Source organism: Collinsella sp. LCP21S3_C7 (assembly GCF_052118485.1).
In the GTDB taxonomy this organism is placed as follows: Bacteria; Actinomycetota; Coriobacteriia; order Coriobacteriales; family Coriobacteriaceae; genus Collinsella.
Genome location: NZ_JBQKHC010000016.1, coordinates 1 through 49,317, shown reverse-complemented (window position 1 = coordinate 49,317; position 49,317 = coordinate 1). Strand labels below are relative to the sequence as shown.

The window sequence follows — 49,317 nt, the reverse complement described above, 5'->3', positions numbered from 1 at the left end:
CTTCAACTCCGAGCGGGCAAGCGACGCGCTCGGTGGCGCGACACCGGACGACTACCGGTCGTCGCTGGGGATGGCCGCGATTTAGCGGTCCAGGAAATCGTCCGCAGTCCCACCGTAGCCCGCCTTCCTCGGCAGACTCTGCAAACAAAAAACCGGCTGGAATGGGAATTCCAACCGGTTGCGAATGCAAGGGTATGTTTGGCTGACTACGACCGTGCGCCTTCGAGGAAAAAGCGACGGCTAAAGTAGTTGTACCAGGTGACCAGGAACGTGGCGATGGCCTTCATAGCCTGGTAGCCGATGCTCAAAAACGTGACGCCCACAAACATGTATAGGTCGTTGAGGCCCAGACCGATCACCGACAGGATGGTAAAGATCGTGAACTCGCGCTTACGGCTCATGCCCTCGCGATGGTCGAACACGTACTTCATGCTGAGCCAGTAGTTAACCACGACGGACGTGGTAAACGAGACCGTCGTGCTCATCAAAAAGTCGAGGTGGAACAGCTCGACGAGCGCAATAAGCATGCCCCAGTCGACGCCAAAGGAGATAAGACCCACGACAGCGAACTTGAGGAACTGCTTGGTATGAGGTTGTGCCAGCGCGTTGCGCACGTAATCACATCCAATGCGTTGATGAATCGAGCAACGAGATACTTTAGAGCTTTTGCATGGCAAACGTAAGGTCTTTGGCAAGAACTATACGAACTCGCCAAATATTCAAGAGGTAATCCGCAAACGCTGCAAATCTACCCGTAAACGAGCAAGGCCCGCGAATAACACAGCGCTTGACGCGCGTCATCCGCAGGTCCCGTGGCGCAACGAGGAGGCCGAGCTATTTGGTCTGCTCGCCCTCTAGGAAGATCTTTCGCGTTACAAAGTTGTAGACCATGACGAGTGCGGTAGCGCAAATCTTGGCGATATTGGCCTCGAGGCCCAGGCCGGCGTTGAGGGCCAGCACGATGCCGTCGTTGAGCGCCAGGCCAATAACGGATAGCACGACAAAGATGATGAACTCGCGGCGGCGGCTCATGCCCTCCTTGTGTGCAAACACGTACTTCATGCTCGCGACGTAGTTAAAGATGAGCGAGACGATAAAACCGCTGGTGTTGGCGATCAAGATGTTGAGGCCCAGGCCGTAGTGGAGCAGATTCATGATGCCAAAGTCGATGACGGTGGCAACGACGCCGACGACGCCAAACTTTATGATCTGCGCAAGGAGCTTTTGCATGGTACCTGCCTTAGGGTGGCGCCGGGGCGCCGCGGGGATGACAAACCCAGCAAGTTTAACCAATTCCCGCAGGCGGGGCTAGGCGCGCTCCTCGATAGCACCGTTTCTATATGCATCGAGGAGCTGGCGCAGGTCTTGGATCTGACTGCGAATCTTGACGCCGGTATCGGTGTCGCTCACCATGCGGCGCCGGTCGGCCTCGTCAAAGCGGTTGGTCTCGCTTTCGATATCGATGTTGCGGGTGAGCGCCTCGGCAACGCTGGTAAAGGCCTGGTGCGACTTGAGGCGGCATCCGCGCGAGCTCGAGATGAGCGTGTAACCGGCGATGCCCGTTTTGGGGTGGTAGGCGCGACAGAAACCGCCGTCGATGACCAGCAACTTTCCGTTGGCGCGGATGGGCTGCTCGCCCTTGGTGGTCTTGACGGGCGTATGGCCGTTGATGATATGGCCCGTCGGCGAGCAAGCCATGGGGGCGACGCCAAACTCGCGCATGATGTCGTCGCAAACGGACGAGGACGTGGTGAGCGTGTAGTACGGGTCCATCGGCTCGACCCATGTGCTCTTGTCGGCAATGTAGGCGCGCTCGAAGGTGCGCACCACGCGTCCGCTGGCGGGTGAGTTAAAGCCGATCCACAGGTACCACATCCAGTCGAGGGCATCGCGGTCGCCGACGCGCCAGGCGCGGCGGGCGATAAAGTCGCAAAAATCAAAATAATCGCGGCCGGCGTGCCAGGTACCCAGGCAGTTCATGCTGCTAAAGGTGCCGTCTTCGTTGAGCGGTACGCAGCCGTGAAACAGCAGATTGCCGTTGGCGACCTTATACATGGAGCCGTGGGTATAGAGGAAATCGATGTGGCGATGCAGATGATCGGCGGTGACAAACTCGGACACGAGCTTGTCGATGATGTGCTGCTCCTCGGGCGTGAGCGTGTAGGGGTCCGCCGGATCGACGGTGGGGAAGTCGTTAGTCGTGAGCGGCCACACACTGCCGTCGGCGAGGGTGACCGTGCCGGTGTCGTGATCGACCTTGTCGAGCAGAAGACGGTCGGCCATGTCGAACTCGGGGTGGCGCTGGATAATCTGGCCCTCGAGCTTAAAGAGCAGAACGTTGATGGCTTTGATGAGCGGGCTGATGGGCTCGCCGGCGGTATAGGTGGCGTTGGCAAAGGCGACAAGCTCGCGCAGCGAGATGCCGTAGTCGTTCTCAAGAATCTCGTAGTTGTCGTAGCGCAGGTTGTTGCGTAGCACCGTGGCGATGCAGGCGGGCTCGCCGGCAGCGGCGCCCATCCACAGCAGATCGTGGTTGCCCCACTGAATATCGAGCGAATGATAGGTGAGCAGGCGGTCCATAATCTTGGCCGCGCCGCCGCCGCGGTCGAAGATGTCGCCCACCAAGTGCAGGTGGTCCACGGCGAGGCGCTTGATGAGCGAGGCGAGCGACTCGATAAAGTCGTCGGCGCTGGCGGTCTCCAAGATGGATTCGATAATACGCTCGTGATAACGCACGCGGTAGTTGTTCTCGTCCGGATGCGTGTGCAGCAGCTCGTCGATGATGTAGGCGTAATCGCGCGGGATGGCCTTACGTACCTTGGAGCGGGTGTAGCGGCTCGAAAGCGAGCGGGCAACCACAATGAGCTGGTTGAGCATGGTCTTGTACCAGGTGGGCGAGTCCTCGTGCCGGCTGCGGACCAGATCGATCTTCTCGCGCGGGTAGTAGATGAGCGTGCACAGCTCGCCCTTTTCGTTAAAGGAGAGCGTGTCGCCAAAGATTTCGTCGACATGCTCGCGCACGACGCCCGAGCAGTTGTTGAGGATGTGCATAAAGGCTTCGTACTCGCCATGCACATCGCTCATAAAATGCTCGGTGCCCTTGGGCAGGTTGAGGATGGCCGAGAGGTTGATGATCTCGGTGAATGCGGATTGCTCGGTGGGGAACTGTCTCGACAGCAGGCGCAGATACTTGAAGTCTTGCGGATTGCGATCGAATGCGACCATGAAACACCTTCCGATGTGGTTGGTAAAACTGATAAACAGCGTCAAGCGTTTATCAGTATGCGCTGCTTTTGTTTCGATTGGGGTTAGGAGATTGAATTGTTGGCCGAACGGTTTGCTAAATCGATTTAGTCGAGGTAGATATGGCGGTTGAGTGGAGACGTAGGGTCGTTTTTGCAGGCGCATACCTCCGGGATCGCTAGAGATGATGGCGGTAAAGATGTTCACTACCTTTGGTTCAATTTGGTAAATAACGGACATTTGTACCGTATTCACGCATGCTGTGCGATAATTTGCGCAACAATGAGTAAGGAGCCTCATATGAGTGATTTTGTCCTGACCTGTGAATCCGCCGCCGATCGAACCCGTGAGTTCTTTGCGTCGCGCAATATTCCTGTCGTGTGTTTTCATTACGAGATCGACGATGTTGTCTATACGGACGATCTGTATCAGTCGATTACGCCGGACGAGTTTTTTGCTCAGATTGCCGCGGGCGCCATGCCCAAGACGTCTCAGGTGAGCGTGGGTGAGTACGAGGAGTTTTGGGAGCCGCTTGTTGCCGAGGGTAAAGACGTGCTGCACCTGACGTTGTCGTCGGGTATTTCGGGCACGTATGGATCGGCCTGCGTTGCGGCGCAGATGCTCGCGGATCGCTATCCCCAGGGCGGCAAGGTGCGCGTCATCGATTCGCTGGCGGCGTCTTCGGGCCTTGGCCTGCTGACGGAATGTGCCGCCGACGTTCGCGATGGCGGCGCTTCGCTCGACGAGACGGCCGCTTGGATTGAGGAGCATAAACTCAACCTTCACCACTGGTTCTTCTCGACCGATCTGTCGAGCTACCTGCGCGGCGGTCGCATTTCGGCTGCGAGCGCGATTATCGGCACGGCACTCAAGATTTGCCCGCTTATGACGGTCGATTGCGAAGGTGAGCTGGCGCCGCGTGAGAAGATTCGCACCAAGAAGCGTGCGATTTCCGAGATGGCTAAGACCATGATGGCACACGTGCAGGGCGGTGCGGATTATTCGGGTAAGTGCATCATGTCGCACTCGGCGTGTCGCGAGGATGCCGAGGCAGTTGCGGCGCTGATCGAGGAACAGGTTCCGCAGCTTAAAGGCAAGATTGAGATTAATGACATCGGTGCTCTGATTGGCTCGCATACCGGACCTGGTACGGTGGCGCTCTTCTTTATGGGCGACAAGCGCGTGGACTAACGTTTGTGGGCTGGCTGACGGTTTTAACGGCTACGCCTGTCCTCCTGACATTTGATAACAGAAAAAGGCCTGTCCCGTTGTTTGCGGGGCGGGCCAAGATGTTTTGCTAGCGTTTCTTTCCGCGGAAGAAAAAGCCGTGTAGCGAGGGCTTGAGTCCGCGGTTGGCACGACGCTCCTCGATATGATCGTGGATCGAGGCGACGCGTTCGATGACCTCGTCGGGAATCGGCACGTCGGGATTCATATTCTCGACCTGGCTGACCTCGGCGGCGGCGACCTGGTCGATAATGGGCACATCGTCGCGCGAGATGACAGGTGTGGCGTCTTCCTTCATCTTGCGGTAGCGCTCCATCATGTCGGTTTGCAGCTGCTGGGCCGAAGGCGGCGTCCAGATGATAGCGTTGGCGCCGGCGGCGATGGTTTCGCGGATGCTCTCGGGCGTCTTGCCACCCGGTGCGATGAGCGGCAGGCTGGGATAGTGCTCTCGCAGCTCGCGTAGGACCTGGGGTGTGTTTTTGCCGGCGGCGATGTTGAGGATCTTGGCCCCGGCGCGCACCTTGGCGTGGGCATCGTCATCGCAGCGAACGACCGTGGCGATGACGGGGATGTCGGCGATGTTGGTGATGTGCTCGACCATCTCGGCGGTAGCGGGGGAGTTGACCACGCAGCCTGCCGCGCCTTGCATCTCGGAGACGGCCGCCATCTGCACGGAGCGCTTACCGGTGGTGGTGCCGCCGCCAACGCCCACAAAGACCGGGCACTCGGCAACAGTCAGCAGCGCCTGCGTAATGGCGGGCTGCGGCGTGAAGGGGTAGACGGCAAACACGGCGTCGGCATTGGAGTTGCGGATGACCGCCACGTCGGTGGTGTAGATGAGCGATTTGATGCGGCGTCCAAAGAGCGTAAAGCCGCTGGCCTCCTCAATCTCATCGGGCATGCGGAGGGCCGCCTTGCGCAGGCGCCCGTCGATGGGCAGCGGCTCCATGGGCAAAAGGCCGCTGGGGGTTACGGCCACCTGGGGCTCGGTAAATTCGTCCGCAAGCTCAACCTCTGAGAAATCGACCGAGGCGACGATGTCCTCGTGAACCTCGGCGGGAACATCGATGGGGGCTTGGTCGTTCGTCGCGGCGGGCGTGTCGAAGGAGCTGGTGGCGACAAAAGCGTCAACACGCTCGTTCAAATCGTTGAGAGAATCCATTGCGGTCCGTTTCTATAATGTGCGGTCGGCAGCGTGCGACCGGCGCTACGTTGCTAAAACGTTTGACGTGTTGATTTTTCCCCGCCGCGCCATCCGTTAGACTGAAGGGCCGCGAACGTGAAGGAGCTGTGGTGGCAGGTTTTGAGGTGCTATCTTGGATGTCCCGTATACAAAAGAGAGGTGACGCGGTATGGAAATCTCGACATTATTGGGCTCGATTGGCCTATGCGTGGGCGCAATCGTAGCCGCCGCGGTCATCTACTTTGTGGTTACGGCCATTAAGGGCAAAAGAGCCGAGCGCAAGGAGCGTGAAGCGCTTGCGCGGCATAAGGACCAGCAGGACAAGCGCGCACGGAGATAGCTAGTTGAGTTGGTCCGTGCGCTAGCTGCGTTTTCGGATCAGAGCGATGTAGAAGCCCTCAAAGTCGCGGCTGGGCGGGATGGTCAGCGTGCCGGGCATGCCGTTGGCGACGGTCGAGACGTGGCCGGTGGCGATGGCCTCGGTGAGGGCGTTGCTCTCGACGCGTGGCTCTTCGCCAGCTTCCTGAGCACGGCGCGTTTCACTTTCACTCGGCGTGCCGTCGAGGGGGATGAGCTCGCAGTCCATGTGTTTGTCGAGGGCCTCTTGCAGGGCGTCCTCGTTTTCCTGCGGCAAGATCGAACAAGTCGAATAGACGAGCGTGCCGCCTGGCTTGAGGGCGCCCATGGCGCGGTCCAGAAGCGCGCGCTGCGAGCGGGCGCACTTGCAGAGCAGCTGCTCGGTCAGGCCGCGCAGGCTTTTCTCGTTGCCGCTGATGACGGTGCCCGTGCCGGTGCAGGGGGCGTCGAGCAGGATGCGGTCAAAGCGGAAGAACTCGTCAAGCTCGCGTGCGTCGATGCGCATGACGGGCACGTTTTTGGCGCCCTGGCGGCCCAAGTTGGCCTCGAGCTTTTCGGCGCGGGGAATGCTCATCTCGCAGGCGGTGAGGTGCGCCTGTCCCTGGGTGAGGGCGGCGATCTGCGTCGTCTTGCCGCCGGGGGCCGCGCACATGTCCAGGATATCCTCGCCGGCCTGAGCGCCCAGCACCAAAGGAGGCATCATGGACGACAGGCTCTGCAGATAGATTTTGCCGTTGCGGTAGATGTCGAGATCCCACAGATCGGATACCTGGGCCTCGGGCAGGATGAAAGCGTCCGGGTACCAGGCAACGGTTTGGTGGGCGATGCCGGCTGCGTCGAGCGCGGCGGCGATGTCCTCGGCGGTCGCCTTGAGCGTGTTTGCACGCAGCGTGACCGGGCGCGTGGCAGCGGCGCCAAAGCCTTCGATCATGAGCTCGGCATCGGCAGGCGCATAGGCGCCGGCGACCGTGTCGACCAGAAAGCGCGGCAGGTCGGCGGCGGAGTGTTGGGCGGCAAGCTGGTCGGAAAGCTCGGTAGCGGCAAACTGCCTAAGCTTGAGCTCGGGCTTAACCTGCTTTTTCTGCTTACGACGACGCGGCTTGGACATCCGTCTTTCCTTCCCATTCCATTTAAAGTAGTCAATTTGGGACGGGGCTATTTTAGCTGCCCGTCCGTTTCGGCAGGCGTTGCAGTTAAATTTGGGACGGGGTAGCTAAAATAGCCCCGTCCCAAATTGACTACTCTGCCTTGGCGTTTGTCTAGTACTGGCTCTCGTGCTTGCTAAAGAAGTCGAAGCGCGGGGGCAGCGGCTTCACGCGGTGCTCGCCGGGCTTCTCGCCCAGGCTCTCCACAAACTCATCCGTGGAGGCAAAGATGTTGTCCCAGCTAAAGAAGGCGACCGGGTCAACGTCGAAGTACTCGCAGATGAGCTCGCATCCGGCCGGGACGATGCCGTGCATGAGCACGGTCGCCACGCGCAGTTCGGTAAAGGCGTCGACCAGTGCCTGCGTCATTGCGGCGTTGGCTGGCTCGCCCTCGAGCTTGTTGGCGGCCTTGGAGGCGTCGCTCCAGCGCTTGTTGGCGGCACGCAGGTAGTCGTCGCACACGGCGAGCGCGCGGTGCGTCTCGAACTTGTACATGGCCTGCTCAAAGGCGAGAGCTGCCTGCTCGGCGGCTTCGACCACGGTGGCGGAGGCGGCACCGGCGGGGATGCAGCCGTTGCGGTAGGGGCTCTCGTCGCCCTCCTTGACGGCGACGCCGTAGAAGCAGCTGCGGGCCAGGCGGTTGAACACGCCGGTCAAAAGCGCGCTCTCCTTAAGGGCCGGGTCGATAACGCGCTTGTCGTCGCAGGCGCGCACCTCGTTGCCGTCCTTGTCCTTGCCGGTCACGCGTGTGTCATATGCCTTGGGGCTAAAGCTCACCGGCTTCTCGGACAGGCCGAGCGACAGCCAATGCGCGCGCATCTGCTCGCAGGTGTAGTGGTTGAGCAGGTCGTCTGCCGGCGGGGGAGGCGTCTGCGAGGACGAGCTTGCCTTTTTGCCCATGTAGAGCAGGTGATAGCAGGCGCTGACGGTGCTCTGCGTGAGGTTCCAACCCAGGGCCTCCCACATGGCGGTCTGCGCGATGCAGTAGAAGTAGATGTTGTCCTGACCGATAAACTGGTAGATCTGTGCGTCGTCAGAGCACCACCAGTCGCGCCAGTCGAGCGAGCTGTGCTGGTAGGTGGGTGCGGGGACCTGGGTGGAATCGGCGGCGGGCTCGCCCATGAGGGCGGCATCCTGGGCGGCGACGCCCTCGGTCACGCCGGCGGCGCGGGCATCGCGGGCGAGCACGGTGCGGGTGTAGCTGATGGGCGCCCACAGGCTCTCGGGCCAGCACCAGCAGGTGACATCGGAGACGCCATCGACCTCGGGCACCGGAACGCCCCAGTCGATGTTGCCGGTGATGCGGAAGGGCACGAGCGCCTTGCCGCTACGGAAGCGCACGCCGCCGTTGGCGAGCACCGCGTGGGCGTCGTCGCGCTCCTTCCAGCTGGGGAAGGTGACGGTAAAGCTGCTCTTGTTGCCCTCGGGCTCCAGCACGGTGTGCTCGGGGAGCTGGTCCTCGACGGCGTCGAAGGCCTCGCGGAACTTGTTCTGGATGTAGAGCTGTGCCGGCAGCAGCCACTCCTCCATGGTCTTGGAGACCACGGAGCGAACCTGCGGGTTCTGGGCGAGCTTGGCAGTATAGGTCTTCATAAAGTCGAGGTAGGCGGGCAGGTCGAAGTAGAGGTTGTCGACCGGGCGCAGCTCGGGCACCTCGCCGGTGAGCTGGCTCTTGGGCGCGATGAGCTCCTCGGGCTCAAACTGGTGGCCCAGGTCGCACTCGTCGGCATAAGCCTTCTCGGACTTGCAACCTTGGATGGGGCAGCGGCCGATGACCTGGCGACCGTTGAGGAACGTGCCGGCCTTGGCGTCGTAGAACTGAAGGGTAGAGCGCTTGGAGATGGTGCCCTGCTCGTGCAGGCGCTCGATAATCTCGGCGGTCACCTTGTTGTGAATCTGGGCCGCCGGCTCAAGGCCCGAGCCGCCGTAGATGTCGCAGCTGATGTTGTAGTTGTTGAGGGTCGCGGCCTGGCGGGAGTGATTGGACTCGACATACTCGCTAATGGACTTATCGTAGCCCTCGTTCTCCTTGAGCTTGCGGTAGCTCTCCATGATGGGCGAGCCGTAGCAGTCGGTGCCCGAGGTGAAGATGACGTTCTCGCGGCCCAGGCGGTCGCGCAGGAAGCGGGCGAAGAAGTCGGCCGGGACAAAGACGCCGCCAACGTGGCCAAAGTGAAGACCCTTGTTGCCATAGGGCTCGCCGGCGGTAACGATGGCGCGGCGGGGCCAGCTGGGACGGTCGTTCATGGAGTATTTGGATGCCATGGGACTCCTTCGCATATGGTGAGAGCGCAGCCGGGCGCAAGGCCTGGCGACGCGGTGGTCAATTCGTGCATATCGTTCGACATTATCGCACATGCGGACGGGTACGTGGCAGGGGCGCTATCCTAAGATGCTATGAATGAGATTTCCAACATACATGCGTTTGAAGACGAGGATTTCCTGCACGCTTGCTTTGTGTGGGGGATGGCCGTGCTTGGCGCATTTGCCGTGTGCCTGGTGCCGGTGTTTATGCTGCTGGGTGGGCCCGCGGACTTGGATGCGGCTGACGCGGGTGGCTGGACGGCTGTCTTGGGCTGGATAGTCGGCTTGGCTGCGGTTTCGGCGGCGTCATTTGCCGTGCACGAGTTGGTGCACGGGGTGTTCTTTAAGCTGCTGGCTCCTGCGGGCGCGCAGGTGACCTTCGGGGCGAACCTCGAGACGTGCATGATTTACGCCTGCGCCGAGGGCGTGGTGTATTCGCGCCGGCGGTACATGGCAGTTTGTCTGGCGCCGACGGTTGTCGTGACGACAGCGTTTACCCTGGGGTTTGCGTTTTCGGGCTATCCGCTGCTGTGCTACCTGGCAGCCGGCTTGCATTTGTCGGGCTGTGTGGGCGACTGGTATTACGTGCGGACCATTTTGCGCGACCGCCGCATTGTCGCCTGCGAGGACACGTCCTTTGGCGTTCGCTTTTTTGGTCAGTAGTCTTTTTGGGACGGGGCTATTTTGACTACTTTCCTGTTGATGCAGGTATTTGGAACTGCTTGACGTTAAAAGTAGTCAAAATAGCCCCGTCCCAAAAAGACTACCCTGGGCAAAGATTGGGAGGAGATGTCCATGAAGCCGCTGCTGCTGCATGCGTGCTGTGCGCCGTGCTCGCTGGAGCCGGTTCGTCTGCTGCGTGAGGAGGGGTTTGAGCCCACGATTTGCTGGACCAACCCCAATATTCAGCCGCGCGATGAATGGCAGCGCCGCTTGGACGAGCTGCGCCGGTGGTGTGCCGATGGCGACATCGAGCTCATCGAGGCGGGGGAGGACCGCGAGCGCTGGGAGGCCGGCGTGGCCCCGCTGGGCGCCGATCGACCCCGTCGCTGTCGTGCGTGCTATGCCCTGCGCCTGGCCGAGGCATGCCGTGTGGCCCAGGAGTGCGGGTTTGAGTTTGTGGGCACGACGCTCGCCGTCTCGCCGTATCAGTTGTTCGACACCTGCAATGACGTGCTTGAGCGCTTGGCGGCGGCACATGGTCTCACCCCGGTGATTCGCGATTTTCGCCCGTATTATCCCGAGGCGACACGCCGTTCGCGCGAGCTGGGCATGTATCGGCAGAACTACTGTGGTTGCCGCTTCTCGGCCGTCGAGGCGGCCATGGACCGCGCCCGCATCCGCGACGAGCGCAAAGCCGCCAAAAAGTAGTTCTTTTGGGCTGGCAGCCTGCTAGGATGTAGAGCGGATTTTAGCTATATAAGGAGTATTCGACGTGTCTATGCGTACCGATGATTTTGACTACAACCTTCCTGAGGAACTGATTGCCCAGGCTCCTGCTGAGCCGCGCGACTCCTGCCGCCTGCTGGTGGTGGATCGCAAGGGCTCCCAGGCGGGAACGCCACTGGAGCATGGCGGCACCGTCGAGCACCGCATCTTCCGCGACATCATCGACTATATCGAGCCGGGCGACGTGCTCGTCATCAACCAGACGCGCGTGATGCCGGCCCGCCTTATCGGTCGCAAGGCCGGCTCGGGCGGCGTGGTCGAAACGCTGCTGCTCAAGCGCCGCGAGGACGTGGATCCGCTGGGTCACGTTTGGGAGTGCTTGGTCAAACCGGGCAAGCGCCTAAAGCCCGGCGCTCAGATTGAGTATCGCGCCGGTGGCGCCCATGCGCCCGAGGGCGCGCCCGTGGTGCTGACGGCCGAGGTCGTCGACTTTGTCACCGATAGCCGCGGCGGCCGCCTGGTGCGTTTTGAGCCGACCGGTTGCAATGCCGCCGGCGACCCGCGCACGCTCGATGAGGCTATCCATGCTGCCGGCCACGTGCCGCTGCCGCCCTACATTACCGATTACGAGGGCGATCCCGAGAAGTACCAGACCGTCTACGCCATGAAGGAGGAGCACTCAGCTGCCGCTCCCACGGCGGGTCTGCACTTTACTCCCGAGCTCATGGCCGCTATCGAGGCCAAGGGTGCGAAGTTTGCCGCCGTCGAGCTCGAGGTGGGCATCGATACCTTCCGTCTGGTGGAGGAGGACGACCCCACGCAGCACGTGATGCACACCGAGCGCTATCACGTGTCGCAGGAGGTTGTCGACGCCGTGCATAAGGCTAAGGCCGAGGGGCATCGCGTGATTGCTGTCGGTACCACCGCAGTCCGCTCGCTCGAGAGTGCGTTTGACGCGGACGCGCCGGTGTCCGATCCGGCTGTGACGGCGCGCTATTTTGAGGGCCGTAAGGACGGGGCCGACACGCTCGGCCGTGGTGACATCGTGGCGCGCGAGAACGCGACGACGCAGCTCTACCTCATGCCCGGCTCGACCTATCACGTGGTCGACGCGCTGATCACCAACTTCCATGTTCCGCGCTCCACACTCATGATGCTCGTGAGCGCACTTGCCACCCGCGATCAGATCATGGATGCCTATGCCGCCGCTATCGAGCAGCGCTACCGCTTCTTCAGCTTTGGCGACGCCATGCTCATTTGTTAGTTACGCGGTTCTACGAACCGCGTAACTGCTCGACGCTGCGCGGGCCGCATTTGGACAATCTGACGTTCAACTTCAAGGGCGCGACCAGAAGGTCAGCGCCCTTTCGTTTCACGTCACCTTGCCTCAAATGCGACCCGCTCGCTGTCGCTGGCAAAACATCGGCATTTCTTTGGTTGTCAAGAGATTGCCGTTCTGGCGGGTTTTCGCTGACTTCGCCAAAACATTGGCGTTGCCGTGGTTCAACCTGCCAAAAAGGGACAGGTTTATTTTGGCAGGTTTTATCTGGGCAAACGTTGTTGGTGCAATGGGGACTGCTTTATATGCACCAAGTTGGTGCAAAGTGGCCTGGCCCCTTTGCACCAATCAAAACGTTGCGGTGAGTGTTTTTTGGCAGCTGGTTTACTTGCTCGCGAACAGCCAGATCAGGACGATCACGAGGATTACGGTGACAATGCAGACGATTGCGCCGGTGAATTTGACGCGTGAGTCGCGGGTGCGCTCGCGCACGTCGTTCTCGGCGGCTTCGAGCTGAGCCACTTCGCGCTCGGTTTCGGCACGCTCGTCCTTATCGCGAGCCAGGGAGCCCGCGAGCGATTCGGTGATCTCGGGATGGTTGTGCACCTCGGTCGCCTGCTCGATGATCGACTGCGCATGCGCGACGTCCGCCTGGGCATTGGCGATAGCCTGCTCTTGCTCTTGACGCGCTTTGTCCTCGGTGACGATCTTCTCGCGTAATTCGCGCTGGCGTGTTGCAGCGGCCGCCTTTGCGGTCTGCAGCTCGTCGCGCGCGGCATCGGCCTCGGCCGTCACGGCCTGATGGGCGCGCTTGGCGTCGGCGATGGGGGCTTGCGCCTGCTCGACGGCGTGCTCGGCGGCTGCGAGCGAGTGCTCAAGATCGGCGGTGATGCGCGGGACATCTTCCTCGGCTTTACGCAGGGCATCAGCCGTGTCGGAGATCTGCATCGAAAGCTCGCTGGTGCGCACCGTATAGTTGGCGGGATTTGCCGAGGGATTGCGCTGCAGCTCGGCATACTCACGGCGCAACGTTTCGAGTTGAGCACGCGTGGCGTCGACGGTTTGCTGCGCTGCGGCAACGCCGGCGTCGCGCTCGGCCTTCACCTTGTCGCGGATGCGCTTGGAATCCTCGAGACGTCGTACGAGGCGGTTACCGGTCTCGCGCGAGCTGGCTTCGCGCGCTTCGACGGCATCGAGTGCGGCTTTGAGACGCCGCTCGGTGGCGTCGTCCTCTTCTTTTATTTGTTCGAGCTGCGCTTTGAGCTCTGTTGTCTTGGCGGCATGGGTATCGCGGCCGATTTCTGCCGCCGCGGCGGCCTTTTGTGCCGTGTCGATAGCGTGGCGCTGCTCGGCGACGATTTGGTCGTAGCGGTCTGCGATATCCTGGCGCGTCTCGAGCTCCTCGCCTTGATCGGCGATGCGCTGATCAAGTTCGGCCAGGTGGGCACGAGCGTCCGCGAGCGCCTTCTTTGCGGCGTTCATCTCGCGCATGGCAGAGGCGCCCTGGACGATAAAAGTGCCTACGGCGTTTGCTGTATTTGAGACGGCGGTTCCCAGATCGCGGCTGGCTGCAGGGGCGTGTGGAGCGGTCGGGTGACCGGCGTCGGCCGTACCCGCATCGGGCGCCTGCGACGTGGCGATATTGCCGGTGCCACCCTCGATCACGGAAAAGCCGGCAGTGTGCGGGTCAACTGCATCTGCGCCAATTGTAGGGTGCTCGAGCTGTAAGAACGAAGGTACGGTGCTGCCTTGGTCGGCAACGGGGGTCTCGCCAGGCACGAAGGTCGATGCGGCCTCGGCGGCCTTCTCTTCTTCGACGTCCACATCGGCGTCGGCCACGGCGTCTTTCATCGCTTTGACGGCATCCATCATGGAGTCCATGACGGCATCGAGCTCTTCTTCCGAAGATACCTCGATGGGGCCTGCCGCCTGTGACGCGGGGTCCGCGTCGGGCTCGGCGTCGTTCGACTCCGGTTGCTCGCCTTCGTCATGCTCGACAGTATCGCCTGTGTCTGTTGCCTTATCCGCACTGGCGTGCGCATCTTTGGCGGATGCATCGACGGAAGCGGCGACGCAGGTAGGAGTGCTGCAGTCGTCGACGGCGTCTGCGGAATCATCAATATGCTGCTGAGTCTGGGGGTCCAGCTCGTCTGTCATAGGCATGTGCTCCTCATCGTTGATTGTCACCCTATGATAAAGTCTCGCGCCGGCATCCCGCGCGCCGCAGCAAAGTTTCAAAACGTGTTCGATGGCTCGCTTGGATAGCAAAAATACGGCCGCTCTATTCAGTTTGCGCTTGACATTTCCTTCTCCCAAAGACGTTATGCCGTTCACCTGCCGCGGTCTTTATAATGGTTTGCGTATGAACCGCAACCAAGGAGTTCCAGTTTATGGACCAGAGCCTATTTAAATTCGACCTGATCGCCGAGGATCCGACGACGCATGCGCGTGCCGGCGTGCTGCACACCCCGCACGGCGACATCGAGACGCCGATCTTTATGCCCGTGGGCACCAAGGCAAACGTCAAGGGCATTCCTGCCGAGACTGTCAAACAGCTCGGCGCCCAGATCGTGCTCGCCAATACCTATCACCTGTCCATGCGCCCCGGCGAGGACACCATCGCCGAGTTGGGTGGCCTGCACAAGTTTATGAACTGGCATGGCCCCATCCTCACTGATTCCGGCGGTTTCCAGGTGTTCAGCCACAACGACGCCGTCAAGCTCACCGACGAGGGCGTGCGCTTTATCGTCAACGACTACGACGGCCGCCACGTGTTCTGGACGCCCGAGGACAACATGGAAATCGCCATGAAGCTCGGCTCCGACATCTGCATGCAGCTCGATCAGTGCCCGGGCTATCCCGCCACGCGCGCCTACGTTGAGCGCGCCGTTGAGCTGTCGAGCATGTGGGCCGAGCGCTGCTATAAAGCTCATACCCGCGACGACCAGGCGCTCTTTGGCATCGTTCAGGGCGGCATGCATCTGGACCTGCGCCTGCGTTCGCTGCGCCATCTGGAGGAGTGCGGTGACTTCCCCGGTTACGGCATTGGCGGCTACTCGGTGGGCGAGGACCACGAGACCATGTTTGAGACGCTGGCACCGCTCGCGAGCGAGTACATGCCCAAACATAAGCCGCGCTACCTGATGGGCGTCGGCAACCCGACGACGCTCGTGCGTGGTGTAGGCGTGGGCATCGACATGTTCGACTGCGTGCTGCCGACGCGCACCGGCCGCATGGGGACGGCGTTCTCGAGCGAGGGTCGCCTTAACTTCCGCAACGCCCGCTTTGCGCACGACGACGGCCCCATCGATCCCACCTGCACCTGCCCGGTGTGCACGGGCGGCTACAGCCGTGCGCTCATTCGCCACATGGTCACGCAGAAGGAGATGCTCGGCGGCATTTTGCTTTCGATGCACAACATCTACTACCTGCTCAACCTTATGCAGCGTGCCCGCCAGGCCATTATCGAGGGCCGTTACGGTGCGTTCGTGAGCGACTGGATGAACAGCCCCGCGGCAGTGGATTACTAAGAGCTGCGGGTGCGCTTGCGGGGGCGCTCGCGCTGTGTCGAGGCTACGTGCCAATCGACCGTGCGTAACCGGCGCCGGGCATCGCATGCGTCGGCATCGGTTGCACGACCTCTGACCGATGCCTTGCAAGCGCTTGGTGCATCGTGGGTACCATACCGAATGGTTGATGTTCGGGCGGGTGTTTGACGCATGGCGTCGACCCCGCCCGTTTCTATTTTCGATAGGAGTATCCCATGATTAAGAATGAGAACGTCGAGGGCGAGCCGGCCTACGACGAGACGTACCGACGCGGCCCCGTGGTTATGCGCGGCCCTATGATTCCTAAGGACAACACCTACGCCAACCTGCTGGCGCCCGAGGACTCGACTGACTGGTTGCACGCCGACCCGTGGCGTGTGCTGCGCATTCAGGCCGAGTTTGTCGATGGCTTCGGCGCGCTTGCCGAGCTCGGGCCCGCGGTGACCATCTTCGGCAGTGCCCGCACGCCCAAGACCGATCCGCTCTACAAGGCGGCGCGCACGGTCGGCCGCAAGATCGCGCAGCGCGGCGTGGCGGTTATCACCGGCGGTGGTCCTGGCATTATGGAGGCGGCCAACAGGGGAGCGGCGAGCGCCAACGGCAAGTCGGTCGGCTTGGGTATTGAGCTTCCGCACGAGCATGGGCTCAACAAATACGTGAACCTCGGCATGGACTTCCGTTACTTCTTTGTGCGCAAGACCATGTTTGTCAAATACAGCTCGGGCGCCATCGTGTTTCCCGGTGGTTTTGGTACGCTCGACGAGATGTTTGAGGTGCTCACGCTGGTGCAGACGCACAAGGTCAAGCGCATGCCGCTTGTTTTGGTGGGCAGCGAATACTGGCAGGGCCTGTTCGACTGGCTCAACGGCCCGGTGATGGATGCCGGCATGATCAGCCCACTCGATCCAGATCTCGTCCACATCACCGATGACCTCAACGAGGCCGTCGACATCGCCCTGAGCGGGCTGATGTAGGGTAGGTAAAATGGGACGGGGCTAAAAAGACTGGTCTGAAACGTTTGATATCAGTCTTTTTGGCCCCGTCCCAAATGAACTGCTTCCAAGTTGCGGTGGAATAGGGATTGGTTGGCGACGATGCGCTTGGCGCCACGACCCTTTTTGATCGCCTTGATCTTGCCCGATTTCCACTCCGGCGAAACGGTCAGGCGAGTATTGAGCATCTGCATGAGCTGGCCTGCACCTGGTCGAGCAGGTCTTCGCCTTCGATAATCACATGAAGCGGAATCACGTAAATGCCGAGCTCTTGGGCGCGGGCGGGGGAGATGTCCGACGTGGAGTCGGTTATGATGGCAAAAGACATAATTGCACCTTTCGTTGGGGCGCTTGCGCGCCGCCTTCTGAGAGCAAAGTGCGACAAGTATAGTAGAGACGCTCCACATTGCTAGGTTCAATTGTTGAATAGTCAACAGGTTGAAGTTTCGGTGTGGAAATCGTCAACTGGGGGAAGAGGGATGTCGGTGGAGGCACTGGAGATATGCAAGCGGCCGGTCGTGCTGTTTGATTTTGACGGCACGGTGGCCGATACGGGCCGGGCGGTGATGACCTCGACGCGTAAAGCGCTGGCTGCGCGCGGGTTTTCTGAGGCGCAGATGGGTGACCTGCGCCGCATGATCGGGCCTCCGTTGTGGAAGAGCTTCCACGACTTTTACGGCTTCTCGCGCGAGGAGTCGCTTGTGGTGGCCGACGAGTACCGTGCCTTTTTTGATGAGCTGGGACCGGAAGAGTACCCCGTGTTCGATGGAATTCCCGAACTGCTCGATGGCCTGGCCGCCCAGGGGCATCACTTGGCCGTGGCGACGTCGCGCATGGAGGCAAAGTGCATCGACATGGTGGGCGAGCTGGGGCTTTCGCAGTTTGAGGCGGTGGTCGGTATGAATCCGCCGCAGGGGCGTGAGACCAAGGCCGATTCGGTTCGCGATGCCCTGGCGGCGCTCGGCGCGACGGCGGACGATGCCGTGATGATTGGCGATCGCTTTAACGATGTGGAGGGCGCGCACGCAAGGGGCGTGCCGTGCATTGGCATCTATTCGGGCGCGGCGGTGCCGGGCGAGCACGAGGCAGCGGGTGCCGATGCAGCGGTGCACTCGGTGGCCGAGCTTGCTAAACTTTTCGCCATCTAATGACGTTATGCGAGGGGCGGGTGTGGCCGTCGCTCATTGGTAAGGAGGTCGTCCATGAATCAGGTGGAGCAGAGCGTTACCGAGTATGTCGACGAGATCTGGGAAGATGTCGTTGCCGATATCGAGCAGCTGGTGAGCTATCCGTCCGTGGCCGTTGCTGCCCATGCGGAGCCCGGTGCGCCGTTTGGCCGCCCGGTCCGTGATGCGCTCGATTGCGCGCTCGGCATTGCGCAAAAGCTCGGCTACCAGACGAGCGACGACGAGGGCTATGTGGGCATCGCCGACATTCCCGGCCGCGGCGATAAGCAGCTTGCGACCATCTGCCATGTGGATGTGGTGCCCGCCGGTCCCGGTTGGAACACCGACCCGTTTGCGATGGAGCGCCGCGAGGGCTGGCTGCTCGGTCGTGGCGTGATCGACGACAAGGGCCCGGCCGTGTTGTCGCTCTACGCCGGTGCCTACCTGATCAAGCACGGCATTGTGCCGCGCTATACCTTCCGCGCGCTGCTGGGTTGCGATGAGGAAGTGGGCATGTCCGACGTTCACCATTATCTGGAGAACCACGCAGACCCCGACTTTTTGTTTACGCCCGATGCCGAGTTCCCGGTCTGCAATGCCGAGAAGGGCCAGTTTGGGGCGACGTTTGTGAGCTCCAAGATCGACGGCGGGCGCATCGTATCGTGGAGCGGTGCCGAGGCGAGCAACGCCATTCCGTCGCAGTCTATCTGCGAGCTCGCGATTGCCGCCGATGAGCTGCCGGCGCCCGTTGAGAACGCCGACCGCCTGGAGATCACGGCGCTCGATAACGGGCATGCGCAGCTTTTCGCCCACGGTATTGGCGGCCACGCTTCGATGCCCGAGGGAACGATCAATGCCGTCGGCCTCATCGTGGCGTATCTGCGCGAGGCCGAGGACGCGTTTGGCGCACGCGACGAGCGCCTGCTGACGCCCGCCGAGCACGAGTTTGTCAAGTTTCTGACCTTTGTACATGCGGATGCCTATGGCCACGGCCTGGGTATCGACGCGACGAGCCCGGCGTTTGGCCCGCTCACGTGCAACCCCGGTGTTATCCGTGTGATGGATGGCCATATTGAGCAGGTCATCGACGTACGTTTCCCCGACAGCACGAGCGCCGATACCATCTGCGAGCAGCTCGAGCCGCTCGTGGGCCGCTTTGGCGTGACGTGCCGTGTGGGTCGTGCAAAGGTGCCGTTCTCGGTGTCCGCCGACGATCCGGCCGTGAAGGCGCTTATTGATACCTATAACGAGTTTACGGGCAAGCATGCCGAGCCCTTTGCCATGGGCGGCGGCACGTACGCGCGCAACTTTGCCCGCGCCGTGTCGTTTGGCCCCGAGGAAACCGGCCTGGAGCTGCCCGCATGGGGCGGCCAGATGCACGGCCCCAACGAGTGCGCCAACGAGGAACAGCTCAAGCAGGCGCTCAAGATCTATATTGTTGCGATCCTCCGTTTGAATGAATTAGAGCTTTAAGGTTACGCGGTTCCCTAATCTAAGTTGCGATGGAATAGTTCCTAGAATGGGCCATTTGATGGCCAAGCAGGAACTATTTCACCGCAACTTTGTTTTTATTGGTGTAAAAGGCGGGCCATGCTTGGGGGCGGGTTTGTTATTCGTTTGTAAAGCCGAGTCGCGCTTGCGGTAAGGGTCTATCAAATGCCCGTAAGAATCCGCAGTTGGCGCGGGCACCGCCCGATCGAGGCCGTATCTTTCCAAACAGCAAAGCGGGCAGGGTGCCCGCGAGTCGCATGTATGAAAGGAAGATCATGCTCGATCAGGCTTATTCTCGTCGTCAGTTCCTCGGCCTCGCTGGTGGTCTTGCCAGCTTCGTGGGCCTCGGCCTCGTTGGTTGCGGCGGCGCAGGCGCTTCCAACGCCGCCGACAAGGGCAGCGCCGCTGCCGAGTCCGTCTCCGGCGAGGTGACCTACGACGGCGCCTCCTCGTTCCAGGCTCTCGTCGAGGCCGCTGCCGAGAAGTTCATGGACGCCAACCCGGACGTCTCCGTCTCTGGCTCGGGCAACGGTTCGGGCAAGGGCCTGACCGCCGTTGCCGCCGGTACCGTCACCATCGGTAACTCCGACGTCTTCGCCGAGACCAAGCTCGAGGCCGACCAGGTCAAAAACCTCGTCGACCACGAGGTCGCCGTCGTGGGCATGGGTCCCGTCGTCTCCAAGAACGTGAAGGTCGACGACTTGTCCCTCGAGCAGCTCAAGGGCATCTTCTCCGGCCAGATCACCAACTGGAAGGAGGTCGGCGGCGACGACGCCACCATCGTCGTTCTCAACCGCAAGGCCGGCTCCGGCACCCGCGCCACCTTCGAGGCCGCCGTCTTTGGTGACGAGGCCGTCGACTTTAAGGGCGACGCCGAGCTCGACAAGTCCGGCGACGTCCAGACTCAGATGGCCAGCACCGACAACGCCATCTCCTACCTCGACTTCTCGCACTTCGACGACTCCAAGTTCAACGCCATTAAGGTTGAGGGCGTGGAGCCCAAGAGCGCAAACGTCACTGACGACTCCTTTAAGATCTGGGCGACCGAGCACATGTACTGTGCAAAGGACGCCGACGATGCCACCAAGGCCTTCTTGGAGTTCATGCTTTCCGACGACGTCCAGGGCAAGCTCGTCGAGGAACAGGGCTTTATCCCTGTCTCTGCCATGAAGGTCGTCAAGGACGCCAGCGGCAAGGTCTCCGCTAAATAAGTAATCGCCCCGGAAAGGTTTGCAATGGCAAAACAGCTGCCAAAGCGCGACCTTGAGAACGTGGGCCTGGGCGTCACGGGCGCGTGCGTAGCGCTCGTGACGCTTGTCGTTGCCGCGCTCATCTTTATGGTCGCCCAAAAGGGCCTCTCGGCTTTTCTCAAGGACGGCGTTTCGGTCGTCGAGTTCTTTACCGGCACCAAGTGGGACCTGGCCAACACGGCCGAAAACGGCCTGCCCTATACCGGCGCCCTGCCCCTGATCGTCACCTCGTTTGCGGTCATGGTGCTCTCCACGCTTATCGCGCTGCCCATCGCCATCGGCTCTGCCATCTTTGCGGTCGAGATTAGCCCTAAGTTTGGCTCCAAGGTGTTTCAGCCGCTTATTGAGCTTTTGACCGGCATTCCCTCGGTCGTCTTTGGCCTGGTCGGCTTTCACGTGGTCGTCGGTCTTATGAAGAGCGTTTTCCACGTGAGCACGGGCCTGGGCATCTTGCCCGGCGCCATCGTGCTGGCCGTCATGATCTTGCCGACGATGACCACCCTTTCGGTCGATGGCCTGCGTGCCGTGCCCGATAGCTACCGTCAGGGTTCGCTCGCGCTGGGCTACACCCGCTGGCAGACCATCTGGCACGTGGTACTCAAATCCGCCATGCCGTCGCTCATGACCGCGGTCATCCTTGGCATGACCCGCGCCTTTGGCGAGACGCTCGCCGTGCGCATGGTTATCGGCGGTATAGAGGCCATGCCGACGTCGCTGCTGTCGCCGGCGTCCACCATCACCACCACGCTCACCACGTCTATGGCGGTCTATGCCGAGGGCTCTGCCCAAGACGACGTCCTGTGGGCGCTCGGTCTGCTGCTGATGGGCATGAGCCTCATCTTTATCCTGATCATCCACCTTATCGGCCGCAAGGGGGCGAAGGCTCGTGGCTAGCACGCGCATTCATATCGACGAGGCGAGACTCAGGCGCGTCCAAAAGCAGGACCGCATTGCCACGGGCGTGCTGACGGCAATCGTCGCCATCGTCATGCTCATCGTCGTCTCCATGGTGGCCTATATCCTGTTCGAGGGCATCTCGACGCTGTTCCAGCCGGGCTTTCTCACGCAGCCCGCGCGCGCCAACGGAACCCAGGGCGGCGTGCTCTACCAGCTGTTCGACTCGTTCTATCTGCTGCTAATCACCCTAGGTATCTCGGTGCCCATCAGCTTGGGCGGCGCGGTTTTCCTGGTTGAGTACGCGCCGGACGGCCCCATCCGCGACATCGCCTCCACCGCCATCGAGACGCTGTCCTCGCTGCCTTCCATCGTCGTCGGCATGTTCGGCTTTCTGGTATTCTCGGTGCAGCTGGGCTGGAAGTACTCCATCATCTCCGGCGCCGTCGCGCTCACCATGTTCAACATTCCCATCCTGGTGCGCGTGATCCAGCAGGCGCTCGAGGACGTGCCGCAGGCCCAGCGCGATGCGTGCCTGGCTATGGGCCTCACCCGCTGGGAGGCCACGCTGCACATCCTGATCCCCGAGGCCATGCCCGCTATCGTGACCGGTATCGTGCTTTCGGCCGGCCGTGTGTTTGGCGAGGCCGCGGCGCTGCTCTTTACCTCGGGCATGAGCTCGCCGGTGCGTCTGAACTTCTTGAGCTTTAACCTGTCGAGTCCCACCTGCGCCTGGAACGTGTTCCGCCCCGGTGAGTCGCTCGCCGTGCACATCTATAAGATCTATGGCGAGGGCAGCCCCGAGGCACAGCAGATTGTTTGGGGCACCGCGGCACTGCTGATGATCTGCGTGCTGCTGTTTAACGTAGTCGCCCGTATCGTGGGCAAGCAACTGGCAAGGAGGATGACGGCCGAATGAGCGAAATAAATGCAACGCCCGCAACCGAGGCGGCCGCGTCCGAGACCCAGGACTTTTTGTCGAGCGTGGGGGAGAGCGAGAAGCGCGTGCGCGTAAGCGGCAAAGCGGTGAGCGACGAGGTCGTGCTTTCCACCAAGGACGTCAACGTTTACTATGGCGACCACCATGCGCTGCACGATACGTCGCTCGATTTTCACAAGGGCGAGATCACGGCGCTCATCGGGCCTTCGGGCTGCGGTAAGTCGACCTTTTTGCGCAGCCTCAACCTTATGAATCGCGAGATTCGCGGCTGCCGCGTGGAGGGCGAGATCAACTATCGCGGGCGCAACGTGAACACCAAGACCGAGAACACCTACGAGCTGCGTCGCTCCATTGGCATGGTGTTCCAGCAGCCCAACCCCTTTCGCAAGTCCATTCGCGACAACATCACGTTTGCGCCCAAACGCCACGGCATTACTGACCGCGACGAGCTCGATCGCATGGTCGAGGAAAGCCTGCGCGGCGCGGCGCTGTGGGACGAGGTCAAGGACAAGCTCGACAAGAGCGCCTACGCGCTTTCGGGCGGCCAGCAGCAACGCCTGTGCATTGCGCGCACGCTGGCGCTCAATCCCGATGTGATTCTGTTTGACGAGCCCTGCTCGGCGCTCGACCCCATCTCGACGCTGGCAATCGAGGACCTGATGTCATCGATTGTTGCCGATCGCGCCATCGTCATCGTGACGCACAACATGGAGCAGGCGTCGCGCGTGTCCAACCGCACGGCGTTTTTCTACATGGGCGATATGGTCGAGTACGACGAGACCGACGAGATTTTCCAACGGCCCAAGGATAAGCGGCTGAATGATTACCTCACCGGCATGTTCTCCTAGTCCGGGACATGCTTGAGGCCCGCGGCGGCCATGGTTGCTGCGGGACTGATTGGAGAGGCGGGTCATCTCCTGCGGGAGATGGCCCGCCTTTTTGTGTCGTGTGCGGCCGTCGACCTACCAAAAAGGGACAGGTTTATTTTGGCAGGTTTAACGTTTTACCACGGAGTGCCCTTGGACTGCTCTGACGTTTGCCCAGATAAAACCTGCCAAAATAAACCTGTCCCTTTTTGGTAGGTTTTGGGGCGGGGCTCGCTGCTATCATGGACAACGTTGAATTTCTACGAAGGAGCAGGGCATATGGCGATTCTTTTGGGATGCGATTCCGTCAGCCTAGAGTTTCCCACCAAGCATATTTTCGATAGCGTGACGCTCGGCGTGGGCGAGGGCGACCGTATTGGTATCGTCGGCAAAAACGGCGACGGCAAGTCGACGCTGCTGAGTGTGCTCGCCGGCACACTGGAGCCCGACAACGGACGCGTGACGCATCGCCGCGACACGACGATTGGTTTGCTCGGCCAAAAGGACAACCTGGTCGATACCGACACCGTGCATCATGCCGTCGTCGGCGACACGCCCGAGTACGAATGGGCGTCGAGCCCGCGTACGCGCCAGATTCTGGCTGGCCTTATTAGCGATGTGCCCTGGGAGGGCACGGTGGGCGAGCTTTCGGGCGGCCAGCGCCGCCGCGTGGACCTCGCGCGCCTGCTGATCGGCGACTACGATGTGCTCATGCTCGACGAGCCCACCAACCACCTGGACATGCGCACCATCAACTGGCTTGCGCGCCACTTAAAGGCCCGCTGGCAGCGAGGCCAGGGCGCCATGCTCGTGGTCACGCACGACCGTTGGTTCTTGGACGAGGTCTGCACCAGCATGTGGGAGGTCCACGACGGCCAGGTCGACCCCTTCGAGGGCGGCTACTCCGCCTACATCCTTCAGCGCGTAGAGCGCGACCGCATGGCCGCCGTTACCGAGGAGCGCCGTCGCAACATGGCGCGCAAGGAGCTCGCGTGGCTGAGCCGCGGCGCACAGGCGCGCTCCACCAAGCCCAAGTTTCGCGTGGAGGCCGCTCGCGAGCTCATCGCCGACGTGCCGCCCGTGCGCGACGAGCTGGAGCTCAAGCGCCTGGCGGTGAGTCGCCTGGGCAAGCAGGTTATCGACGTGGTCGACGTGGACGCCGGCTATGCCGATACCGACGGCGCGCCCAAGCAAGTGCTCTCCGACGTGACCTGGCTCATTGGTGCGGGCGACCGCTATGGTCTTTTGGGCGAGAACGGCGCCGGCAAGTCCACACTGCTCGATGTGATTCAGGGCAAGATCGCGCCCCTGCGCGGCCGCGTGAAGATTGGCCAGACGGTGCGCTTTGGCGTGCTGTCGCAGCAGCTCGAGGAGCTCGAGCCCTACATGGGCGACACGATCCGCGAGGTGCTCAGCAACTACAAGAAGTACTACGTTATCGATGGCAAGGAGACCTCGCCCGAGAAGCTCTGCGAGCGTCTGGGCTTTACGACGCAGCAGCTCTGGAGTCGTATCGGCGATCTTTCGGGCGGACAGCGCCGTCGCCTGTCGCTGCTGCTGACGATCCTGGACGAGCCCAATGTGCTCATCCTGGACGAGCCCGGCAACGACCTGGATACCGACATGTTGGCGATTGTCGAGGACCTGCTCGATGGTTGGCCCGGCACGTTGATTCTGGTAACGCATGACCGCTTTTTGATGGAGCGCGTGACCGACCAGCAGTGGGCGCTGCTCGATGGTCACCTGACGCATATGCCCGGCGGCGTCGACCAGTACCTGCGCCTGTGCAATGCCACCGCCGAGGGCGAGCCCGTGGGTGCGCCGAGTGCCAAGACCGGCACGTTTGACACCGGTGCCGCGGCAGCTGCGGCCGAAAAGCCCAAGGCGAGCGGTCAGCCCAATGGCCTTTCCAATGCCGAGCGCCAGAAGCTCCGCCGCGAGGTGAGCTCGCTCGAGCGCAAGATGGAGACGCAGCGCGCTCGCGTGGAGGAGGCCGAGGCCGCGATGGCTCAGGTCGACCCCACCAACTACACGGCGCTGGGCGAGCAGCAGGCAAAGATCGACGAGGCTCACGCCGCTATGGACGAGCTGGAGATGGCGTGGCTCGAGGCGAGCGAGAAGCTCGAGGGCGAGGAGTAGACGAGGATGATCAAAGCCGCGTTTTTCGATATCGACGGCACGCTACTGAGCTTTAAGACGCACCGGATTCCGGCGTCGGCGCAGCAAGTGCTCGACAGCTTTCACGAGCAGGGGATCGCGTGCGTGATCGCCACAGGCCGTCCGACCTACCAGATGCCGGATTGGCTGTTCGACTTGGGTTGGGATGCGTATATTACGCTTTCGGGCCAGCACTGTTTTGATGCCGAGGGCGTCTACCGCAGCTGCCCGATTGATCCGGACGACGTTGCGGTGATTGTGGACCAGGTGGCCGAGGGACGCTATGACTCACTGTGCATGCAGGGCGAGAACTCGTTTGTGAACCGCCTGTCCGAGCGCGTGGTGACGGCCGGTAGCAACGCGGGAATCGTCTACCACGAGGAGCCGTTTGAGCACGCCTTCGATGCGCCGGTTTACCAGTTTTGCGCCTTTGTGGATCCTGCCGACGAGCATATCGTGACCGATGCCGTGTCGCATTCGCTCACCACGCGCTGGTGCGACCTGTTCTGCGACATTATTCCGGCCAACGGCGGCAAGGACCTGGGTGTGGCGGCGACGCTGGAGCGCCTGGGCATCGACGCGAGCGAGGCGATCGCCTTTGGCGATGGCGAGAACGACCTGTCGATGTTTGCCGCCGTGGGTACGAGCGTGGCCATGGGCAACGCGCAAGACACGGTAAAGGCTGCGGCGAGCTACGTGACGACCGCCGTGGACGACGACGGAATTTACAACGCCGCAAAGCACTTTGGGCTGCTATAGCTGCGGCTCGGCACTTGGGGACGTTCCTTTTCTGCCGGCAGTTGGGGACGCCCCTTGCGCGTGGTGTGCCGCGTCGCCCGGCCGGAAAGCCACGTATGCTACAGGTTCTTGACACCCATCGCGCGCATGGCGTTCAGGATGGCGATGATCGCCACGCCTACGTCGCCAAAGACGGCGAGCCACATGTTGGCAATGCCCAGTGCCGCAAGTACCAGAATCAGCATCTTAATACCCAGTGCAAAGATGATGTTCTGCCAAACAATCGTCATGGTCTTGCGAGCCACGCGGATTGCACGGGAAATGTTGGACGGCTTGTCGTCCATGAGTACAACGTCGGCGGCCTCAATTGCGGCGTCGGAGCCCATGGCGCCCATGGCAATGCCCACATCGGCACGGGTGAGCACGGGCGCATCGTTGATACCGTCGCCCACAAAGGCGAGCTTGCCCTTGCCCGATTCGGTCGCCAGCAATGCCTCGACGCGCTCGACCTTGTCACCTGGCAGAAGCTGCGCGTGGAACTCATCGACTCCCAGCTGATTGGCCACGGCGGCGGCCACTTCCTCGCGGTCTCCCGTGAGCATGACGGTGCGCTTGACGCCGGCGGCGTGCAGCTCGCGAATCGTTTGCTCGGCATCGGCTTTGACGGTGTCGGCAATTACGATGTGACCGGCATAGACGTCATCGACCAGCACATGGAGGATAGTGCCGACGACCTCACAGTCCGGTGTTTCAACGCCGGACGCGGCGAGCATCTTGGCGTTGCCGACGACGACGTGCCTGCCGTCGATGTTCGCCGTCACGCCGTGGCCCGCGTCGTTGGCGGATTCGCATACACGCTTGGGGTCGAGTTGGCCCTGGAAGGCGGCGCGCACCGACTGCGCGATGGGGTGGTCGGAGAACGACTCGGCGAGGGCTGCGACTTCAAGCAGCGATTGCTCGGTATAGCCGCCCTCGGGGTGCACCGCGACGACCGAGAACGTGCCGTTGGTGAGCGTGCCGGTTTTGTCGAAGACGACGGTATCCACATCGGCGAGCGCCTCGAGGTAGTTGGAGCCCTTGATGAGAACTCCCAGCTTGGACGCGCCGCCGATGCCGCCAAAGAAGCTCAGCGGCACGCTAATCACGAGTGCGCACGGGCAGCTGACGACGAGGAAGGTCAGGCCGCGCAGGATCCAATCGGACCAGGCACCGGTCACCAGGCCGCCGCCGAGCGCGAGCACCGCTGCCGCGCCGGTGACGGCGGGCGTGTAGACGCGGGCGAACCGTGTGATGAAGTTTTCGGTGCGTGCTTTCTTCTCGCTGGCGTTTTCCACAAGCTCCAGGACGCGCGCGACGGTGGACTCGCCAAAGGGTTTGGTGGTGCGCACGCGGATAAGACCCGTCATGTTGATGCAGCCGCTGATGATATCGTCGCCGGTCTTGGCGGTACGGGGGACTGACTCGCCGGTGAGGGCGGCGGTGTCGAGCTGGGTTACGCCCTCGACGATAACGCCGTCGATGGGCACGCGCTCGCCGGGCTTGATGACAATGACGGTGCCGACGGCGATGTCATCGGGAAAGACCTGCTCGAGCGTGCCGTCAGCCTGCTCAACGTTGGCGTAATCGGGCGCGATGTCCATCATGGCGCTGATCGACTTGCGGCTCTTGCCCACGGCGTAGGCCTGGAACAGCTCGCCGACCTGGTAGAACAACATAACGGCGGCGCCTTCGGCCATGTGCGGATCGGTATCGGGGAAGAGCACCGTGGCAAACGCGCCGATGGTCGCGACGGCCATGAGAAAGCTCTCGTCGAACGCCTTGCCGCGGCGGATGTTATTGAATGCCTTTTGGAGCACGTCGTAGCCGGCAATCAAAAACGGCACGAGGAACAGCACAAAGCTGGCGTAGATGTTGCCTGGGGTGCCGAATGTGGCGGTGAGGGCGCCGAGCTCATCGAGGGCGTACACCACGACAAAAATACCCAGCGCTACCAGGATGCGGTTGCGTTTATGCTCGAGTGACTCTTTTTTCTTGCGCTTCTTCTTTTTCTTCTTGGGGTCGGCGGTGGCCATGACTCGTATCCTCCCATTTGAATGTATGAACACCCGCTCATATAACATCGCGACAAAGGCCGCGAGAAGCGCGGCCTTGCGTATCAGCGTATGCGCAGGCTAGAGAATGATCTCGCAGTCCGGCTCGGCGTCGGCGGTGAACTCCACGACGCGATCAAGGACCTCGTCGAACTCAGCGTCGTCGGCCTCAAGCGTCAGCTTCTGGGTCATAAAGTTGACCGAAACGGATTTGACGCCCTCGAGCTTGGCGAGTTCGTCCTGAAGCTTACGCGCGCAGTTGGCGCAGTCGATCTCGTCGAGCTTGAACTGCTTTTTCATGATGGGTTCCTTTCCCTGTATTTGCGGCTTGGGTGCAGACCGCGCTGGTACCGTGGTTGGTCGCTATTCGCAGATGTGGCTCATGCCTTGGTTGAGCATGGTGTAGACATGATCGTCGGCGAGCGAGTAGAGGATGTTGCGCCCGTCGCGCCGGAATTTAACCAGGTGCGACTGTTTGAGCGTGCGCAGCTGGTGCGACACCGCGGACTGCGAGGTCGCAGTCGCCTCGGCGATGTCGGCCACGCAGAGTTCGCGGCCCATGAGAGCGTAGAGGATCTTGATACGCGTGGTGTCGCTGAAAACCTTGAACAAGTCGGCAAGGTCGTACAGCAGCTCCTCGTCGGGAAGGTCCTCGGGCGAGCAAGTGGTGGGGATGTCGGGCACGATGGCGGTGTCGATGTCGGTCCTTATTTCATCGGCGTGTTCGCTCATTGCAATATCCTTTCATATGAACATGTGCTCATATAACTTACTTCCGAGTATATGAGCGCATGTTCATATGTCAATATAATTTGCAAAATTTTTTGCTGTCGATTGGCCCCAGAGGCGGCTAAGGGCATTGGTTGGTGCTGATAAGGCCGCCGATGCCAACGTGGGTACCCTAGCGACGTGCAAAAAGGGGAGTTTTCAGCATCGACGAGGGGTTATTTATTGCATGATACGGCGTCGTTTGCCGCCACAGGGCTTTACTGGAGTGCAAATGGCAATAGATATTCCCCAGCTGTTGCCTAACTTACATCGAAAACAGCGGCTTCGGTGCAAAATGGGGCAATTCGGCCGCCCTCGGATACTCGGCTCTGCTGAAAACTCCCGTTTTTGCACGTCGCCGGGGTACCCACCCTGTCAGTCCGCCTCTGTTCTGGCCCCGTACACCCTGCCTTCGGGTGTGGAGGTGCTTGTTTGGGCGAACTCCGGGCAATCCAGCTCGATGACTTGCATGTCGTCGATGGCCGGGACATTGTTGATCGTCGGGTCGTCCAGCGAGATGCCCTCGAGCACTGCGCGCTCGAGCTCAAGTGCATTACCCTGCGCTGCGTCTTGACGGAGGAGCTCCTCAATACGCTTCTTTTCCTCGATAAATCTCCTGAGCACAAATTGTCGCAGCTCTTCTTGCTTGATTGCGAAATCTTTGGGCAGGCGCGATGGGCGAATGCCCTCCTTTCGCTGGATTGCCTCCATAACCCTGGCGAAGGCGCTGGCGTGCATAAAGGAATAGCGACTGACGGTAATGATTCCGTAGCCCATGGACGCCAGCGCGTTCTTGCGCTCTTCGTCAATGGCGCGGTCTTCTTCGGCATCGTGCTGAAATCCGTTGTATTCGATGTCGGTTCGGGACCGCTTGAGATATGCATCCATATAGAACTTTTCGCGCCGCGTGAGATTCTTTGCAGCAGCTGTGACCTTTACTTCGTAGTCGGTCTCGATCTCGCTAATGCCAAGACCGCCCTCGCGCCTGGGTAGCGTGAGCATCATGACAAACGCCGTTTCCATCGGCGATCGGCATCCGTCCCGCACGCATTGGATGGCTTTTCGGGCAAGTTCGAGGCCCTTGCAGTCGATGAGGGAGTTAAAGAAATGTTTAAGGCTCGAAGTCGAGGTGAGTGCGAAGCGCTCGGTATAGGATGTCGAGGCATCGTGCCCAAGGGAATAGGCTCCACACAGTTCGAAGTAGTACTCCACAAGTTCTCGAAAGGGAAGATAGGTTGCGGCCTGAAGCGCGCAGAGTTCGACGCCGACAATATAGATGTCGTCGGCAAGCTTGATAAAGCGCGAGCCCGCGAATCGCTTGGATGATACGTGGCACTTGCAGCCCGTCATGCTGCGCACGTTTGCGCGCTCGAACACCGTTGTATCGAGCGGGGCATCGTTATCCAGAGCGACGTTGTGCCTGGCGAGCCAGTCGGCGGCAGAGTCGAGCAGATCCTTGCTGGGGCGCGCCCCGTAGATCTTGGCAGGGCTGCAGGGCTCGGTGCCAATTGCGGATACCGAGTATGCGGCTTGGTAGACCGCTTTTGCCGTGTTATGTGAAAGTACGATACTCATACAGATAGCATGGCAGACCAGGCAGCGGGGCTCGCAATGAATGCCAAGGCAAAATGGCGCGGCATAACAAAAGCTGTCCAAGCGCTTGACGCCAATGATGGAGAAAGATGCTATTTGGAGCATTGTCGCAGCTCGCTGGCTACGCAGACCTCCACAACTGATGCTGGTCAGCATCGTTTTGATGCAAAGGCGGCGTCAACAAAAATGTGCAATTTGGCTTGAACATACGCAGATGAAGTACTTGGTTATGCGGCGGCTAGACATCGGGGGCTGGAGGGCCATGTTGTACGGCGCGAAAAACAGGCCGATATCCGCTTGGACATCGGCCCGTTTTTGCGTCGCTTGAGGGGGGCGCCTCGGCGTGTCGCTTTTGCGCCGGGCGCTATGGTCCGGCAAGTATTGCTCGCGAATGGCGCCTCTGCTTGGCAATCTACTTGGCAAACAGGTTCTTGAGGTTGAACTCGGCCTGCACCGTGCGGAGCATGAGGTCGGTGTCGTCGAGGCCCAGGTGCTGCTCGTTGGCGTCGGGCGCGAGGGTGCCGCGACGGCGTGCCCAGTTCTCGAGTGCGGCGGGTGCGGACTCGCGGGGGAGCGAGCGCACGTCGGCGTCCAGGCTGCGGCAGATCTGGCGCGAGTCGATGACGATAATCTTGCCGGCTCGGCGCGCCTCGGCATAGCCGTCCAGATGGATCTTGAACCAGCTGTCCTCAAAGGCGGCGTTGTGCGCCATGTACGGGTATTTCTTCATGAGCTTGAGCAGCTGCTTTTGCAGCTCCTTGTTCTCGCGGAAGGGCGTTTTGCCGTCGATGTCGTCCCAGGTGATGTGATGGATATTCGATAGCGGCACATCTTCGCCGCGGTAGATATCGGGCAGGCCGCAGTAGTGTGCCTCGGCGTCGTGCGGGACGGCGTCGCTGGTGAGCTCCATGATCTCCCAGCCCACGTTGATGATGTAGCCGCGCTCGGGTGCACGGCCGGTGGTCTCGATGTCGATGCCGAGCACCGTGCCCTGGATGGGCTTGCGGGCGTACGCCACGCCGAGCGCATCGCGGTCGCCGCGGATCTCGCGCATGACGGACGCGGCGGTGCGCTTTTGCATCTTGCCGATGGCGGCGCAGGTATCGGCGTCGGACAGGCCGCGCGAAAGCGTCGCGGGCGTCACGTTGCGCAGGCGCGCCTCGCCAATCTGGTCGCATAGGTCGCGGTTGCGGTCGGCCAGGTCGCGCACGGTGGCAAAGTCGAAGCCAGGGTCGACCTCGGCGGTAAAGTACTCGGTCTCGAGCACCTTGAGGGCCTCTTCGCCTTTTTGACGCTCGGATTCCATGGCAGCGTGATCGCCATAGATGAACATGGGGATAAACGGCTGGCGCTCGTATTCGAGTGCTTGCGAAACGTTCATATACTGCTCCTTGGACGGGCCGCGTCGTGCGGCTCGGGGTCATTGAGATGTGGCGAGATGATAGTTTACCACAGGCAACTATTGGCATCACGCCTAGGACAACTACAATACCCTAGTTGACCGCTAGGACTTTTACAATGCTGCCGAAAGACACGAAAGGTTCCATCCGTCATGGATTTGCTGATTGATATTTTGCTCGACGCCGGCAAGGACACGCTCTCGCTGGTGCCGTTCTTGTTGGTGACATATCTGGCCCTCGAGACGCTGGAACATGTGGCGGGCAATCGCGTCAACCGCGCCATCAAGCGTGCCGGCGCCGCTGGCCCCGTGGTTGGCTCGTTGCTGGGCATGGTGCCGCAGTGTGGCTTTTCGGCGATGGCGGCAACGCTGTACGCCGGTCGCGTCGTGACGTTGGGCACCCTGGTGGCGGTGTTTCTCTCGACCTCCGACGAGATGTTGCCACTGCTACTTGCCGAGCAGGTTCCCGTGCAGACTATGGCGATGCTTTTGGCTTCGAAGGCGCTGATCGCGCTGGTCACGGGCTTTATCGTGGATGCCGCCATTCGCGGCCTGCGTCGCAACGCCCGTGCTCATGCGGCGATCCGCCGTACCGTGTTGGGAACCGTTGCCAATCCGGCGCACGTTAACTGCGCGCATGACGATCACAGCGGCGGTGACATCATCGACGAGGTGGCCGAGGCGGGCGTGAGCGCCGACCACATCCATGAGCTGTGCGAGCGCGATCATTGCGGTTGTGATGAAGACGAGGACGAGCGTGACCACGGACATGGCCACGACCACGGACACGAGGGCGAGCACGAACACCACCACGGTCACTCCCACTCACACAAAGGCGCGCCCGTCCTGTCGATTATCCGCAGCGCGATTTCGCACACCGTACAGGTTTCGGTATTCATTTTCCTGGTGACGCTGATTCTGGTCGCCGTGCTCGAGACCTTCGGCGAGTCCGCGATCGAGCAGTTCCTGCGCGGCAACGAGACGCTCGCTGTCCTGGGTTCGGCGCTTGTCGGCCTCATTCCCAACTGCTCGGCGAGCGTGGTCATTACGCAGCTGTATCTGGAAGGCGCGCTGCAGCTGGCACCGATGCTCGCCGGCACGCTCATTTCTGCCGGCGTGGGTTACCTGGTACTGTTCCGCACCAACCGCAGCGCCCGCGAAAACGTCGTGTTCCTGGTCATGATGTACGTCATCGGCGCGGGCTGGGGCCTTATCCTTTCCGCCTTTGGCCTCTAAGTAGATGTTTGAGGTATCCCGTAAAAACTGGGGCATGCCTCAAACATCTACCGCCATGACCGGCGTTGGATGCGCGCCAATCGCCAAAACAAAAAGGTAGATTTTTAGGCATGTCCCAAAAGTCTACCTTGGTTAGCGCAGCAGGTCGGTGAGGTTGCGCTTAAAGCGGGCGCGGTCTTCGCTGGTGAAGGCTGCCGGTCCACGGGTGCGACCGCCGGCGCGGCGCACCTTCTTTTCTTCGTGACGAATAAACAGCTGCATATCGATGGTGGCTTTGTCGTACACGCGCCCGCGCACGCCGATGGCAGCGGCATCGCGACCGAGCACCATACTCGCCAGGCCAATGTCCTGTGTCACGACCACATCGCCTGCCTGCAGACGCTCGATAATGGCAAAGTCGGCGCTATCGGCGCCTACGCTCACGTCGAGCGTTGTGACCCAAAAGCCACGTCGCGCGTGCTCGGCATCGCGTGGGTCGTCACGGCGAATGTGCCGCTCCAGGTTTTGCGTGCTGTTGCCGGCGACAACCACGGCAACACCCGCCCGTCGCGCGCAGTCGATCGACTCACGCGTGACCGGGCAGGCGTCGGCATCAATAAACAGCGTTCTCGGCATCTAGTGCACCAGCTTGCCAAAGCGGATAGCGCGAATAACCAGCGTCACGCCAAACACCAGGAGTGCAGCGCCGGTAAAGATGACGAGCATCTTTGCCGACCACAACGGATAGATGAACACGAACACGCCGGCGATGATGGAGAGCGCGCCGCTCAGGATGGCGAGGGCACGGTTGGAAGAAAGCTCGGACTCCAGAATCGACATGATGCCCTCGACAATCCAGCCAAAGCCGGCCACGACCACCACAAGCGTGCTGAGCGTCGCGGTCGAAAGTGCCTGGTTGCGCAGGATCACCACGCCGCCCAAGATGATGAGCAGGTTGGCGAGGATGCTCGTGACGCGCCAGCCGGCGGGCAGCAGCGGCTCAAAAATGGCGGTGAACAGCCTGACGCCAGCCGTGATCACAAAGTAGAAGCCCAGTACGGTCGTCAAAAAGACGAGGGTCTTAGCGGGTGCAAACAGCAGCGCGATGCCGGCGATGAGCGCGATGACACCCGTGGCGGCGTAGATCCAGCGCACGGCTTTAATCGCCTTGCCTGCCATGCTTTTCTCGTCAAATCCAAACAGACTCGATTGCTGGTCGTCATTCTTAAAGATGCCCATGAGGCCTCCTTTCCGTGCGGCGTAAGCCGCGATCGTTACAACCAGTATCGCCTAAAGGCGCTGGCGTATGGGCCGGGGAGGGCGAAACGCAACTCAAAGGCCCCGATTTGTTACCGTTGTTCCCCACGTCGCGATTTTCTATTCAACAGGTGTAGAACATTGCAGCTCTGTTCGTTATTGCCTGCGTTTTAGGTTAGATTTTCCTAAGAACAATTGGCTTTTATTGGGGGTCCCTATGAACGAAGCTGTTCCCGCGGCGCCTTCGAGCGCCGAGTCGATGGCAAAGCAGGGTTGCGAAAAGCTTGGCCTGGATGCGTTTGATGCGCTGGTCCGTCGCGCCCGCACATGCCGCCGTTTTGACGAGTCCATGCGCGTGCCGCGCGAGTTTTTGCTCGAGCTGGCAGAGCTGGCGCACCTGGTCCCCTGTGGCGCCAATGCCCAGCGCTTGCGTTTTCATGTGGTGAGCGGTGCCGAGGACTGCGCTCGCGTGTTTGACGAGCTTGCATGGGCCGGGGCGCTCAAGGACTGGCCGGGTCCTGCCGAGGGCGAGCGTCCGACCGGCTACATTGCAATTCTTGCCGAGCGCACCGTTCCCGGCAAACCCGCCGCGCCTATCACCGAGGTCGACACGGGCATCGCGGCTCAGACGATGATGCTCGCCGCGCGCAGCGCAACGCCCGAGGTGGCGGCTTGCATGTTCAAGGCCTTTACGCCCCGCACGATCGATGTGATGGGGCTCGATAACGACAAGTACGAGCTCAAGCTGATCATGGCTTTTGGCGTGCCGGCCGAGACCCAGGTTATCGACGCGATCGATTCCAACCCCGACGGTTCTATTAATTACTGGCGCGACGAGGCGCAGGTGCATCACGTGCCCAAGCGTCCGCTTGCCGACGTGCTGGTGTAGTTGCGTCGTTGCGGCGCGATCCGGCGGCAAACCACCACAAAGGTGCCTGTCCCCTTTGTGGTGGTGCGAGGGGAGGGCGTGTGTCCGATCTGTATTTGGTTCGGCATGGGCAGACCGAGCTTAACGTGCAGAACATTTTGCAGGGCTGGCAAGACTCGCCGCTCACGGAGCGCGGGCGCGAGCAGGCACTGGCGACGCGCGCGGCGTTTGAGGCGCGCGGCATCTCCTTTGACCACGCGTATACGTCTCCGTTGGGTCGGGCGCGCCACACGGCCGAGCTGATCGTTGGCGAGGATCTTCCCATAGAGCCGGTCGATGATTTGCGCGAGTGGCGCCTGGGCACGCTGGAGGGCACATCAAATCGCGATATGCCGCCGCAGCCCTGGGGCGATTATCCGGTGGCCTTTGGTGGCGAGTCGGAAGGCGAGCTTCGGGCGCGCATGGTCGCGGCGCTGTCCCGTATTATGGCCCGACCGCAGCACGATCGTGTGCTTGTGATCTCTCATGGCTCTGCCTGCCAGGAGTTTCTTAAATGCGTGAGCGGCGGGGGAGAGCAGCCCGACAACGGTGCCGTGCTTCATTTTGGCTATTGCGACGGGGCGTTTTCGCTCCTTGATTGGTAACGAACGAAAGGACCCCTATGAACAAAGATTTGTATCTGGTCCGTCATGGACAGACGATATTCAACCTTAAACGCATTATTCAGGGATGGAGCGATTCGCCGCTCACGCAGTTGGGCTGCGAGCAGGCGGCGCGTGCCGGTATGTTCTTGCGTGCGCGTGGCGTTGAGCCCGATCACGCCTACACCTCGACGCTGCACCGCACCGAGCAGACTATCGCCAGCCTGTGGCCGGGCCTTGCCTACGAGCGTCTGGATGGCCTGCGCGAGTGGTTCTTTGGCGACTTTGAGGCCGAGCGCGTGATGCTGATGCCCGAGCGTCCGTGGCGTGACTTTTATCGTCAGTTTGGCGGTGAGGGCCAGATGCAGGTACGTGAGCGCATGGTGACGACGTTGACCGATCTTATGCGACGCCCGGACCATTCGTGCGTGCTCGCGGTGAGCCATGCCTCGGCCATCAAGGAGTTTTTGGACCACTCTAGGGGGGCGACGGCCGACGAGCGCGAGCGCGTGTTGGGCAACTGTTCGGTACTGCATTTTGCGTTTGACGACGAATCCGATACGTTTGAACTGGTCGAAGTCTTTACGCAGGAGGATTACGCGCGTGAGCTGGGGCTAGAGCCGCTCGTGGCGGCAGCGGGCCCGCAGCGCGGGTAGCGCGGGCGCGGCGATGCGGATCGCCGACATAATTGCTCGATGCGAAGGGGGCGGGGATGCATGCGCATGCAACCCCGCCCCTTGCTTGTTGAGCCGCCGAGTCTTTGTGCTGGGCGTTTAGGCCCCGTTAGAACCGTGAGATCTGGTGAGTGAGCAGACCCGTCGGAACCTGCGGCGCGCCGCCGCTGACCTGCGCGGCGGGGAACAGCACGGCCACGGTAAAGTTGAACGGCTCTTTGCCCGTGTAGGTGCCGGCTGCGCGGGCCTCATCGGCCAGCAACTGCGACGCCCCGGTCAGAGCGGCGGCGTAGGCGGGGTCATCGGCCGGCGCCGGCTCCGGTGCCTGATCGAGCATGGCTCGGATGGCGGCAACAGCGTCCTCGCGCTTGACTTCCCATACGCGATGCGTAATGCCGGCGGGGTCGGTGACGGCATAGAGCGACGCGCCCTCTTTGGCGGCGCCAAGGATGATATCCATGACGGGCGAGGCTTCGTAGGCGACCGACACGGGGCGCGGCTGCACCTTGAGCTCGGCGATCGCGCGCGCGGCGGCGAGTGCGTCGACGCGCGCGGCGGCGGCCTCGTCGCTACCCGTCAGCACGCCGACCGGGCAAATTGCCACAACGCCCGTCACGCGCCCTGGCTCTCCGGAGCATTCGTACACGTAATACGCCGCACCCGGATCCTTGAGCATGAGCCCATCGGCAATCGCACCGCGCAGGGTGTCGTTGCCGCTCAGGATGTCGCCCATCTGCGGCAGCGCCTCGAGCGCACGGTCCTGAGCCGGGCGGATGCAGGGAAACGGAAGAGCTTTCATGGACAGTCCTAACGCGCGAGTCGGTTTGTTTGCGGCTTATTATGCCCCAACTTGGCTATTCGCGCCCCAGAGCGTGTTGTCGGCGAGCGCGATCAGCACCCGCTGGCAGCGAACGATATCGGCGTGGGGCACATATTCGTTGGGCTTATGGGCGAGCGCGAGCGAGCCTGGGCCATAGCTCATGCAGTTGCGGTTACCCGTCTTGCCGGCAATGACGGCAGTGTCGGTGTAGCCGGTAAAGAAGCCGACGGTCGTGTCCGCACCTGTCACGTCATCGGCGGCACGCTTGAGCGCGGCTAGAAGGGGAGAGACCGGATCGCGCTCGATGGCGGGGCGGTCGCCTGTCACGGTATAGCTTCCATGGCAACCGGGGATTGCGGCTTCGGCGTCGGCGATGGCCTGCTCTACCATGCGCGTCGCGGCGGCCGTATCGGTCGGCGGCGTCAGGCGCATATCGACCCAGACCTTGGCGCGGTCGGGCACGACATAGGGGCGGTAGCCGCCCTCGATCTGTCCAAACGTGATGGTCGAAGCCCCCAGCTCCTCATGCACGGGCAGCGCCGCGAACGCATGGCGCAGCGCACAGACGGCCTCGGCCATGGCGGCGACGGCATCCGCTCCCTTCCAGGGCTGGCTCGCATGCGCCGTGACGCCGGTCATCTCGATCTCGAACCACGTGCGACCCTTGTGCGCCACCTGAATCTGTCCGTCGGTGGGCTCGGTGTCCAGCACCCATTCGCGCGAGCCGACCCAGCCGGCATCGATGGCCGCCTCGGAGCCGCGCATAAAGTCCTCTTCGTCAACCGAGCAAATAAGCGAGAAGCCGCGGTGGGGCAGCTCGCCCTCTGCCGCCACGCGCTCGAGTGCGTGGACAAGTGCGGTAATGGCGCAAGCCAGGCCGCCCTTCATGTCGCAGGCGCCGCGGCCATAGAGTTTGTCGTTGCGCACGGTCGCCCCGAGTGGCGGCGTGTCCGCGTTCCAGCCATCTCCTAGGGTGACGGTATCCATATGGCAGATGTAGACGAGTCGCGCCTCGTCGCTCACACCCGGCACGGTGACCATAAGGTTGCGGCGCCCGGGGAGTACTTCGAGCTCTGCAACCTGCACGGCATCGAGTGCAGGACTATCAAGCTGCGCCAGCTGCTGTTCAATGAGCCTCTTAATGAAGTGTTCGATCTCTCCTTCGTAGGCGCCCGGGTCCGAGCTATCAATCTTCACGAGCTCCTGCGTAAGCCGCCAGGCAAAGTTCTCATCAACCATATGTGACCTCACAATCAGTTTGCTTCCAAAACCGATTGTAAGCCACCTGGAGGATTCGCGACGTGTGCGTAGCAGTATTAACCGTTCACAGGCCGAGCCATCGCGTTTGGCGTCTGGGCAGGCTCACAAACGGCGCAGTGGGTACGTAGCCTTTATGGATGACATGCTGTGCGACATATCTGCCTTTCGGTATCACCGGATACCTCCGCAGGTCTTGGCAATAATGCCGGACCTGCCCGATTCTGCGGACGATCCGCGCAGGGAGCATCTTTGTGAGCATCCGCTTGTCAAGTATTTCCTGGGCACTCCGTTACACGTGTTGGCGCAGGGCCTCTGCGGGCGTAAGGGCGGTCGAATTGTCAGGCATGTTTGGAACGGGGAGAGGCCGTTTGGCTCCGTGCGGCAGACAGAGTTTGGCCTTGATGTTTCGTCCCCGCTCTTTACCCTGCTGACCCTGGCTTCCTCGGTCTCAAATGAGCGCCTGATCATGTGCATGTATGAGATGTGCGGCACCTTTGCCGTGTGCAAGATTGCGCCTCAGGTAAAGTCGGCACTTGAGCAGGCGTATGGGAGCCGGTGGGGTGACGCACGGTCGGGCTGGGAAAACGTAAAGGATGTCTCGGGGAATCCAACGGATTTGTGGAAACGACCGCCCTTGATTGAGCTCTCAGAACTAACCGAGTACGTTGATAAGATCCAGGGGCTCCGCGGTGCTAAATCGTTCACGCGTGCCGCGAAATGCATTACGGGGGTTGTGGCATCGCCGCTCGAGGTCCAGGCTTCGATGCTGTTTGGCCTTACGAGGTTGCGCGGCGGCGAAGGGCTGCGCCTTACCAATAACGTCGAGATTCGCATGACGCGCAGCGCCCGCCTGATTTCGGGGCTTGATAGGCGCTACGCCGATATCCTGCTGTCAAATAAGGACGGCAGCAGAGAGTGCCTGGTTGAATGCCAAGGCAAAGCCATTCACGGATCCATAGAATCCAAGATCTCGGACTCCGATCGAACGACGGCCCTTCAAGCGATGGGATATCCTGTCGTTCTGATGACCTATGGTCAGCTGGTCGACTCCGATGCCTTCCGCGTGGTGATGGAACTCATCATGTCCTATCTCGATGTGCCGTTGAAAGACAAGACGCCGCGGCAGCAGGAGCTCGAACGGCGGCTTCGTGAGGAGATTTTTATCGATTGGGCGGGAATGTAGCCGTGCGGGTGGAAAACGGTCGCGTGAGCTAGGGTTTGGTTACGAAAAGGCTTCAGTGGGTCTTTGAAATAGGCTTTAAAAACGCTACCCAGAACAAGTTATTTCGGAAAATGGACAGTCAACTTAAATTTGGCATATAGAGATCGATTTTTACCTACTAAAACCACTGATAAAGGTGTTTATCAAAGCAGGTGCGCTCAGTGATTTAGGCATGACTGTCGATTATCCGAAAAAACTTATTCTGGGTAGCATTTTCAAAACCGGCCGGAGCAACGAAATCGGCCCCCGTTTCGCGAAAACGGGGGCCGAATGAGCTTCATTGCCTGTCTGGCAGGCTTGGCGCCGGCGCTACTTGATCACGCGCACGCGATACATCGAAGGAATCTGCTTGAGCGCCTCGATGGTGCTGCTGTCCAGGTGCTCGTCGGTGTCGAACATGGTGTAGGCGTTCTCGCCGGCAGACTCGTTGGTCATACGCTGCACGTTGGCGTTGTCCTTGGCCAGGATCGCCGTGATCTGGCCGATCATGTTGGGCACGTTGGCATGCAGGCAGGCAATGCGGCTTGCGGCGCGCGCCTTGCCCATGCTGCAGGCGGGGTAGTTGACGCTGTGCGCGATGTTGCCGTTCTCCAGGTAGTCCTTGAGCTCGCTGATGGCCATATCGGCGCAGTTGGCCTCGGCCTCGCCGGTGCCGGCGCCCGAGTGCGTGGTGATAAACGTATTGGGCATCTTGACGGTCTTGGGCGTGGCAAAGTCGCAGCTAAACCAGCTCAGCTTGCCCGCGCGCAGGGCTGCGTCGACGGCGTCCTCGTCAATGATGGTCTCGCGCGCGTAGTTGATGAGCACGGCGCCCGGGGCCAGCAGGTCGATCTGCTCGGTACTGATCATGCCGATGGTGTCGGCCTTGCTGGGCACGTGCGCGGTGAGGTAGTCGCAGCCGCGGCAGAGGTCCTCGAGCGTGCCCACGCGCTGCACCTCGCGGCTCAGTACCCATGCGTGCTCGACGGAAATGAACGGATCGTAGCCGTAGACGTCCATGCCCAGGTCGACGCAGGCGTTGGCGACCTTGGAGCCCACGTTGCCCAGACCGATGACGCCGATGCGCTTGCCCTTGAGCTCACGGCCCACAAAGGCCTTCTTGGCCTTCTCGGCATCGACCTGAATCTCGGGGTCGTCGGCGTTGTCGCGCACCCAGTTCATCGACTGCACCACGCCGCGGCTCGAGAGCACCAGCATGCCCAGGACGAGCTCCTTGACGGCGTTGCTGTTGGCGCCGGGGGAGTTAAAGACGACGACGCCCTTCTTGGCGTACTCCTCGATGGGGATGTTGTTGACGCCGGCGCCGCAGCGGGCGATGGCGCGGATGCCCTCGGGCAGCTCGTAGCCGTGCAGGTCGGTGGAGCGCATCAGGATGGCGTCGGCCTCCTCGGCGGTGCCCACAAACTCGTAGCCCTCGCCAAACTCGACCTTGCCGTCTTTGGTAATGTCGTCGATGGTTTTGATCTTGCGCATGAAAAACTCCTTAGCGGGTTTGTTTATAACAAGTGATTTGAAGTGGCTGGTCGGCCCGCGGGTTGCGGGCTAGTTAGATCGCGGACTCAAACTATGCTGCGCTTCGAAGTCCTTCATGTACGAGGCCAGTGCCTGCACATCTTCCATGGTTACGGCGTTGTAGACGCTCGCGCGCATGCCGCCCACCAGGCGATGGCCCTTGACGTTTTGAATCTGGTGCTCGGCCGCGCCTGCGACAAAGGCCGCGTCGAGATCGGCGTCGCCGGTGCGGAAGGTGACGTTGGCGATGGAGCGGCTGCCGGCCTGCGTGGTGCCATGGAACAGCTCGCTGTGCTCGAGCAGGTCATAGAGCAGGTTGGCCTTGGCCCAGTTGCGCTCGGCCATGGCGGCTAGTCCGCCGGCTTGCTCCACCCAGCGGAATACCTTGCCGCACACGTAGATGCCAAAGGTGTTGGGCGTGTTGAGCATGGAGCCCTTGGCGGCTTGGGTCTTAAGGTCCATGTACTGCGGCGTCTGCGCAAAGGCGGGGCCATCGGCGATGAGGTCGTCGCGCACGATAACCACGGTCACGCCCGCGGCACCGGCGTTTTTCTGCGCGCCGGCGTAAATGAGCCCGTAGCGCTCAACGTCGAGCGGCTGCGACAGAAAGCAGCTCGAGACATCGGCGACCAGCGGCACATCGCCGCAAGCGGGCAGCTCGTGGTACATGGTGCCAAAGATGGTGTTGTTCTGGCAGATGTAGACGTAGTCGAGCCCGTCGCCCGCGGCCTCGGCGGCAATGCGCGCGTTGACGTCGGCCATGGTGGGAATGCGGTCGAAATTGGTGTCCTCGGAGCTCGCGAGCAGCACGGCCTCGCCGTACTTGGCGGCCTCCTTGTACGCCTTGTTGGCAAAGTTGCCGGTCACGACGTAGCCGGCGCGGCCGCGGCGCATGAGGTTCATGGGGATGCCCGCAAACTGCAGCGTGGCGCCGCCCTGCAAAAACAGGACACGGTAGTTGTCGGGGATGCTCAGCAGGCGGCGCAGGGTTGTCTCGGCGTCGTCGATGATCTGCTGGTACATGCTAGATCGATGGCTCATCTCGAGCACGGACATGCCGCAACCGCGGTAGTCCATCATCTCGTCGGCGATCTCGGCGAGCACGCTTGTAGGCAGTGCGGCCGGGCCAGCTGAGAAGTTGTGCACACGTGCCATCTTCTAGTTCCCCTCGTAGTCGTTTGAACGTTCGGGATACTTTAGCACAGTGGAGCGCCAGGCGCGACCGCATTACGGTAAAACTCGACTGCGCTGCTATGATTTACAGGATGGTTACATGGGGGGCTACTTGAGTAGTTTGAATCTACTCAAAGGGTTCTTTCGATGGTCCTCGATTGCCAGGATGCTGATGTTTCGCTGCTCAACATCCACGTGGTAGTACACACCGTAGTGCGCGCAAAAGAAGACCCTGCAGTCAATGGGCGGAAAGGCTGCCTGATAGTAGGGGTCGTACTCTTCCCCAAAATAAGGATGCTCGGCTAGAAAGTCGATGAGGTTGCCGATTCTGGCGTAGATTCGCTCCGAAGGAATCTCGGCATAGGCATAGAGTGCCTCGTCAGTCATGACAACATCAAAAGGCTTATCAAGTTCGTCGAGCTCCGAGTAGAACTCGACGTCTGCGTTATCCAATTTCATGGCGAGCCGCCCTGATGCGATCTGCATCTGCCTTGGCCTGTTTCCACGGTCGCACACGACCGTTTACTAAGTCGTCGTAGCCACGCGTGATGGCTCGCTGAATGCGTTCTTCGCGCTCCTGAATGGCGTTTAGTGCGCGCGTCTGCTCGTCATAGGCCTCGGCATCCATGACGACAAGCGATGCCGACCCGTTTTTGGTTAGGTAGACGGGCTCTTTGGTTTGGTGGCAGCTATCTGCTATGGAACCAAAGTTGCGTTGCAGATCTGAAATAGGCTTTACGACAGGCATACGAAACTCCTTACATAGAATCATATGTATAACTCTATGTTGATTATAGCGGAGGATGGAGGGCTAGTGCGAGGGCGGCGCTGTGCCAGTTGCATTTGGCTCCATATTTACCTCAAGGCTTCAGAGGCTTTGTTGCGCAATAAAATTGACTTCGATCCGTTTGCCGCGCAGCCAAAGCGCCTCACCTCTCATTTGTTGCCGTCTGTGGGAGCGTGCCCCTCGTTTATCCTCTCTAGACCTCACGACCCCGTACTTAAACGGTATCATTGGAAGGCATATTTGCATCGCCCCGATACAAATAAAAAGGCCCGAACCCTTGGAGTGTGTCCTGTGGATAACACCGACAAAATATCGCTGGGAGGCGTGCTCACGCGCGAGCAGTTTTTGCTGCCCGAGATGCGCATCGTCGCCGCGTTGCGTCTGGAGGGCGTGAGCGACGACGAGATCATCGCGCGCGTTAAGCACGACAACCTGTTTCAGTATCCCACCGAGCGCATGCTCGCTGATCGCGCCCGCGTGTGCCTGCGCCGCTTTGATGCCGTAGCGCTCGACGAGGCGCAGTGCGCTGCCCGCGGTATCGACAAAGACACCGCCGATCAAGCGGTCACGCGCATCATGGACCTCATCGCCAACGGCATGCCCGACCAGGCGGCCCAAGCCAACCTGTTTGCCATGATGTGCCGCTACACCATGGTCCGCGAGCTCATCCAGGTGGAGATTGGCGAGCGCATGGCCAGCTTCGACTACAACTTTACCGACGTTGACCTTAACGCGTTTGTCACCCGTTTTCAGGTTGAGCACGCCGAGGCCGTCAAATGGTCCGATGCTACGCTAGGACGTATAAAAAGCACCCTGCGCCAGATTCTGCGCAGCGCCGGTTTTAAGGCATCGCAGCGAACCGATACGCTCCAGCCCCTGCTGCTCGACCTCGACGTGGAACAGGCCATCCGCGACTTGGGCGACAGGGATGCCCTGGCCGCACTCACCGGGCAGGTGATGTAGGCATGGCAATAAACCAGCCGCATATTCGCCCGCGCAACCGCGCCGAGCGCATACATGAGGACTTTGACCATCGCCGCGAGGCGCTGCGCGAGCGCCTGCAAGACCAGGATTTCTTGGCCAACAAGGGCATCGGTAACGAGATCGGCTTCTACACGTTTTGCTACGACCCCTCGCTGGAGTTTGAGTGCCGCGCCTACGTGGACGAGCTCATGGCAGATGCCCACGCCGGCAAGCTGCCGTGTAATCTGCAGGTCTTTAACCTGTACGACGTGATGCTCGATATCTGCGAGCAGCGCCGTATTTTGCGTGCGATTCCCCGGCGTGAGGCAAAGGTCGGCTCGGAGGCCCAGATTAAAGAGCTCCAGAAGCCCTGCAGCTCCAAGAGCTTTGCCCAGTACCTCTTGGAGCATACCCAGCCGCATCAGCCCGGCGACGTGATCTTGCTCACGGGTGTGGGCGAGGTCTTTCCGCTACTGCGCGTGCACAACCTGCTCAACGACATGCTTGCCGATTTTGGCACCGTGCCCGTCGTCGTCATGTATCCCGGCAGCTTTGATGGCCGCCAGCTCAAGTTGTTCAACAAAGAGAACGCCAGCAACTACTACCGCGCGTTCGATATTTCTTAGGAGCGACAGATGATTATCCAAGACCTGTTTTCCAAGGACATCAACCGTTCCATCAACGGCGTCGTCAAGGTGCAGGACGCCAGCGACGAATCGGTGCGCCAGGAGCTCGACGAGTACGTGGTGACGCGCGAGCTGCAGGGTCATTTTGCGCACTTCTTCGAGGCGTACGATAAGGCTCTCGATGTTCCTACCGACAATATGGGCGTGTGGATCAGCGGCTTCTTTGGCTCCGGTAAATCGCACTTCCTCAAGATGCTCTCGTATCTGCTGCAAAACGATGAGATTGCCGGCAAGCGCGCCGTCGATTACTTTGATGGCAAGATTTCCGACCCCATCGTGGCCGCTCGGGTTCGTCGTTGCTGCGAGGTTCCCACCGAGGCGATCCTGTTTAACATCGACAGCAAGGGCGGCCAGTGGAAAGAGGGCGACACCTCGCGCACGGCCCTGCTGCGCGCCTTTGAGCGCGTGTTCTTTGAGCACCTGGGCTTTTTTGGCGAGGACCTAAAGCTCGCACGCCTGGAGCAGCATATCGACAGCAAGGGTAAGACGCAGGAGTTCCGCGCTGCCTACGAGCGCATTGGCGGCGGCAACTGGCTCGAGGACCGCGAGAGCTATAGCTACTTTGAGGACGACATCGTCGAGGCCCTGCAAGAGGTCCTGGGCATGAGCGAGCAGGCCGCGCGCCACTGGTTCGACGGTACCGAGGACGACGCCATCGCTGCCGATACCTTTGCCAAGATGGTCAAGCAGTATGCCGACAAGCGCGCCGAGGAGTGCGGCGGCGAGTTCCGTCTGCTGTTCATGGCCGACGAGGTGGGTCAGTTTATTGGCTCCGATGCCGACATGAGCACGAGCCTTATGCTGTCGTTGCAGACGCTCGTCGAGGAGCTGGGCAGCCGCTGCGGTGGTCGCGTGTGGGTCATGGTGACCAGCCAGGAGGCCATCGACGAGGTGGCCATGATCGTGGGCGACGACTTCTCCAAGATTCAGGGTCGCTTTAACACGCGCCTTTCGCTCTCCAGCTCCAGCGTGGACGAGGTTATCCAGCGCCGCGTGCTGCAAAAGAACGATGCCGCCACGGTAAAGCTCCAGCAGGACTACGAGGCCCAGAGCACCGTGCTCAAAAACGTGTTCAGCTTCGATGGCTCGCGCAGCAACCTGATCGGCTACGCCAGCCGCAACGACTTTACGGCTAGTTACCCGTTTGTGAACTATCAGTTTAAGGTGCTGCCCGATGTTATGACCGAGGTGCGCAAGCACGGCGTTAAGGCCAAGCATATGTCCACGGGCGAGCGCTCCATGCTCTCGGCCTTCCAGGAATCGGCCCAGGCCATCCAAGGCCAAGAGGTGGGCGCCCTGGTGCCGTTCTGGCGCTTCTTCGATACTATTGCCAAAGACCTGGAGCATGGCGTGATTCAGGTGGTCACGACTGCCGAGCGCGCGGCCGAGGACGGCCGTGGCCTTAAGGCCGAGGACGTTAAGGTCTTAAAGCTGCTGTATCTGATTCGCTACATCGACTACATCAAGTCCAACGTCGAGAACATCTCCATCCTTATGGTCGACGGCATGGATGTGGACAAGGCCGCCCTTAAGGACCGCGTTAAGGAATCGCTTAACCGCCTGGTGCGCGAGAACTACGTGGCACGTCAGGGCGATACGTACAACTTCCTCACCGACGAGGAGCAGGATATCTCGCGCGCCATCAATGAGACGTCGGTAGATGCCGCCACGATTATTGATAGCATTAAAACGTTGCTTTTTGACGGTATCTATAGAGCTACCAAGCTGCGCGTGGGCGCCAACGATTTCCCCTTCGACCGCTATGTGGACGACTCGGCCTATGGTTTGGTCCAAGGCGGTATGAAGCTTAACGTGGTTACGGTGGCCGACGACCTTTCGCGTGCCGACGATGCTGAGCTCGCCGTTAAGTCGGCCAACATCGCGCTGGTAGTGCTAGCGGACGACGCTGACTACTTCGATGACCTGCAGAATGCGGCCAAGATTTCCAAGTACTGCAGGACCATCAATAGTGAGGCCCTGCCCCCTTCGACCCAGCAGATCATCAAGGCAAAGAGGGGTGAGGAGCGCTTTGTCAAGAATGATGCAGCCAAACTGTTGGAGGAGGCCGTGCTGCATGCCCGTGTGGCCGTGAACGGCTCCATGGTCAATATTCGCGCCACTAAGCCCGCCGATGTGTTTGACCAGGCCCTGTCAAAGCTGACGGATGCTATCTTTACCAAGGCCGACTACATCGCCGACCCCGCCAATACCGATGACGACATTCGCGCTACGCTGCGCGGTGCCAACCAGATGGCGCTCGACGGCCAGAGCTCCCAGAACGCCCGCGCCGAGAAGGAGGTCGCGGACTTCCTTCATGCTCAGACGCGTCTGTCGCTGAATACGACCATGGGTGACCTGCAGCGTAAGTTCCAGGGTGCCCCCTATGGTTGGCGCGAAATCGACATTGCCAACGTGGTGGCGCAGCTGGTGGTTTCACAACGCGCGACCATTACGGTTGCCGGCGCCAATATTGTCCCCTCAGACCTGCGTATGGTTGCCTACCTGCGCAGGGATGCCGACAAGGCACAAGTGCGCGAGCGCGTAAAGATGAGCGACGAACTCATCAAGAAAGTCAACAGGGTGCTGCGCGAGACCTTCGATGCCAAGCGTGATATTTCCAACGAGGACGAGCTTACCGCCACGGTGGTCGATACACTTACGGGCTACAAGAACGAGTGCGTGGAGCTCACGAACAACAACTTTACGGGCTTGGCCCCAGCCTACCCGTACCCGGGCCTAAAGGTGCTGGAGGACGGCATTAAGCTGACCACGCGCCTGCTGGACAACCAAAACGACGCCCAGGCACTGTTCAATGCCTTTGTAAAGGCGCAGGACGATCTGGACGATTGGAAAGAGGACTACGACCAGGTCGTGTTCTTCTTTGAGAGCCAAAAGCCCGTCTTTGATAAGGCTGTTGCGTTTATGGGCCTTATGAAGGACGAGGGCTTCTACATGGACTCTAACGCCCAAGCGGTCGAGGCCAACGGGCGCATTGAGCAGATTCTTAAGAGTCCGCGTCCGTACCGCGAGATCTGCAAGCTCCATGACCTGATGGAGCCGGTCATGGCTGCCCATAAGCAGATGGTCGATACCAAGCGCAAGGAGATGCTGGACGACATTATCGCACAGATGGCCCAGGTACACGAATATGCCCAGAGCCAGGACGGCTATGCCAAACTGGCCGAGCGCACCGTTGAGGACGCGGGCCGTATGGCTAAGTCGTTTGAGAGCCGCGTTCACGCTGCCACCAAGGCGAGCGAGCTTGCCGCGCTTAAGCAGCAGCTGATTGAGTATTGCGATCGCGCATGCGAGAACATCGATAAAGCTATCGATGAGGAGAAGGCCCGCCAGCAGCGTGAGAGCCGATTCGTAGAAGTCACGCCCAACGGTGAGACCGTTACTACGATCAAAGACCCGGGCAACGATGCTTCGGCGACCGTCGAGCCTGCACCCGCTCCTGCTCCCAAGAGGATTAAAAAGCTGCGCCTGGCCGACCTGGGCGAGCGCAAAAAGCTGGAGAGCGAAAGTGACATCGATGCCTACCTTGGTCAGCTACGCGCTCGTCTGCTTGCCGAGTTGCAGGGCAACGACGCCATCCGCCTGAGCTAACCAAGAACCACTGGGGAAGGGGAGACCGCCATGAACGATACCGCCATCAAGAACTACTGCATCTGGGCCCGCAACGAGCTCATCGCCGGCGTCGAGGCCCGCATGAGGCTCTACGGCGTGGCCGAGGGCGCCGAGCCCGCCGGCGCCGCGGCGGTGGGCGGTCGCGCCCTGTCCCCGGAGGAGACCGGGTGGCGCGACGCCCTGCTGCGCGCCGCGGCAGAGGAGGGCTTTGAGCACCTGCGCGACCGCGCCGCCTACACCTGGTTCAACCGCATCGCCGCCGTGCGCTACATGGAGGTCCACGACTTCCTGCCCTCCCGCGTGCGCATGTTCACCCGCCCGGCGGCGGACGGCTCCTGGGAGCTGGGCAGCCAGGCCGCGGACGAGGCGCTCGACGTGGAGATCGAGGGGGCGGACCCGGTGCGCGTCGCCGAGCTCAAGCAGGCCGGCGAGGACGGGCCGCTGTTCCGCTACCTGTTCCTGGCCCAGTGCGCCGAGCTCTCCGGGTGCCTGCCCGGCGTGTTCCAGCCCGTGGACGCCTGCATGGCGCTGCTGCTGCCCGCAAACCTCATGGATGCGGACGGCGTCATCGGCCGCATGGTGGGCGACAT

At 61.0% G+C, this 49,317-nt stretch carries 46 protein-coding genes; 24 read left to right on the top strand and 22 right to left on the bottom strand.

Annotated elements, in window-relative coordinates; genetic code table 11:
- Window positions 1-206: 206 nt before the first annotated feature.
- The 3 genes from ACTQ1E_RS06900 to ACTQ1E_RS06890 all read right to left on the bottom strand — a co-directional run bounded on the left by ACTQ1E_RS06900 (window position 207) and on the right by ACTQ1E_RS06890 (window position 3,225).
- Window positions 207-614, bottom strand: a complete 408-nt coding sequence (locus ACTQ1E_RS06900; protein WP_370450581.1) for a GtrA family protein — start codon at window positions 612-614, stop codon at window positions 207-209.
- Window positions 615-834: 220 nt separating this feature from the next.
- Window positions 835-1,230, bottom strand: coding sequence for a GtrA family protein (locus ACTQ1E_RS06895; RefSeq protein WP_427728966.1), 396 nt, complete (start codon window positions 1,228-1,230; stop codon window positions 835-837).
- A gap of 78 nt (window positions 1,231-1,308) precedes the next feature.
- Window positions 1,309-3,225: a fructose-1,6-bisphosphatase gene (locus tag ACTQ1E_RS06890; protein ID WP_441565487.1), complete on the bottom strand. Its 1,917-nt coding sequence runs from the start codon at window positions 3,223-3,225 to the stop codon at window positions 1,309-1,311.
- A 318-nt stretch (window positions 3,226-3,543) separates the two neighbouring features.
- Between ACTQ1E_RS06890 and ACTQ1E_RS06885 the strand changes: the two genes are divergently transcribed.
- On the top strand, window positions 3,544-4,434 hold the full coding sequence (locus ACTQ1E_RS06885; RefSeq protein WP_441565485.1) for a DegV family protein: 891 nt from the start codon (window positions 3,544-3,546) through the stop codon (window positions 4,432-4,434).
- Window positions 4,435-4,540: 106 nt separating this feature from the next.
- Here ACTQ1E_RS06885 and ACTQ1E_RS06880 read toward each other — a convergent pair whose 3' ends face one another.
- A complete protein-coding gene (locus tag ACTQ1E_RS06880) occupies window positions 4,541-5,632 on the bottom strand; it encodes a hypothetical protein (protein ID WP_427728970.1) in 1,092 nt (363 codons plus the stop codon).
- 190 nt (window positions 5,633-5,822) lie between these two features.
- Between ACTQ1E_RS06880 and ACTQ1E_RS06875 the strand changes: the two genes are divergently transcribed.
- Window positions 5,823-5,993: a hypothetical protein gene (locus ACTQ1E_RS06875; protein ID WP_441565483.1), complete on the top strand. Its 171-nt coding sequence runs from the start codon at window positions 5,823-5,825 to the stop codon at window positions 5,991-5,993.
- Window positions 5,994-6,014: 21 nt separating this feature from the next.
- Here ACTQ1E_RS06875 and ACTQ1E_RS06870 read toward each other — a convergent pair whose 3' ends face one another.
- Both ACTQ1E_RS06870 and ACTQ1E_RS06865 read right to left on the bottom strand, forming a co-directional pair.
- Window positions 6,015-7,118: an RsmB/NOP family class I SAM-dependent RNA methyltransferase gene (locus ACTQ1E_RS06870; protein ID WP_441565481.1), complete on the bottom strand. Its 1,104-nt coding sequence runs from the start codon at window positions 7,116-7,118 to the stop codon at window positions 6,015-6,017.
- A 151-nt stretch (window positions 7,119-7,269) separates the two neighbouring features.
- A complete protein-coding gene (locus tag ACTQ1E_RS06865; protein ID WP_441063465.1) occupies window positions 7,270-9,420 on the bottom strand; it encodes a methionine--tRNA ligase in 2,151 nt (716 codons plus the stop codon).
- A gap of 132 nt (window positions 9,421-9,552) precedes the next feature.
- Between ACTQ1E_RS06865 and ACTQ1E_RS06860 the strand changes: the two genes are divergently transcribed.
- The 3 genes from ACTQ1E_RS06860 to queA all read left to right on the top strand — a co-directional run bounded on the left by ACTQ1E_RS06860 (window position 9,553) and on the right by queA (window position 12,112).
- Entirely contained in the window at window positions 9,553-10,122 is a 570-nt protein-coding gene (locus ACTQ1E_RS06860; RefSeq protein WP_427719827.1) for a DUF3267 domain-containing protein, read from the top strand.
- A gap of 132 nt (window positions 10,123-10,254) precedes the next feature.
- Window positions 10,255-10,830: an epoxyqueuosine reductase QueH gene (locus ACTQ1E_RS06855; protein WP_441048256.1), complete on the top strand. Its 576-nt coding sequence runs from the start codon at window positions 10,255-10,257 to the stop codon at window positions 10,828-10,830.
- Between the two features lie 70 nt (window positions 10,831-10,900).
- Window positions 10,901-12,112: a tRNA preQ1(34) S-adenosylmethionine ribosyltransferase-isomerase QueA gene (queA, locus tag ACTQ1E_RS06850; RefSeq protein WP_441565489.1), complete on the top strand. Its 1,212-nt coding sequence runs from the start codon at window positions 10,901-10,903 to the stop codon at window positions 12,110-12,112.
- A gap of 399 nt (window positions 12,113-12,511) precedes the next feature.
- Here the strand turns inward: queA and ACTQ1E_RS06845 are convergent, their stop codons facing one another.
- Entirely contained in the window at window positions 12,512-14,284 is a 1,773-nt protein-coding gene (locus ACTQ1E_RS06845; protein WP_441565479.1) for a hypothetical protein, read from the bottom strand.
- A gap of 233 nt (window positions 14,285-14,517) precedes the next feature.
- Between ACTQ1E_RS06845 and tgt the strand changes: the two genes are divergently transcribed.
- Window positions 14,518-15,657 carry a tRNA guanosine(34) transglycosylase Tgt gene (gene tgt / locus ACTQ1E_RS06840; RefSeq protein ID WP_441014862.1) on the top strand — a complete coding sequence of 380 codons (1,140 nt, stop codon included), beginning with the start codon at window positions 14,518-14,520 and terminating at the stop codon, window positions 15,655-15,657.
- Between the two features lie 233 nt (window positions 15,658-15,890).
- Window positions 15,891-16,649, top strand: a complete 759-nt coding sequence (locus tag ACTQ1E_RS06835; protein WP_427719574.1) for a TIGR00730 family Rossman fold protein — start codon at window positions 15,891-15,893, stop codon at window positions 16,647-16,649.
- A gap of 50 nt (window positions 16,650-16,699) precedes the next feature.
- Here ACTQ1E_RS06835 and ACTQ1E_RS06830 read toward each other — a convergent pair whose 3' ends face one another.
- Both ACTQ1E_RS06830 and ACTQ1E_RS06825 read right to left on the bottom strand, forming a co-directional pair.
- Entirely contained in the window at window positions 16,700-16,861 is a 162-nt protein-coding gene (locus ACTQ1E_RS06830) for a hypothetical protein (protein ID WP_441565477.1), read from the bottom strand.
- Window positions 16,837-16,995 carry a DegV family protein gene (locus tag ACTQ1E_RS06825; protein WP_441565475.1) on the bottom strand — a complete coding sequence of 53 codons (159 nt, stop codon included), beginning with the start codon at window positions 16,993-16,995 and terminating at the stop codon, window positions 16,837-16,839. The genes ACTQ1E_RS06830 and ACTQ1E_RS06825 overlap by 25 nt, the downstream gene beginning before the upstream one ends.
- Before the next feature lie 151 nt (window positions 16,996-17,146).
- Between ACTQ1E_RS06825 and ACTQ1E_RS06820 the strand changes: the two genes are divergently transcribed.
- The 8 genes from ACTQ1E_RS06820 (at window position 17,147) to ACTQ1E_RS06785 (ending at window position 26,190) form a co-directional block, all read left to right on the top strand.
- Complete coding sequence (locus ACTQ1E_RS06820; protein WP_441565473.1) at window positions 17,147-17,815, top strand: HAD hydrolase-like protein; 669 nt, start codon at window positions 17,147-17,149, stop codon at window positions 17,813-17,815.
- Window positions 17,816-17,869: 54 nt separating this feature from the next.
- On the top strand, window positions 17,870-19,306 hold the full coding sequence (locus tag ACTQ1E_RS06815; RefSeq protein WP_441565471.1) for a M20 family metallopeptidase: 1,437 nt from the start codon (window positions 17,870-17,872) through the stop codon (window positions 19,304-19,306).
- 293 nt (window positions 19,307-19,599) lie between these two features.
- The gene (locus ACTQ1E_RS06810; protein ID WP_154515770.1) at window positions 19,600-20,535 is read left to right on the top strand and encodes a phosphate ABC transporter substrate-binding protein; all 936 of its coding nucleotides are present in this window, start codon (window positions 19,600-19,602) and stop codon (window positions 20,533-20,535) included.
- A 24-nt stretch (window positions 20,536-20,559) separates the two neighbouring features.
- Window positions 20,560-21,468: a phosphate ABC transporter permease subunit PstC gene (gene pstC / locus ACTQ1E_RS06805; protein ID WP_427719566.1), complete on the top strand. Its 909-nt coding sequence runs from the start codon at window positions 20,560-20,562 to the stop codon at window positions 21,466-21,468.
- Window positions 21,461-22,387, top strand: coding sequence for a phosphate ABC transporter permease PstA (gene pstA / locus ACTQ1E_RS06800; RefSeq protein ID WP_427795763.1), 927 nt, complete (start codon window positions 21,461-21,463; stop codon window positions 22,385-22,387). The genes pstC and pstA overlap by 8 nt, the downstream gene beginning before the upstream one ends.
- On the top strand, window positions 22,384-23,256 hold the full coding sequence (gene pstB, locus ACTQ1E_RS06795) for a phosphate ABC transporter ATP-binding protein PstB (RefSeq protein WP_427719562.1): 873 nt from the start codon (window positions 22,384-22,386) through the stop codon (window positions 23,254-23,256). The genes pstA and pstB overlap by 4 nt, the downstream gene beginning before the upstream one ends.
- 297 nt (window positions 23,257-23,553) lie before the next feature.
- Window positions 23,554-25,413, top strand: a complete 1,860-nt coding sequence (locus ACTQ1E_RS06790; protein ID WP_441565469.1) for an ABC-F family ATP-binding cassette domain-containing protein — start codon at window positions 23,554-23,556, stop codon at window positions 25,411-25,413.
- A 6-nt stretch (window positions 25,414-25,419) separates the two neighbouring features.
- Window positions 25,420-26,190 (top strand): Cof-type HAD-IIB family hydrolase, encoded by a 771-nt coding sequence (locus ACTQ1E_RS06785; RefSeq protein WP_441565467.1) that lies wholly within the window; start codon window positions 25,420-25,422, stop codon window positions 26,188-26,190.
- Window positions 26,191-26,288: 98 nt separating this feature from the next.
- Here the strand turns inward: ACTQ1E_RS06785 and ACTQ1E_RS06780 are convergent, their stop codons facing one another.
- From ACTQ1E_RS06780 to ACTQ1E_RS06760, 5 genes are all read right to left on the bottom strand, one after another.
- Entirely contained in the window at window positions 26,289-28,241 is a 1,953-nt protein-coding gene (locus ACTQ1E_RS06780) for a heavy metal translocating P-type ATPase (RefSeq protein ID WP_441565465.1), read from the bottom strand.
- Between the two features lie 99 nt (window positions 28,242-28,340).
- Window positions 28,341-28,559: a cation transporter gene (locus ACTQ1E_RS06775; RefSeq protein WP_195363207.1), complete on the bottom strand. Its 219-nt coding sequence runs from the start codon at window positions 28,557-28,559 to the stop codon at window positions 28,341-28,343.
- Between the two features lie 63 nt (window positions 28,560-28,622).
- Window positions 28,623-28,991, bottom strand: coding sequence for an ArsR/SmtB family transcription factor (locus tag ACTQ1E_RS06770; RefSeq protein ID WP_427747430.1), 369 nt, complete (start codon window positions 28,989-28,991; stop codon window positions 28,623-28,625).
- Window positions 28,992-29,402: 411 nt separating this feature from the next.
- The gene (locus tag ACTQ1E_RS06765) at window positions 29,403-30,602 is read right to left on the bottom strand and encodes a hypothetical protein (RefSeq protein ID WP_427794609.1); all 1,200 of its coding nucleotides are present in this window, start codon (window positions 30,600-30,602) and stop codon (window positions 29,403-29,405) included.
- A 430-nt stretch (window positions 30,603-31,032) separates the two neighbouring features.
- Complete coding sequence (locus ACTQ1E_RS06760; RefSeq protein ID WP_441565463.1) at window positions 31,033-32,001, bottom strand: 3'-5' exonuclease; 969 nt, start codon at window positions 31,999-32,001, stop codon at window positions 31,033-31,035.
- A gap of 171 nt (window positions 32,002-32,172) precedes the next feature.
- Here ACTQ1E_RS06760 and ACTQ1E_RS06755 point away from each other — a divergent pair, with 171 nt between their 5' ends.
- Window positions 32,173-33,255 (top strand): putative manganese transporter, encoded by a 1,083-nt coding sequence (locus tag ACTQ1E_RS06755; RefSeq protein WP_441565461.1) that lies wholly within the window; start codon window positions 32,173-32,175, stop codon window positions 33,253-33,255.
- A 132-nt stretch (window positions 33,256-33,387) separates the two neighbouring features.
- Here ACTQ1E_RS06755 and ACTQ1E_RS06750 read toward each other — a convergent pair whose 3' ends face one another.
- Entirely contained in the window at window positions 33,388-33,870 is a 483-nt protein-coding gene (locus tag ACTQ1E_RS06750) for a YaiI/YqxD family protein (RefSeq protein ID WP_154515742.1), read from the bottom strand.
- Window positions 33,871-34,473: an HdeD family acid-resistance protein gene (locus tag ACTQ1E_RS06745; protein WP_118099399.1), complete on the bottom strand. Its 603-nt coding sequence runs from the start codon at window positions 34,471-34,473 to the stop codon at window positions 33,871-33,873.
- A gap of 235 nt (window positions 34,474-34,708) precedes the next feature.
- Between ACTQ1E_RS06745 and ACTQ1E_RS06740 the strand changes: the two genes are divergently transcribed.
- From ACTQ1E_RS06740 to ACTQ1E_RS06730, 3 genes are all read left to right on the top strand, one after another.
- On the top strand, window positions 34,709-35,380 hold the full coding sequence (locus ACTQ1E_RS06740) for a nitroreductase family protein (RefSeq protein ID WP_441565459.1): 672 nt from the start codon (window positions 34,709-34,711) through the stop codon (window positions 35,378-35,380).
- Between the two features lie 80 nt (window positions 35,381-35,460).
- Window positions 35,461-36,003: a histidine phosphatase family protein gene (locus ACTQ1E_RS06735; protein WP_441565457.1), complete on the top strand. Its 543-nt coding sequence runs from the start codon at window positions 35,461-35,463 to the stop codon at window positions 36,001-36,003.
- Between the two features lie 17 nt (window positions 36,004-36,020).
- Window positions 36,021-36,656: a histidine phosphatase family protein gene (locus ACTQ1E_RS06730; RefSeq protein ID WP_441565455.1), complete on the top strand. Its 636-nt coding sequence runs from the start codon at window positions 36,021-36,023 to the stop codon at window positions 36,654-36,656.
- A 127-nt stretch (window positions 36,657-36,783) separates the two neighbouring features.
- Here the strand turns inward: ACTQ1E_RS06730 and ACTQ1E_RS06725 are convergent, their stop codons facing one another.
- Both ACTQ1E_RS06725 and ACTQ1E_RS06720 read right to left on the bottom strand, forming a co-directional pair.
- Window positions 36,784-37,473: a DUF1015 family protein gene (locus ACTQ1E_RS06725; RefSeq protein WP_441565453.1), complete on the bottom strand. Its 690-nt coding sequence runs from the start codon at window positions 37,471-37,473 to the stop codon at window positions 36,784-36,786.
- Between the two features lie 39 nt (window positions 37,474-37,512).
- Complete coding sequence (locus tag ACTQ1E_RS06720) at window positions 37,513-38,733, bottom strand: M20 family metallopeptidase (protein WP_441565451.1); 1,221 nt, start codon at window positions 38,731-38,733, stop codon at window positions 37,513-37,515.
- A gap of 397 nt (window positions 38,734-39,130) precedes the next feature.
- Between ACTQ1E_RS06720 and ACTQ1E_RS06715 the strand changes: the two genes are divergently transcribed.
- Window positions 39,131-39,937, top strand: coding sequence for a hypothetical protein (locus ACTQ1E_RS06715; RefSeq protein ID WP_441565449.1), 807 nt, complete (start codon window positions 39,131-39,133; stop codon window positions 39,935-39,937).
- A gap of 348 nt (window positions 39,938-40,285) precedes the next feature.
- On the opposite strand, the gene ACTQ1E_RS06710 is transcribed toward ACTQ1E_RS06715, so the two are convergent.
- From ACTQ1E_RS06710 to ACTQ1E_RS06695, 4 genes are all read right to left on the bottom strand, one after another.
- Window positions 40,286-41,449: a phosphoglycerate dehydrogenase gene (locus ACTQ1E_RS06710; RefSeq protein WP_441565447.1), complete on the bottom strand. Its 1,164-nt coding sequence runs from the start codon at window positions 41,447-41,449 to the stop codon at window positions 40,286-40,288.
- A 69-nt stretch (window positions 41,450-41,518) separates the two neighbouring features.
- Window positions 41,519-42,643 (bottom strand): 3-phosphoserine/phosphohydroxythreonine transaminase, encoded by a 1,125-nt coding sequence (gene serC, locus ACTQ1E_RS06705; protein ID WP_441565445.1) that lies wholly within the window; start codon window positions 42,641-42,643, stop codon window positions 41,519-41,521.
- 126 nt (window positions 42,644-42,769) lie between these two features.
- On the bottom strand, window positions 42,770-43,120 hold the full coding sequence (locus ACTQ1E_RS06700; protein WP_441041988.1) for a type II toxin-antitoxin system RelE/ParE family toxin: 351 nt from the start codon (window positions 43,118-43,120) through the stop codon (window positions 42,770-42,772).
- Window positions 43,107-43,409, bottom strand: a complete 303-nt coding sequence (locus ACTQ1E_RS06695; protein WP_441565443.1) for a type II toxin-antitoxin system Phd/YefM family antitoxin — start codon at window positions 43,407-43,409, stop codon at window positions 43,107-43,109. Before ACTQ1E_RS06695 ends, ACTQ1E_RS06700 begins: the two co-directional genes overlap by 14 nt.
- Window positions 43,410-43,739: 330 nt before the next feature.
- Here ACTQ1E_RS06695 and ACTQ1E_RS06690 point away from each other — a divergent pair, with 330 nt between their 5' ends.
- The 4 genes from ACTQ1E_RS06690 to ACTQ1E_RS06675 all read left to right on the top strand — a co-directional run.
- Window positions 43,740-44,411: a DUF1819 family protein gene (locus tag ACTQ1E_RS06690; protein ID WP_441565441.1), complete on the top strand. Its 672-nt coding sequence runs from the start codon at window positions 43,740-43,742 to the stop codon at window positions 44,409-44,411.
- A 2-nt stretch (window positions 44,412-44,413) separates the two neighbouring features.
- Entirely contained in the window at window positions 44,414-45,037 is a 624-nt protein-coding gene (locus ACTQ1E_RS06685) for a DUF1788 domain-containing protein (RefSeq protein WP_441063043.1), read from the top strand.
- A 9-nt stretch (window positions 45,038-45,046) separates the two neighbouring features.
- Window positions 45,047-48,706, top strand: a complete 3,660-nt coding sequence (brxC, locus tag ACTQ1E_RS06680; protein WP_441565439.1) for a BREX system P-loop protein BrxC — start codon at window positions 45,047-45,049, stop codon at window positions 48,704-48,706.
- Window positions 48,707-48,736: 30 nt separating this feature from the next.
- Window positions 48,737-49,317, top strand: a 581-nt coding sequence (locus tag ACTQ1E_RS06675; RefSeq protein WP_441565437.1) for a hypothetical protein, incomplete at its 3' end; no start/stop codon positions are given.

What these genes read in the sequence shown, in the direction of transcription:
- ACTQ1E_RS06830 (WP_441565477.1), bottom strand. Translation starts at nt 16,861, where the DNA reads ATGCAGATGCTCAATACTCGCCTGACCGTTTCGCCGGAGTGGAAATCG.
- ACTQ1E_RS06875 (WP_441565483.1), top strand. Translation starts at nt 5,823, where the DNA reads ATGGAAATCTCGACATTATTGGGCTCGATTGGCCTATGCGTGGGCGCA.
- ACTQ1E_RS06710 (WP_441565447.1), bottom strand. Translation starts at nt 41,449, where the DNA reads ATGCGCAAGATCAAAACCATCGACGACATTACCAAAGACGGCAAGGTC.
- ACTQ1E_RS06815 (WP_441565471.1), top strand. Translation starts at nt 17,870, where the DNA reads ATGAATCAGGTGGAGCAGAGCGTTACCGAGTATGTCGACGAGATCTGG.
- tgt (WP_441014862.1), top strand. Translation starts at nt 14,518, where the DNA reads ATGGACCAGAGCCTATTTAAATTCGACCTGATCGCCGAGGATCCGACG.
- ACTQ1E_RS06880 (WP_427728970.1), bottom strand. Translation starts at nt 5,632, where the DNA reads ATGGATTCTCTCAACGATTTGAACGAGCGTGTTGACGCTTTTGTCGCC.
- ACTQ1E_RS06760 (WP_441565463.1), bottom strand. Translation starts at nt 32,001, where the DNA reads ATGAACGTTTCGCAAGCACTCGAATACGAGCGCCAGCCGTTTATCCCC.
- ACTQ1E_RS06825 (WP_441565475.1), bottom strand. Translation starts at nt 16,995, where the DNA reads ATGTCTTTTGCCATCATAACCGACTCCACGTCGGACATCTCCCCCGCC.
- ACTQ1E_RS06740 (WP_441565459.1), top strand. Translation starts at nt 34,709, where the DNA reads ATGAACGAAGCTGTTCCCGCGGCGCCTTCGAGCGCCGAGTCGATGGCA.
- ACTQ1E_RS06700 (WP_441041988.1), bottom strand. Translation starts at nt 43,120, where the DNA reads ATGAAATTGGATAACGCAGACGTCGAGTTCTACTCGGAGCTCGACGAA.
- ACTQ1E_RS06765 (WP_427794609.1), bottom strand. Translation starts at nt 30,602, where the DNA reads ATGAGTATCGTACTTTCACATAACACGGCAAAAGCGGTCTACCAAGCC.
- ACTQ1E_RS06870 (WP_441565481.1), bottom strand. Translation starts at nt 7,118, where the DNA reads ATGTCCAAGCCGCGTCGTCGTAAGCAGAAAAAGCAGGTTAAGCCCGAG.
- ACTQ1E_RS06885 (WP_441565485.1), top strand. Translation starts at nt 3,544, where the DNA reads ATGAGTGATTTTGTCCTGACCTGTGAATCCGCCGCCGATCGAACCCGT.
- ACTQ1E_RS06775 (WP_195363207.1), bottom strand. Translation starts at nt 28,559, where the DNA reads ATGAAAAAGCAGTTCAAGCTCGACGAGATCGACTGCGCCAACTGCGCG.
- pstC (WP_427719566.1), top strand. Translation starts at nt 20,560, where the DNA reads ATGGCAAAACAGCTGCCAAAGCGCGACCTTGAGAACGTGGGCCTGGGC.
- ACTQ1E_RS06770 (WP_427747430.1), bottom strand. Translation starts at nt 28,991, where the DNA reads ATGAGCGAACACGCCGATGAAATAAGGACCGACATCGACACCGCCATC.
- ACTQ1E_RS06750 (WP_154515742.1), bottom strand. Translation starts at nt 33,870, where the DNA reads ATGCCGAGAACGCTGTTTATTGATGCCGACGCCTGCCCGGTCACGCGT.
- ACTQ1E_RS06695 (WP_441565443.1), bottom strand. Translation starts at nt 43,409, where the DNA reads ATGCCTGTCGTAAAGCCTATTTCAGATCTGCAACGCAACTTTGGTTCC.
- ACTQ1E_RS06855 (WP_441048256.1), top strand. Translation starts at nt 10,255, where the DNA reads ATGAAGCCGCTGCTGCTGCATGCGTGCTGTGCGCCGTGCTCGCTGGAG.
- ACTQ1E_RS06865 (WP_441063465.1), bottom strand. Translation starts at nt 9,420, where the DNA reads ATGGCATCCAAATACTCCATGAACGACCGTCCCAGCTGGCCCCGCCGC.
- ACTQ1E_RS06810 (WP_154515770.1), top strand. Translation starts at nt 19,600, where the DNA reads ATGCTCGATCAGGCTTATTCTCGTCGTCAGTTCCTCGGCCTCGCTGGT.
- ACTQ1E_RS06845 (WP_441565479.1), bottom strand. Translation starts at nt 14,284, where the DNA reads ATGACAGACGAGCTGGACCCCCAGACTCAGCAGCATATTGATGATTCC.
- ACTQ1E_RS06820 (WP_441565473.1), top strand. Translation starts at nt 17,147, where the DNA reads ATGTCGGTGGAGGCACTGGAGATATGCAAGCGGCCGGTCGTGCTGTTT.
- brxC (WP_441565439.1), top strand. Translation starts at nt 45,047, where the DNA reads ATGATTATCCAAGACCTGTTTTCCAAGGACATCAACCGTTCCATCAAC.
- ACTQ1E_RS06895 (WP_427728966.1), bottom strand. Translation starts at nt 1,230, where the DNA reads ATGCAAAAGCTCCTTGCGCAGATCATAAAGTTTGGCGTCGTCGGCGTC.
- ACTQ1E_RS06785 (WP_441565467.1), top strand. Translation starts at nt 25,420, where the DNA reads ATGATCAAAGCCGCGTTTTTCGATATCGACGGCACGCTACTGAGCTTT.
- ACTQ1E_RS06730 (WP_441565455.1), top strand. Translation starts at nt 36,021, where the DNA reads ATGAACAAAGATTTGTATCTGGTCCGTCATGGACAGACGATATTCAAC.
- serC (WP_441565445.1), bottom strand. Translation starts at nt 42,643, where the DNA reads ATGGCACGTGTGCACAACTTCTCAGCTGGCCCGGCCGCACTGCCTACA.
- pstB (WP_427719562.1), top strand. Translation starts at nt 22,384, where the DNA reads ATGAGCGAAATAAATGCAACGCCCGCAACCGAGGCGGCCGCGTCCGAG.
- ACTQ1E_RS06790 (WP_441565469.1), top strand. Translation starts at nt 23,554, where the DNA reads ATGGCGATTCTTTTGGGATGCGATTCCGTCAGCCTAGAGTTTCCCACC.
- ACTQ1E_RS06745 (WP_118099399.1), bottom strand. Translation starts at nt 34,473, where the DNA reads ATGGGCATCTTTAAGAATGACGACCAGCAATCGAGTCTGTTTGGATTT.
- ACTQ1E_RS06755 (WP_441565461.1), top strand. Translation starts at nt 32,173, where the DNA reads ATGGATTTGCTGATTGATATTTTGCTCGACGCCGGCAAGGACACGCTC.
- ACTQ1E_RS06835 (WP_427719574.1), top strand. Translation starts at nt 15,891, where the DNA reads ATGATTAAGAATGAGAACGTCGAGGGCGAGCCGGCCTACGACGAGACG.
- ACTQ1E_RS06685 (WP_441063043.1), top strand. Translation starts at nt 44,414, where the DNA reads ATGGCAATAAACCAGCCGCATATTCGCCCGCGCAACCGCGCCGAGCGC.
- queA (WP_441565489.1), top strand. Translation starts at nt 10,901, where the DNA reads ATGCGTACCGATGATTTTGACTACAACCTTCCTGAGGAACTGATTGCC.
- ACTQ1E_RS06890 (WP_441565487.1), bottom strand. Translation starts at nt 3,225, where the DNA reads ATGGTCGCATTCGATCGCAATCCGCAAGACTTCAAGTATCTGCGCCTG.
- ACTQ1E_RS06860 (WP_427719827.1), top strand. Translation starts at nt 9,553, where the DNA reads ATGAATGAGATTTCCAACATACATGCGTTTGAAGACGAGGATTTCCTG.
- ACTQ1E_RS06780 (WP_441565465.1), bottom strand. Translation starts at nt 28,241, where the DNA reads ATGGCCACCGCCGACCCCAAGAAGAAAAAGAAGAAGCGCAAGAAAAAA.
- ACTQ1E_RS06720 (WP_441565451.1), bottom strand. Translation starts at nt 38,733, where the DNA reads ATGGTTGATGAGAACTTTGCCTGGCGGCTTACGCAGGAGCTCGTGAAG.
- ACTQ1E_RS06725 (WP_441565453.1), bottom strand. Translation starts at nt 37,473, where the DNA reads ATGAAAGCTCTTCCGTTTCCCTGCATCCGCCCGGCTCAGGACCGTGCG.